Source organism: Alkalihalobacillus deserti, assembly GCF_020734105.1.
Taxonomy (GTDB): Bacteria; Bacillota; Bacilli; order Bacillales; family Bacillaceae_D; genus Halalkalibacter; species Halalkalibacter deserti.
In genome coordinates this window covers 288,358-346,028 of the sequence record NZ_JAJAFR010000004.1, presented here as the reverse complement: position 1 = coordinate 346,028, position 57,671 = coordinate 288,358, and the positions used below count along the sequence as shown (strand labels likewise).

Genomic DNA, 57,671 nt, shown 5'->3' with positions numbered 1-57,671 from the left:
AGCCAAAATCAACCATTACCACATGATGTTCGCCATCTCCATGTGTTTCGATCATCGAACTTGACACCATGGGTACAACTTCTTGCTGTCCAAGTGGGGGAAATTCTTTAAATGCTAGATTGGTAGGATCTGTTGTTATAATGGCACGCATATCGCCCTGCTCTCGTATCCTTTTGACAATCGCTCTCGTATCAACCCCAGAAACTAATGGAATTGAGTGCTTATCGCAGTAGGTAATAAGGGAAGAACAAGATTCATAATGGAATCCTTCCTCTGATACTTCACTGACTAGAAGAGCATTGACTTGCGGAGTGATACTTTCAAAATCTGCTTCATTGACTCCATAGTTGCCAATTAGTGGATACGTGAACACGACCATTTGCCCTTTAAAAGATGGATCACTTAATACCTCTTGATAACCAGACATTCCTGTAAAAAAGACAATTTCTCCATAAACTTCTTCGCCATTACTATGAACAACGCCTTCAAATACTTCTCCGTTTTCTAATACGACGTATCCTTTCATCTGATTCCCTCCCCATTTAAACGAATACTTATACTAGTTATTCGATTTTTATACAACGCTTATCATATTAAATCACTACTCGTTTAGGTAGTGATCATCTGTACTTATAAATTGACCCCTTGTTTTGCATCAATTGTTGTTAAAACGTCCGTTAAAATATCTGTAGCCTTTTTAAGTTCCTTATCTGTCACAATTAACGGTGGTAATAGACGCAATACTTTTGGTCCAGCAGGTAAAACGAGTAATCCCTTTTCTCTACAAGCTTCGATGATAGGAGCCACTTCTATTTCACATGCAATCCCTAACATCAAACCTTTCCCACGAACTTCCTCTACTAATGAAAGAGAGTTAAGGCTCTCAAGCTCTGCTTTAAACCATTTCCCTTTAGCTTGAACTGATTCTAGTAACGGTAACGTGAAAACTTCATTTAATACAGCTTCTGCTGCTGCCATGGCTAGAGGGTTTCCACCAAATGTTGACCCATGACTTCCTGGAGTGAAAGCTTCTTTTAATCCTTCTTTTCCAATAAGTGCACCAACTGGAAATCCATTCCCTAAACCTTTTGCGAGAGTAATCATATCCGGATCTAAACCAAATTGCTCGTAAGCAAACGCGGTTCCTGTTCGCCCAATTCCCGTTTGTACTTCATCAATAATTAAGAGACAACCATACTGTTCACAAATAGCTTTCAATGCACTGGCGAATTCCTCGGTCATTAAGCGAATGCCGCCTTCTCCTTGGATGACCTCAACCATAATGGCAGCTGTATCCTCTGTTACAGCTTCTTTAAGGGAGCTCGCATTATTCATCTCAATATACGTAAACTCCGTTAAGAGCGGACCGAACCCTTGATGAATTTTATCTTGCCCTGTTGCCGCCATACTCCCAAGCGTGCGTCCATGAAAGGAATTTTTCATGGAGACGATATGATGTTTTCCCGTTGATTTTCTAGCTAATTTAATGGCTGCCTCATTGGCCTCTGCACCACTATTACAGAAAAAGACGTAATCCCCTACACTATGATCAACAAGTAACTGGGCGACTTTCTCTTGACCCTCAATTTCAAAAAGGTTAGATACATGCCACAATTTTTCTAGTTGTTTCTGTACAGCTGAGATCACCTTCGGATGGCAATGACCTAAGTTACAAACAGCAATTCCTGAAATAAAGTCTAAATACTCTTTTCCAGATGCATCTATTAGTGTTGAACCAATTCCTGTTTCTGGTTTAATGTTCCATCTAGCATAAGTTGGAAAAAGTGCACTCATGTTCATTCCCCCTTAAGAAACATAAAGTTTCATTTTTGACCTTATTATTGTTGTTCCTTTAACGGCCCCATCGTCTCCAACATTTGTAGACTTCCCATTCATTATCATGACAGATTGTAAACTATCCGTTAATGTAGAAAGGGCTGCTCTTACTTTAGGAAGCATTCCACCATAGATCGTTCCGTCAGCAATATATGCTTCAATCTCATCGGCTGTCACTTTATCCAGGCACTTTCCATCTTTTAAAATCCCATCTACATCGGTCACAAACACAAGCTGTTCTGCACCAAGTTCTTTGGCTATAGCTGCTGCTGCACTGTCTGCATTCACATTATAATGAATACCTTGTTCATTCATTCCAATTGGAGCAATGACTGGTATCATGTTCAATTCCATAAGAGAGGAAAGTAAATTTGTGTTAATCTTTGTCGGTTCACCGACATACCCGAGCATTCCTTCATTAATCGGTTTCACTTCTATTAATTTCCCATCACAACCAGATAATCCAACCGCTTGCCCTCCAGCTTGATGGATGCTTGTAACAACTTGCTTATTTACTTTTCCACAAAGGACCATTTCAGCTGTATCTAGCACGTCTTCAGTCGTTTTTCTGAGTCCATCAACAAATTCCGATTTTATGTCTAGTTTTTGCAAAAGCTGATTGATAGCTGGACCACCACCATGTACGATAATCGGATGCTTCCCACTCTCTTGCATTTTCACAACACTTTTAAAAAATTCAGAGGATAACTCAGCAATCGTACTTCCCCCGCATTTAATTACAACAACATCCTTCACTCGTTTCCCCTCCCCGGGATTTTCACTATTACGTTCTATATCCTGCATTTATCCGTACATAATCGTAAGATAAGTCGCAACCCCATGCTTTGCCACTTCCATTAGCTAAATGAAGTTCAACTTCAATTACAACCGTATCATTATTTTCCATGTAAGATTTCGCTTCTTCTTCTGAAAATGTTGTAGGTTGACTTTGGACAAGGGTTTGAACAGGTCCGATTGCAATGTCAATCGTTTCAGGATTAATTTCACACCCACTATAACCAATTGCACAAATAATTCGTCCCCAGTTTGCATCTGTACCAAAGACCGCTGATTTAACAAGATCTGACCCAACGATTTTCTTCGCTACTTTTCCTGCCTCTTCATCATTTAAAGCACCATTCACTCGTACTTCAATTAGCTTTGTTGCCCCTTCACCGTCTCTAGCAATTTGTTTCGCTAGTGACTCACAAGTTTCTTTTAAGGCAAGGTAGAAGCCATCCCAATCTGGGTGATTTGGAGAAAGTGTATCGTTATCAGCTAAACCTGATGCCATTACGACAACCATATCATTTGTCGATGTATCTCCATCTACGGTAATTCGGTTAAATGTTTGATTTGTAATGTTAGATAATGCTTGTTGTAGTACATCTGATTCTACATTTGCGTCAGTTGTAACAAAAGAAAGCATTGTAGCCATGTTCGGATTAATCATCCCAGAGCCTTTTGCTACTCCACCGATGGAAACTTTTTTCCCATCTATAATTGTCTCAAAGCATACTTTTTTATTTGTGGTATCCGTTGTTAAAATCGCTTTATTAAACGCTTCTGCATTCTCTAACGAAGACTTTGGTTCAAGCTGTTTAATTCCTGTAACAATTTTTTCCATAGACAGATATTCACCAATTACACCCGTTGATGTAATCGCTACATAATGATCAGGAATTTCAAAATGATTAGCACTTTGCTTTCTCATTTCATAAGCATCCTCTAATCCTCTTTTACCCGTACATGCATTTGCATTACCGCTATTAACGACTAACGCTTGGATTTTCCCTTCTTTTTCAATCGATTCTTTTGTGACCTTAAGCGGTGCTGCTTGAATTCGATTACATGTATATACGGCTGCTACACTAGCAGGAACTTCACAAAGAATAGCTCCTAAATCTAGTCTTTTTCTTTTTACTCCAGAATGTAATCCTGTCGCTGAAAAACCTTTTGGAGTCACTATACTACCATTTTCAATTTCCGTAACCGTCGGTGCTGTAATACCTTTCACAAAATGACCACCCTTCATTATGGATACATCGGAACTAATTTCAGCCCAGTTTCTTCTTCAAATCCATTCATAATATTAAAATTTTGAATCGCTTGACCAGAAGCTCCTTTAACCACATTATCAATTACTGACACAACCGTAATTCGTCCAGTTCTTTTATCATAAGTTATCCCAATATCGCAATAATTACTACCGTAAACTTCCTTCGTAGCAGGATATTGCCCATCTGGTCTCACTCGAACGAAACGCTCATGGCCGTAGGTTTCTCGGTAAAGTTCTCTTAGCTCTTGTTCTGTTGTCTTCTTCTTTGCTTTTACATATATAGTTGCCATGATCCCACGTACCATTGGCACTAGATGTGGTTGAAAGGTGACCGTAGAAATCCCTTTATTCCATTTATGCAAAAGCTGTTCAATTTCTGGAACATGTTTATGTTGGTTAATTTGATAAATTTTGAAATTTTCATTCATTTCACTAAAGTGTGTAATAGCTGAAGGGGATCTTCCTGCTCCAGATGTTCCTGACTTTGCATCTATTATAATGGAATCAACTTCAATCAAATCGTTTTTAACAAGTGGGGCAAGACCCAGTAGTGTCGCTGTAGGATAACAACCAGGGTTTGAAATAACCTTTGCCGTTTTTATCAATTCACGATTCCATTCAGGAAGTCCATACACCGCATCTTGAATTAAAGAAAGCGGTGCAGCTTCTCTTTTATACCAAGATTCATAGACATCTGGATCTTCCAAACGTAAATCACCAGATAAATCAATAACCTGACAACCTGCAACCGCCAATTTTCCTGACCACTCTGCTGAAACTCCAGGAGGTGTTGCAAGGAAAACCGTATCAACCTCTTCTTTGACTGATTCTATATTTATCGATTTGAGTTCGTTGTAGTAAATCTCAGATACGTGCGGATATGATTCTTGTATATTCATGCCTTCTTTTGAAGATGAATATAAGACGATATCTTGCACATGAGGATGTTGGTTTAGTAGCCTTAACAATTCTGCGCCACCATAACCTGTAGCCCCTATAATGCCAACTCTCATTTCAACCTCTCCCAACTTTTCTATATCTGCTCTTTTGATCTTGTTACTCATTATATCTATGTATAAAAATTAATTCAACTGTATTTTTATTTTATTTTGTCTATTTTTTATTCAACGGCTAAATCGACTACTTTCAATGATTTTTTTTATTTATATAGATCCTCTTCATGAGTAAGGAGAATATGAAATCATTATACATTTTCTGACTCTAATATGTGTCTGTCTATTTTTCATCGCTTTTTTTAAACGGTTTTACTTCCTTATCCATCTTTTGGCAGATGTTATCGGAACGATTTCGATTATATATAAAAGGAACACCTCGTTTATTTAAGTAGTTCCATTTTTGGAGAAACACAAGAAATAACACATCAATTAAAAGCCCAAATCATAGTGATTTGGGCTTTTAATTGATGTGTTATATCAAAGTTTATTTAGTTTTAACATATGAAATCCCATTGCAATTTTGTTAGAGATTTTTTGAAATAGCGGACCTGGTATCCTCTTGTATCATGAAAGTAGCCAGTTTTACGAAAATAACGGATTATATGTCCGCTAACCATCAGTCAACTTCCTTTATTTAATTCGGTGCTTAACTTAAATAAGGTATAAAATAAAACGCTTGGAATTTTAATAATCATCCAAGCGCTTTTGTGTGCTAATTGTTATGTTATTTCACTCGTTATTTCTGTTGTGATTTATCTGATCTTTTACTTTTTCTCCACATTATCGGAACTACTTATCGTTTATTGGCATGTCTTTAACTTACTTAATCTAGTTTACTAAATTCATCATGAACGGTAGAAGCGATCAATTCAATTTGTTCGCCCCAATGATCATTTACTTGATGATAGATATACTTCCCATTTTTATCGAGAATACTAACTCCTCGATAGGAAATTTGATCATTTCTCATATTCACATGTTCGAGCACTTCAAATGTATGATCTGATAAAAATGTAAATGTAAATGCCCCGGCTTCTTTTAAGCTTTTTGAATTAGCAGGAGTATCCGTACTAATGGCATAAAGGTCAGCATCTAATCCTTCAAATAACTCTATATTCTCTTGCAGCTGAACCAGCTGCTGTTGGCAAAGTCCTCAGCCAACTTCCGTGAAGTGAAACAAAATTGTCGCTCGATCTTTATTAGTCAAGGTAACCTCTTCACCTTGTTCGTCAATAAGACTTAATTCTCCGTCTGGTTCCACATCTGACGTTCCACACGCTGTTAAAAAGACGCTTAAGATTAAAACAGCAATCATCCATCTAGATTTCATAGCCAATACCATTTTTTCACCTCTTCTAGTCACTTTACATTTGTTACGATAAACCTTACTATTTAACGGTTTTTAAAAGGTCATCAATAATCGGTTTTTGATTCGACTGTAGCCCATCGTATTTCCGAATAACGTTTCCATTTGGGTCTACTAAGAAAAAGCTTGTACTATGAACAATATCGTCACTATCATCAATATGCTGAACAGGTGTTTTAAAGCTTTCAGCAGCAAATTCTGTAATTTGCTCTATCGTGTATCCCGACAGAAACTGCCATGATGTTAAATCTGCGCCAACATTGTTTCCGTATGAGTAAAGTGCTTCAGGGGTGTCTCTTTCTGGATCAACCGTAAAAGAAATAAACGACATCTCAATCCCCTCTTCCTTCATTGCCGCTTGAAGCCGTTGCATATTAGGTGTCATCGTTGGACAAACGGAAGGACAATGCGTGAATATTAAATTGGCTAACCAATATTGACCTTGCAATTGCTCCGTCCCATATGCTGTACCATTTTGATTGATAAACTCAAAATTCATCGTTTTCATCTCAGCTTTTGAAATGTCATACTCGGATGAGCCACCACTTCCAACTTGATACACCCAACCACAGCCTCCTAATAAGGCTAATAACAAGAGTGATATAACTATTCTCATAACCAGTTCCTTTCTTAGTCATAAACATATAAACCGCAGTGAATACTTCTCTTGCTTTGGAACAACACTCTAAATAAACTAAATCTCTACCTACTCGCTGTCGGGATATCGCTAATCGTTAACTCCCCATCCTGTTGTTTTTCTTTGGTTAACCATTGCTTAAACACATAACCAATCGTAATACCATAAGCGATTTCTTGCATGATTTTCATTAAGACTCCTGCAAGCTGCTGGTCCATTCTCGCTTCTAAAAATGTAAAGGAATTAGGACCTGAAAAAAGGGAAAGTGGTACCTCCGCTCCTGCTGGCAAACAAAAAGCCATCACATTAGCCCATACTGTTGGATCCGTGTACGTTTGATAAAGAGGAGCCCCAGCAAAAATAATTAAAGCACAAGCAGGTGTAATAAGAATACCATTAGCAAAAATATACCCTACTCTTCGTAAGTCTGATAATGGAAATGCATTTGGTAATGGAGCAATCATATGCCACCACATTAATAACGCAGTAAATAACAACAAATACTCATATAAACTGTGTAGTACGACAGCTTGCATCAATGTATCAAACATTAATGGAACATGATAAAATGAAAAAAGCCCGTTAAATAAGAAAAGAGCTGCTATTGGACTCCATATTACACGAAAGATCCTCTCTGTCATAGGAGAACGAAAACGCTCAATAAAAGCTTGCAAAAACCAAGTAGGTGTACCAAGCAAAAAGAGAGGAGTCGCAATAAAATAGGCAAATACCATTTGTGTCATGTGATAGCTAATCATAATATGTCCTGCTAGGTAAAGAGGACTACCCCAACCAATGTATAAAGCAATCAGTGCCAAAATAAAATATATTCTTTGCTTCAGCCCTACAGGAGTTGAGCTTTTGAAGCGATGACGCCATTTTGTAATCATCAGGAAATACACTATCCCAACAACTGCTAAACCAATTAATAACTCCGGAGTCCATAGAGCTCGGAACCCAAAATTCTCAAATAATACATCCACTGCATTACCTCCTTTGTCGAGAATTTAATAAAATACATACATTCTTGAAAGTTGAGACAACGGTTACGTTTAGAACAACTTTCTTAACACCTCTTAAAAGCAAGTCTATCATATCATATTTTCACTCAATAAAAATTGAACGAATACGGAATATTTCATAAGAAATATCAACCAATGGGAGGAAGATTTTGATGCCTGAACAACACTTAATTGCTTTAGATTTAGATGGTACGTTACTAACCGATGAGAAAACAATATCCACAAAGACAAAAGCTACTATTGCTAAGGCAAGGGAACAAGGTCATATCGTTTCTATTTCTACCGGTAGACCTTACAGAGCCAGCATCCAGTATTACCAAGAATTAAAACTTGATACAGCGATCGTTAATTTTAATGGCGCTTTCGTTCATCACCCTTTTGATAAAAGCTTCGGCACATATCATTCACCATTAGATTTAAAAACAGCTAAAACAGTCATCGAGACATGCGAAGCGTTTAACGTTAGTAATATCATGGTTGAAGTTATTGATGATTTTTACCTTCGTCATTTTGATGAAGTATTTTTGGAAACGTTCCTTGCTGGACAGAGTCCAGTCGATTACGGAAACTTACTACATATTTTACAAGATGACCCTACTTGCGTCCTCATTCATCCACAGGACCACCATGTTAAACAGTTACGTGAGCTTTTAGTAGACGCCCATGCTGAAGTGATCGATCAAAGGGTTTGGGGCGCTCCTTGGAATATCATAGAAGTTGTCAAGGCAGGTATGAATAAAGCGATTGGTTTAAAGAAGGTAGCTGATTTTTACAATATCCCTAAAGAACGTATTATCGCCTTTGGTGATGAAGACAATGACTTTGAGATGATTGAATTTGCCGGTCAAGGTGTTGCAATGGCAAATGGCATAAAAGAATTAAGAACACTCGCAAATGCCGTTACTCTCTCTAATGAAGAAGATGGCATCGCTGTTTACCTAGAAGAAGCTCTTCATTTACGCTAAAACTTTTGAATGAGATGGACATTAAAGGGCAACTTAATGATGTAACATTCCATTTCATACCAAAGGAGCAATAACACCATGTGTAAAAAATTAAAGCTGGTTTACAAGCAAGAAAAAGACGCCGTACAACGAGCGTATGACACAGAGATGGAGACGATGACTATGGGTGATACGTCTCTTAAAAAAGCCTGGCGCCTACATAATAAACAACTCGCCCAAGGATTACACTAATGGAAAATCAACATTTCTTAGAAGCTAGAGAATCCGTTGCTCGCTTTGAACTACTTGCCTTAGCAGCGGAAACTGACATTCAGCATGAAGCCGTGAAAAAAGAATTGCAGCGTGCAAAAACCGCCTTAAATTCTGCTTTTACCAGTTCTTCTCCAGCTGAACAAGATCAAATAGTTCATATGCAGGATCAACTTAACCAACTATACGACTATAACCTTTAAAATTACTTCATTCCTGATACGTTCTAATGGAAAAATGGTTTCTCAATGGTTCTTGTTTAGTTCTGTTGAGAAACCAATTAGTTTTTGCTTTTATCACTTTCACTTACTATGTTTATTAAGTAGTAAATAATTTACTACTCAGTACCCATGTTTTATGTTAACCTGATAATAGTTAAATTAGGTAACAATGTAGGGGGAACTTGAAGAATGGTGAAGGTGTATGAGGTGGATAAAGACGTCGATATCCAATTCAAACGACGAGTTGCCAATTTATTTATGGGGCAGTTAGAGCCTATTGGTCCTGCCAATGTTTATGACCAGTTAATGCGCACAATTGATCTTGCTCTGAAACAAGATTCACAGGCTCATATTTTTGTTGCTGAGAAACAAGATACATTGGTTGGTGCTGCATTTTTTAACGTCGCCCTTAGTATAGACAAAGGTGGTCATTATATCTGGTTAAATGATTTATATGTCCACAAAGAACACAGAAATCAAGGAATTGCAAAGAAACTTCTCCTTCATGTCATCTATTGGGCAGAGAACGAAGGTATTAAAGGAATTGAGTTAGAAACTGGTATTAACAATGAAGCGACTAAATCCCTTTATAACTCCCTTGGGTTTTATGATATTGTTTCTAAACGATATGGATTTCGTTATTAGACTGCTGACAAGCTCAGCAGTTTTTTTATTTTGTAGAGAAAATTCAAAAGTTTTTTTAACATTCTAAAATAGCCTGTCTTACCTACTATATAAATTAAGTTCACTTACTTTTTTGTATATTTATCACGCCCATTTCGCTTGAAACTGGGCGTTTTGCTTCTTTTTTCTGATTATTCAACATATGATGTAGCAACCATAACCATTAGCAATGCGAAGCTGTCAAAGGAGTGTATGCAGAATGATGAGAGATTCGTTTGTTGAAGTGGAATTTTCGGAAGTCTATATCGAGCTGTCAAAACCCGCACTACACCAATTCATAAAAAGACTGATGAGTCAGCATTATTCCCTCTTTTGGCGGTATGATGCAAAAACAATCTATCTCATGATAGAACTAGAAGATTCTGTTCACGAACTCCCTTTTATCCGTAATACAGAATTTCTCACCCTTTCAGCTGACAGTCTTCATATATATGATGATGTGTTAGCGAATGCACTTGAGAAACTCTTGCAGCACGAAAAAGGTAATGGGATTGTTAAGCGCTCAACAGAAGGTCCCCTTTATATTACGTCATACCAATCTGGAGATATTGAGTCAATGATAGAAATTGATGGGAGTGAAAAGGTCATGATGAACCGAAATGGGTCGATGATACAGTATAAGGATGATGGAAAGTCACTTGAACCACGCACCATATATAACATGATGAATCTTGAAATTGACTATGTCTTAATGGAATTACATGAAGCCCTAGTCGATTCCGATGAATGGTTAATTAGCTCACACAAGATAAAGCTGAAAAAACTATTATCGCGACGGGAACAGGTTGAACAACTTCTATAATAGTTAAGCTCTTCGATTCCGTTGACACTGAATACAACGGAAAATGCAAGCACCGTTTTAGTGCTTGCATTTTTTCGGGACTACTCCTATCACCATGCATCCTCCAATGACTTAGCTTCCTCACTTAACGCTCAGTCATAGTTACCTTTTGTCAAATTGTCCTTCGACGCTTTTCAATCTGCTGCATCTATAAAGGAAGGCCATAAAGGTAGGATTTTGATGAAGGTATTTGGTGTGACTAAGAAGAAGATGCTTTTTCTCTCACACGGTCAGATCCCTATCCCTAAGCGGAAACTTCGTAAATATAGTAGCCTAATTAGTGTATTTATGGCACCTCCTGCTCCAATGCAAAAGCCAACCAAATCTGCTTAATCGTATACTCAAGCAAATAGGAATTAGGAAAAATCATCAAAGTAATTAAAGATGTAGATAAAAAGAAATTTTCCTTTCCTTCTCGATTCTTGCGTCCTAACAATCGTTACCAGGATCAATCTTTGTCATTTTCTTTTATAGGATTTCGCTCATTTGCTTTATGTAAAAACCTCTTTTTTCCTCCTTCCTTCTCATTTATCAAAATCTTTGTCCTAATCGGTACGATCACCTACAATCAATAATAGTCAATTACATATGTTGCGAAAAAATTAAAGAAAGGTGTATAGGCTATTTTGTTGGTACCTTCTTACCAAACACTTTACAAGAAAGTATGGCAATTGCTTTATATGCGATGTTCATCGCTTTACTGATGCCTTCCTTAAAGAAGCACCAAAAAATAGTTGCCCTTGCTGTAAGTGCAGCGCTTTTAAATAGCCTATTTTCCCTTTTTTTCCCCAATGGATGGTCCATTATCATAGCCACATTAATGGCAGCAGCAGGTATTGAATTATTCACCCCAAAAGGTGGCGATTCCAGTTGAATATGACCATTCTTTTATCATTGCAGGTATGGCTCTAGTTACGTATATCCCGAGAATGCTTCCTCTTGTTTTTATGGATATTGAAAAAGTACCAGAGTGGGTTCAAGCCATTTTACGAAACGTCCCTTATGCCGCACTAGGAGCTCTGATCTTTCCTGGTATCCTTACCGTTCACGAGAATAGTTGGTACGGAATGATCGGAGGCATCATCGCTATTGTTGTTGCTTATTTGGGGGCTAATCTCATTATTGTTGTAGTAAGTAGCATTGTCGTCCTTATGCTACTTTCGTTGCTTATTTAACAGGAACCAGAAAAAGCAGAAGTTGCCCTTTTTCTGGTTCCTCAGCAATGCACGGAGCCATTGCCTCTTCCTTTTATCAAAGGTTAAAGAGCTCTTAAAATCAGAGCTATGTCGCGGAGCTTTTGTTTGAAAATCTTCTTAGCCCATAGTTTTGAGGTCTTATTCTCACCTATTTTGTAGTTTAAGGGGTGGCATTGCTCCTTTTGACACCCTGTCCACTCCTTTATTGTTGTTTGGGGTGGCATTCACTCCTTTGACACCCTATACTTTCTCTTTTTTGTGGTTTGAAGGTGGCATTGCCCCTTCATATTATCGGAAATTTGTAGTCTAATAACTTTTTCCTTTTCCTCCTCTTTTCTCAACTTTGTGATTCACCTTTCTTCTAAATGCTTCCAAATTGATTAGTTAATCACTATTTTTTTCCAATATCTTAATCTATTTTACCCGTTCACTTTCTTTCTTCCGCTTAAAGCGATACAATGAAAGAATGGAATTTTTCGGATTAGAGGTGAGAATCTTACAATGAATCGCTCGCTTATAAAAAAAGAGGCAGAGGTATATCAAGAAATTGAACAGCCAATCCTCATAACATTTAAAACTATTACAGCTTCAAGATATGTCACTAACCGACATCTAGAACAATTTTCTAAAGATGCCATATCTCAAATTAGTGATCGAACTACAGACTACCCATGGCTTTATTTACTAACCTATATGGGTGGAGTCTTTGAGCGCTCAAACCATATAACCAACTACCAAGAGTTTGAAAGAAGGTTTACTTATTTTTATCACTCCCTTAGTGATGAGATCATCGAGCAGGTTGAACATTTAGAAGCGCGACCTTACCGCTTATTTATAGATCGCTTACTTAAAAAGACAGCAAAACATTCAACATTAAAACACGCACCTTGGCCACAATTACTTTTAAAGTTGTTACCTGCTATGCCTGCTGCTCATATTGATCATGTATATCAATCTCTCTCGTCATCAATTGATTCTGCTCTATGTTCTCAGTCAGTTGCTCTTGCATATAGCTACGTTGCTTTATTAGCTGGAAAAGAGATGTCCGCTATAGGAAGTTTGCAGAAGAATGGAGCAAATTTTCGTGAGCAGGAGGTTACACCTCATTTTCAATTATTAAAAGACCGTGCTCGTTGGCAAACAATGAAGCAATGGCTATCTGTTTTGTTTCCTCATAAAAAAACAGGTCAATATGGCTCCTTACAAAAGTTTGTCGATGAAATGAACACTGTGATGCCAATTAGTTCAAAAGAACAACATTCAATTTGGAACCGTTGGCTGCTTTCACCTAATTATCAACGGTTTAAAACATATACAAGTCATATGTCAGACCAAGAACAAATTAAGCTTGTTGAACGTATTCTTCCTGAACTCGAACAAAGGCTTCATCAAGTCGAAGCAGCAAAAACATACGAGAAAATTGTACTTGCTTATGAGCAGTTTGAGCTAGCTGCTCGTTATTTTCTTAAATATGAACGTGATCCTACCCGTATGCGTGAGGAAAAACTTGAATTACTAGTTGCTCTTAAGGGGGCTAGACCAGACCTTGCACGTCCCATTTATCACCAATTTATCGTTCGGCTTGTGGAGAAAAAATCTCGAGTCCACTACGAGCAAGCGGCTTCCTATTTACATGAATTACAAGCTTTATATACGAGTGATGAAGAACGAATACTTTTCATGAACTATGTTAAGAGATTAAAGAAAATGTACCGAACGTACCGAGCGTTTGTTGAGGAGTTGAAACGAATTGACCTCTAAGATTATCGTACATGCTGGATGGCTCGAGGAAGCCTTCTTTATTTGGGGAGAACGAACACCGACGTCGCGGTTTGACCAGATTGTCAATTTTCAATATCCCTTTTTGTATTCACCATTTGAACTGAAGCTCACTTTATTTAGAATGGACCAAACATCCTTTTATGGGACGTTTATTGATACCGATAAAGGTATTATTGATGTTCCTATCCGTTCACGAGTCTATTCATCACCTGCAGGAGAAATGACAGTCTACCAAGCCGAGGCAAATATGGAGCAATACTCATTCCCCTTAGAAGGTCTTCGTTTTTCAATTGATTCTTTGGTGGAATACCTATCTTTTTTTGAATCATGGAAACAGGAGGATGACATAGAAGTCGCTCCCGATTTTAAAGCCTGGCTATCCCTGTTTTATACGATTCAAGCTAGTATTCAAAAAGGATCTTTCTCTCCAAATGGTTCCGGTCAGTGGGAACTTGATGATTTTCCCTATGCAAAATGGTTAGACATGATTCCCCTAGCTGGAAGATCGATCCGAGCTAATACAAGTTACATTCAAAATCAACCAAATACCATCCTAACTACGGAACAACTTCAAACCATTGTGACAAAGATAACTGATGCCATGATTCGATCACTGCTACAGGAACCTGTCGTTTTTGATGCATATTCACATTGGCAAAAAACTGTCCATTCAACATGGCTACCACTTGTCCAAAGATTAAATGAAAAAGGGGAATTAGAAAACGCTCTATCTACAACTACTTTTCAACAGCAAGTAGGCGTTCTCCAAACAAAACCATTTAAATCAGGATTGGCCTTAAAAGAACCACATTCAAAAGACGGCAAATGGGAAGTCTCTCTTTGTATGGTCGATCGGAATCACCCCTCTTTAATGGTCGAAATGGACCAATTGGAGCAGGGTGAACACCCATGGCGGGAAAATCCAATTGCTCAGCTGAAAATAGATTTAAAAAAAGCTCAAGAAGCATTGGATGTGTTAAAACCTTTACGTCTTTCATCACCAACTTTGTCTTTAAGTGCAGAAGAAGCTTATGAACTATTCACAACCTCAGATGATCGTCTAAAGCAAATCGGCTTTCACTTAATTGTGCCCAAATGGATGATGGAGAAGAAAAAGCCCCGCGTCAAACTAATGATGCAACCAGCTGATCGCAATGGAGCGGCAAGCGAGCCATTGCTTGACTGGCAAAGTGTAGCTTCTTTTACATACGATATCGCACTTGGCAACCAAACGATAAGTAAAAAGGAATTTCAGGATTTTGTTGATGGTCAACGTCCTTTTCTTTATGCAAATGGGGAATGGACATCATGGGACAAATCATTAGCTGATAAACTGTTACGTTATTTAGAGGGAATAGAAGACCAAGCCTCTTATTTAGAAGCTTGGCGTCTAGATCAAGAGGTTGAGAATGGAAACGTAGAAACAGACTTAGATATTCAATGGGATGTTGCATGGGGAAAGGAACTAACAAATTCATTACAAGAGCTTTATAATTCTACTCCATCCCTTATTGCCACTCCAGAAGAATTAACGGGTGTTCTTCGTCCTTATCAACTCGCGGGGGTTTCGTGGTTAGCTCATTTAAGAAGAACTGGATTCGGTGGTTGTTTAGCAGATGACATGGGTCTCGGTAAATCGATTCAAACAATTGCCTATATGTTACATGTGATAAATGCTCAAAAATCGGCACAAAAGATCTCTCCTCCCTTTTTGCTGATTTGTCCAACTTCTTTGATTTATAATTGGGTTTCCGAATGTGAGCAATTTGCTCCATCCATTCGTGTTTTTGTCCACCATGGACCCTCTAGGTTGAAAGAGGAGGAACTTCATTCCGAGGAATGGGATGTCGTTATTACATCCTATCAATTAAGCGTAAGAGATAGTCATTTGTTTCAACAAACAACTTGGAATGGACTTATCTTAGACGAAGCTCAGCATATTAAAAATGTGGAAACGAAACAACGTCGTGTTATCAAGGGAATTAAAGCTACACACCGAGTTGCCTTAACGGGTACACCGATTGAAAACAGACTAAGAGAACTTTGGTCGCTTTTAGACGTTCTTAATCCAACATATTTAGGGTCTTATCAAGATTTTCAAACAAATTTTATGAAACCGATCGAACGAGATCAAGATGATGAGCAGTTAAAGAAATTACAAAAGCTAATTCACCCCTTAATTTTGCGGCGAAAAAAATCGGATCAATCGTTGCAATTAGGTCTGCCTGAAAAGAAAGAAAAGATTCATCATGTTCATTTATCACTTGAACAAGCTGGTCTTTATCAAGCTGTAGTAGATGACATTGTCACACAATTAAATCAAGTCACATCACTCGAGAGAAGAGCTCTCATTTTAAAAAGTCTTACAAAACTCAAGCAAATTTGTAATCACCCTGCCCATTTCCTTAAAGACCGCACATTAGAAGAACATCAATCTGGGAAATGGGATGCATTTTTAGCTTTAGTCAATGACTTATTCGCTCGAAAAGAAAAGGTACTCATCTTTTCTCAATACAAAGAAATGGGTACCTTAATTACTCAATCATTAGAACAACATTTTCAGCAACAAGTTCCATTTTTACATGGAAGTTTAACAAGAATGAAGCGGCAAGAAGCAATTCAAGCCTTTCAAACACAACCCGATGTTCAGTTTTTTGTTCTTTCGTTAAAAGCAGGAGGCGTTGGCCTCAACCTCACCTCTGCAACTAATGTTATTCATTATGACCGCTGGTGGAATCCAGCTGTTGAAAATCAGGCAACAGACCGAGCCTATCGAATTGGACAAACAAAAGATGTCACTGTCCATAAACTCGTTACAACTGGAACACTCGAAGAGCGAATTGACCGGATGCTCGTGAAGAAACAAGCGCTTGCTGACCATATTCTCGCTGCGGGCGAGCAACGAATAACAGAATTATCCAACGAGGAAATTATGGAGCTCATTCAGCTGACGTAATTCCATTTGAAGGAGTTGATGCTAGATGAAACAACTGGAGAAACCCTTTTCTGATTATTGGTATGGAAAAAAAGAAATTAATCAGTCGATTAAGACCACTGAATCTACACTTAATGATTCAGAAGATGATCAGTATCGCACATTAAAAAAAGCCATTCAACAAGAAGCGATTCGTAAATGGAGTCGTACCTAAAAATGAAAGAGCTGCGGTTCCGTATTGGAATTGCAGCTCTTTTTCAATTTAGTTAATATTTACTTTTACTTGTTTGTGAAACGTATTAGCATCATCCCATTCACTGCCATCTACAGCTGCTACCATTAGTTGTGCATCAAGTATATAAGATCCAGCTGAGATATTGTCGAGAGAAATACGTTCTTCAAACACCTTGGTTTCTGAAGGTTCAAACGTTTCATGCACTAGTGCCATCGTAAACATCATACCTTCTGAGTAACGATACACACTCTCTCCATCCTCATTTTTCAGAATAAGTTCATACTTCTGTCCTGAAGAAAAATCAATGGAGGATGCCTGTGCTTGATTATTTGTCACGGATAATGTAACGACTAACTCACCATCAGACTGTTCGGTTTTAACATCAAAGAGCCAGTTTGAATCAGACATTTTCTCAACTCCTTCTTTCGTTTCAAGAGGGGCATTTACTCCCGTACCGCATGCTGATAATACAAGTAACAAAGAAACGAACCATATTATATTTTTCATAGAGTTACCTCCTCGTATTATATCTTTAAGCCCTTATAAGAGCTAAGATCTTCCAACTTTAAATATGAGCAACCATTAACTAATTGGATTATTTGTTGGTTTAGATCTAAGTTCGTTTCATTCTTTTCGAAAAAAGCCGAATATCCCTGCAGTCTCTACAATATTCGTAAAAGCCTTAGGGTCTACGTCCTGAATCACTCGTTTTAACTCATAAAGCTCATAACGTGTGATAACGATCATCAGAACTTCCTGACTTTCAGATGTGTACCCGCCTTTAGCGGGAATTCTTGTAATTCCTCTTGTTACCCGTTCATGAATGGCTTCTCGCAAACGGTTAGCGTTCTTTGTCACAATCATAGCCGTTAGTTTAACATGACGAGTATAAATCGCATCAATCACTCGTGAAGTTACGTATAACGTCACTAAAGTATACAATGCTTTTTCTGGATCAAACAACAGTCCAGATGTTATCACAATCACACTATTTAATCCTAAAAAGTAAATTCCTACCGGTCGGTCACTCACTCTTGATAAAATGAGTGCAATGATATCAAGACCACCAGAAGATGAGCCCCACTTCAATGGAATTCCAGCACCAATTGCTAAAATAACCCCACCAAACACCGCATTTAGTAAAATATCTGGTGAAAATTTCCAAACTGGTAATAGTTCAAGAAAGAATGTTGTAAGCGCAACATTAAGAAAGCTGTAGATTGTAAAACTTTTACCGATCTTCATCCAGCCAAGAATCGCTACCGGAACGTTTAATATAAAAAGCAATACCCCTGTTGATAATGGTACAACCGTTGCAATGATTTGGGCTACGCCGGTAAAGCCACTAGCAAATACATTAGCAGGGATTAAAAAGAAATTTAATCCTGCAGCTAAAAAAAACGCTCCAACGACAACCGCAATTATTTTCTGAGTTTGTTCGATTGTTTTTTGTTTCATCATTGGTCTCTTACACCCATTATGAAGGGACCTTTCCTAGATGTTGTTCAACCCAATTGACAGAACGAAGAACAGCAAGGTGTGAAACAAACTTATGTCCTGATTGTTCTTCAGAACCAAATTGAAGCTTGTCTAGAGCATCTTCATAAATTACTGCTAGTTCCGCATATAATTTCTCTGAAAAAGGATAGGGCACCACTTGATCTTCTTTACCATGCCAAATGAATAAAGGCCGTCCGTTTAGCTTGTTCAATTGTGTCGTTAAATCAAACGGCTTGATCAGCTTAACTATTTCTTCTATCACTACATGTAACGTAGGAACTCGCACAATCGTTTCATTTTTGATCGTAATCATACAATCTTCACCCTTTATTAAACAGTTTTCCTAATTATAGCATTTCAAAATTGTGAATTCACCTTACCACTAACTGAATACACACCACAAGAAAAGCCACCATTATTGGTGACTTTTCTGTTGCTTATTATTATAGTATTGAACACTTGTGAGGGCCCCCTCGCCAACCATCTTATTATCCTCATAATCATATGGACTAGAATGTCCAATATTCTCCTTTTTTTCCTTTTCAATCCTTTTTTCTTCCCCGCTTATCTTTCTATACAAGCTCTGAATAGATCGAGATAGCTTTGTCCTCAGATTTCGTTTTCCTAAAATAACAGTCGTTGCCCCTGCTACTGCAGCAACAGACGCGATCATCGATTTCTTTGCCAATTTCATCTCCACCTTTCAGTAGTGTTATTTATGATATACCCCCATTCTTTGTCATTCAAACATCTAAGTCATAATACCCGGATAAATCGGACAATCTATAATTGAAAACGGTTGAAAGAGGTGAAGACATGTCCCGCACAGGAGATCATAATAAAAAGAAAAAGGATAGCAATGCATTAAACCGTAAAAAAAATGAACATGCACATGTAAATGCCGAACACGGCAAACATGACTATTCCAAAAAGACAGATCATCTATAAAAGAAAAGCATTGCTAACCATCTTTTCTTAGCAATGAGCGTTGCCACTACAATAAAGCGGGTTTCTTGTTGTTCGACACGCTGCGTGTGGAGAGCCATTGCTCACTCTCGAGTTGGATTTCCTACTTCATTGAAAAGCATCCTTTTCACTCGAATTTTAATTTTCTTATCACAAAAAATCCAAAAGCTCAAATTTGCGAGAGCTTTTGGACTTATTTTCCCATTACTTTAATTCTTTTCCATCTTTAACAATCCACTCAGCTCCGGCCTTCACGTCTCCATCCCAAGCCAACATCCCACCGTAATAATTGCTTACATCTTTAAAACCTTGATTTTGTAAATACATTGCTACATTTTGACTTCTGCCTCCACTACGACAAACAAACAGATAAGATTGTTCTTTATCTAGTTGATCAATCATTGTAGGTATTGTCCCCATAGGAATTAATGGAAGGCCAGGAATATGAGCTTCCTCGTATTCCTCGAGCTCACGTACATCAATGATAATCGGTTTTCCCGACTCACTTTTAACTAGCTCCTTTAATTCTTCTTTGTCCACCTGTTTAATACCATCTTGTTCAAATCCCATTTTAATCACCTCAATAATTTTTTTCAAATCACTCAATCGTTGTATTTCTAAGTAACCATAACCGATAAATATGCAGCACCAATACTTTACCTACTGCATAGGTTGGGACAGCTATAAGGAGCCCTAATAATCCCGCAAAACGACCAGCCACTAAAAGTAAAAAGATGATCGTGAGAGGATGGATTGCTAATTTTCTACCCATAATTTGTGGAGAGATTAGATTGCTTTCAATTTGTTGAACAACAATAACGACCGCAATTACCAATAACGCCATTACCGGGGAATCTAACAAACCAACAATCACCGCTGGAATGGTCCCAATCCATGGTCCTACAAACGGAATGACATTTGTAAACATTGCCACTAAAGCTAAAACGAGTGGGTAATCGAGTCCGATTATGAGAAAAGCAATGTACGCAAGAATTCCTACACATATACTAACAAGAATTTGACCTTGAATATAAGAGCTTAGCGCATAGTCCATTGCACTTAATATGTCTCTTCCCTCATTCTGTCTTTTTTCAGGTAATAGCTTTAAAAGTTGATTTGGGGCTTTCTCACCTTCTTTCAACATATAAAACAACACAAATGGAATGATAACTAAAATGATAACCGCATTTGCGATAAAGCCAAGAAGACCTGCTACATTTTGTCCAATATTCGAGACAAAATTATTCAAGTAATTGACTAATTCCATTGTAATTTCTTCTATCGAAAAATTCTCACTCTCTTGAAAACGTGAGACGTACTCATTTTCCTGTAAGTTAATAAACATATCGCGGATTTCATTAATAAATACCGGCATATTTCGTGTAAAACTATAAAATTGATTTTGAAGTTCAGGTCCTATAATAAAAATAAACGCAGTTATAAGTCCAACTACACCTAAATATAGTAGAAGAATAGCAATCGCTCGTGGCAACCTAATTGAAAGTAAATTTACAAAAGGTCGTAACAAATAGTACAGCACTCCACCCAAAATAATCGGTGCAAATAAAGTCTGAACTAATACAACAACGGGTTTAAATACCCAATCAATTAAAGAACCTAAATAAATAATAACAAAAATTAATACAATTCCGTATCCTAATCGGAAAGCTTTTGTTTGTGGCATAGCAAAAGTCCCTTCTACTTAATTCTTTTTTCCATTGTACCATTTTCTTCCGATTTCATCTTCTTTTCAACCTTAAAAATCAAGTAAGTAGGTAAAGCTTTTTTCTCTCTGTTAAAATTAGTCATTGTAATTCAACATGATTAATGTAGAATTTAAAGTAATAGATTTCATTACGAATAATTAATATTCTAATGAAACGTCTACAAGCAAAAGGGGGAATGAAAAGAATGAAAAGACAGTCGATGTTTCTCTTACTAGGATTACTCATCCTTCTACTTAGTGCATGCGGACAAGGATCAACTAGTAATGGGAACGATCAGAAAGTTGATTCTGTTGAAACAGAACAATCTAGTGATGCAACAGAACAATCTAGTGATGCAACAGAAGATACGGTTGACACGGAAGTAGAAGAAACAGATATAGAAACAGCCGAAACAGATACAGAAGCTGATCAATCAGAAGTAGAACCTACAACGACAACTGTTAAATTAATTTTCTCAGATGATGATGTAATGGATATGTATCTAGTAGACAGTGAAATTAATGCAACAGGCGACGCTGTATACAAAGCTACTTTAGAAGCTTGGATTGCAGGTCCAACAAAACAAGGATTAACATCTTTGATTTCTACTGATGTTGAAGTTCAATCTGTCGAAATCATCGATGGAGTTGCCCATGTATCCTTTTCTGAAACTCTATTAGATACGCAAGTTGGTTCTGGAACTGAATATATGCTACTTCAACAAATTGCAATGGCTATGAAGCAGTTCGGTTTTAACGAAACACAAATTCTGATTAATGGTGAAGTTTACCCAGAACTTTTTGGACATGTAGATACGAGTGAGCCAGTTGTGGCTGAACCACTTGAAAACTATAAAGACTTCAATTAATGGATGGGCAAGTCATACTTAATCTAAAGTAGGACTTGCCCTTTATCGGTTCAAGGGCAACAAATTTAGATCATGCCGCTTTATTTCCTGCTTTTCATATTAAGTCTTGATACACTGATGTAAACTACTTTTTGAGGTGATTATGATTGAAATTGTTCATTCCCTTTCTTTTATTCTTCTTTCTGAGCGGCTGTTTAGATAACATACCTTCTACTTCTAATGAGGAACTTGTGCTAACGGCTGAAAATAATCGAATTCAAGTTCAATTTGATAAAATTGAAGAAGCTGAATGGGAAGGACATAAAGGTTTCTTCATCTATATTTCAGCTACTTCATTAGTGGATTATGACGTAGAAAACGATTTCCTTTATCGAATCGGTTCAACCATAATTGACCACGGTGGTAAGCAGTATGAAGCACTTTTTTCAGAAACGGTTAAACCTGAATCCGATTCTAGTTCAGTCGTATTTCGACAGTTTTATTCACCAACTCTTGAAGATTCTATCGATACGTTGGCCATTGATATTTATGTAAAACCAACTTATTATATACGTAAAGTTGTCTTTCACGATCTTAAAGATGACATGAGTAACGTTTTAGTAAATGATCTATTTATCCAAAATGTTCAGGTTGATAACAAAGAAATTCAGCTAGATATCTTCGATGTTCATCATTTAAATGGACTCACTGTTTCCTTAAGGCAAGAAAATGAAGATATTTACCCAGCATATACCAGAACGACTTACGATCCAGAAAATAATCGGTTAACTGCATCCTATGAGTTTACAAAGACCATTCCCGAATCATTTACACTTACATTGAATCGTTTAAAACTTCAAGACCAATTCTGGCATTTTACTTTAACCGTACCAGCGAACTAAGAGTTGATTCACTTTTGGAATCAACTTTTTTTGTTTATTCACTCATTTTAAAATCTATCGCAAGATATGTTATGATACAGTACGTAACTAAGCTTAAGAATTGAGGGGTATCCATGAAAACCGTCGTCACGACGTTGAATGCAAAATACATCCATACCTGTTTAGCACTACGCTGCTTAAAAGCCTATGCTGAACCGGAGTTCCCAATAGAAATAGTCGAATACACAATTAAAGACCCAACGATGAATATCGTTTCTGACCTATATGAACGAAAACCTGATGTTATTGGATTTAGCTGTTATATTTGGAACATTGAAGAAACAATAAAAGTCATTAATATGTTAAAAAAAGTTATGCCAAATACAAAAATTATTATAGGTGGACCAGAAGTTTCTTATGACATAAAAGATTGGTTAACCACTCTAGAAAACGTCGATTTCATTGTTGTTGGTGAAGGAGAAGAAACCTTTAAGCAATTGCTGGAAGAAATTACTACTACCGAAAAATATCACATGGTATTTGGTCTTGCTTATCGCAAGGGAGAAGAAATCATTGTCACCGCTCCAAGACCAAAATTAAAACTCGATGAAGTACCAACACCTTATCGTTTCTCTGAAGATCTTGATGGTTTAACAAAAAGAGTTACTTATTTTGAAACAAGTCGAGGTTGTCCTTATAGTTGTCAGTTCTGCCTGTCTTCTATTGAAGTTGGTGTTCGCTATATTGATATTGAACGGGTCAAAGCAGATTTATTGTTTTTAATCGAAAATGGAGCAAAGCTAATTAAGTTTGTCGATCGCACATTCAACATTAAACGAGATTACGCCTTAGAGATCTTTCGTTTTTTAATCGACAATCATCAAGACTGTGTTTTTCAATTTGAAATAACAGCAGATATTATGAGACCTGAAGTACTCTCTTTTTTAAATGAACATGCCCCCGCTGGCGTTTTCCGTTTTGAAATTGGGGTGCAATCTACCAATGATGCTACGAACGAGCTTGTTATGCGGCGTCAAAACTTCGAAAAGTTAAAAAGAACCGTTATGATGGTTAAAGAAGGCGGAAAAATTGATCAACATCTTGATTTAATCGCTGGTTTACCAGAAGAAGATTATGATTCATTTCGTAACACATTTAATGATGTCTTCGAAATGCGTCCCGAGGAAATGCAGCTTGGCTTTTTGAAAATGCTGCGTGGTACCGGCTTAAGAGTTCGCGCCGAACAGCATGATTATGTTTATATGGACCATTCTCCCTATGAAATTCTCCAAAATAATGTGTTAACTTTTGACGAGATTATTCGAATTAAACGCGTTGAAGATGTTCTTGAAAAATATTGGAATGATCACCGAATGGATCGCACCATTGAACATCTAGTCAAACATGAATTCGAATCGGCTTTCGACTTTTTCCAAGAGTTTGGCGATTATTGGGACGAACGTGGCTGGGCACGGATTGGACATCAATTAGAAGATTTATTTTTAAGACTTGAACAATTTTTGCTTCATCGCCAAACAACAGCTAAGCTAGATATCATTCGTGGATTAATGATGGTTGACTTTTTTGAAAACCATAAACATAAGCCTCGTAAAACATGGTGGGATTTTTCTCTTTCTAAACAAGAACAATCTAGGTTCTTAATGATACTAGCTGAGCAACCAAGATTAATATCTTTAGATTTTGAAACATTGTCATTGACTGAAAAAGAATTGCACAAACACACGATGATTGAAACGGTACCATTCCAACTAACTAGGGATGGGATAAATGAGACCCCTAGTTTACTCATCGCTTACTTCAATCCTAAAACGAACCGATCTCAAGTTTTCACTTCACCACTTGAGAAGCTAACCGTCCAAATAAACTAAGAAAAAGGGAGCCTATTTTGGCTTCCTTTTTCTTAGTTTATTTTAGTTATTTGCAGGTTTTTCTTTTTTAACAAAAAAGCAGTGGCTTGCTTGAAATTCTGAAATGTTTGTACAAAGCAGTGATTAGGATCATATATTAGACGAAGGTAAAAATTAATAAATCGTTTCACTCCTTATTCAAAAGTTCTGAACTCACTTCAATTGATGCGAATCGTGCTTGACCATCTAAATTAGACTGTAAATCAGCTCTTTGCCTACTTCAACTCCATCGACTAAGTCTGCTACTTGATTACAACTTTACTTTCTCTAAAAATGGATACTGTTTAATATTTGTTTATCTCTTGTTCATATTTTTCCAATAACATAAATGCAGCTTTGGTTGCGCTTATTTCCCCATCTAGAACCGTCTTTTTGACTTCCGTTAACTGTGATTTTATTAATTGATGGTTATAAAAACTTTTTATAATATGCTCTTCTAATAATGAATGAAACCAATTCGCAGCTTGCTCTTTTCTTCTTATTTCAAATTGATTCGTTTTCTTCATATGCTGATGGAATCGTTCAATCGTTTCCCAACATTCTTGAACGCCTCTCCCCGTGAGAGCAGAAATAGTCTCCACCTCTGCTTCCCAACCTTCTGTCACACTTGGAAGCATATGGAGCATTCGTTTAAATTCTACTTTAGCTTGTTCGGCTGGTTGTTGATTATTTCCGTCTGCTTTATTAATGAGCATAATATCAACCATTTCCATAATCCCTTTTTTCATGCCTTGTAATTCGTCTCCTGCTCCAGTTAACATCAACACTAGAAAACAATCAACCATCGATCTCACTGTCACTTCACTTTGACCAACACCTACAGTTTCAACAATAATAATGTCATATCCTGCAGCTTCACATAACAAAAGAGTTTCTCTTGTTTTTCTTGCTACTCCGCCTAAGGCTCCTCCGGCAGGTGAAGGGCGTACAAACGCATTAGGATGTCTAGATAGCTGATCCATTCTCGTTTTATCTCCGAGAATACTACCTTGTGAAAGTGAGCTAGAAGGATCGACTGCAAGAACAGCCACTCGGTGTCCTTGGTCTGCTAACCTCATTCCAAACGCCTCTATAAATGTACTTTTCCCAGCCCCAGGTACACCTGTAATTCCAATTCTAATCGACCTCCCTGTATCTGGCATGATCTGAGTTAGTACGTTTTGAGCTAATGAAAAATGTCTTGCCGCATTGCTTTCAACAAGAGTAATAGCTCTTGCCAAAACCGCTCTATTATTAGCTTTAACCCCTTCTACATATTCCTCTAAGGAGAGTTCAACACGTTTCTTATAAGCATCCATTCAAAACACACACCCCTTTTAAAAAGAACATAACTTCTGCCAGAGATTAAACACCCGAGCTTCTAAAACACAATTATGTTCTGACCAAATGTAATTCGCCTCTACTCCCACACATTTAAACAAATGAAAATCGTCTTGCGAATTAATTACTAATCACTTTCTTTTTTCATGATAAAAAGAGGAAGCAGACGTCCCCCTTCCTCTTTCCACTTATTCGTTCAACGCTTCACCATAACCTAGTCGCTCGTTCAATTCTTTCACAATTTGTTGGGCAGCAGTTGGAATCACTGTACCTGGACCAAATATGGCAGCTGCTCCCTTTTCTTTTAAGAATTGATAGTCTTGGGCAGGAATTACGCCACCAATTATGACGAGAATATCTTCGCGCCCAAGCTTTCTTAACTCCTCAACAACCTCGGGCAAAAGGGTTTTATGTCCAGCTGCCAAAGAGCTCATACCTAATATATGAACATCATTTTCTACGGCTTGCAAAGCAGCTTCTTCTGGTGTTTGGAATAGAGGACCAATATCGACATCAAACCCCATGTCGGCAAAAGCCGTTGAAATCACTTTTGCACCTCGGTCATGCCCATCCTGACCCATCTTCGCAATCATAATACGCGGACGACGCCCTTCATTCTCAGCAAACTGATCGGTTAATTGACGAATCTCCTTCATCGCTTCTTTCTCTCCAAACTCTGAACGATACACACCACTAATAGATCGTAAAACAGCTTTATGTCGACCCACAACTTTTTCGTACGCCATTGATATTTCTCCGAGGCTAGCCCGAGCTCTCGCTGCTTCTACAGCCAGTTCCAATAAGTTTCCTCTTTTTGTTTCTGCTGCTTTCGTTAAAGCATCAAGAGTTTGTTGAACTTTCTGCTCATCTCGATTCTTACGTAAAGTTTCTAGCCTGCGAAGCTGTGATTCTCTAACAACGGTGTTATCAATATTTAAGATGTCTAGTTCTTCTTCTTGATCTAAACGGTATTTATTCACACCGATAATCGTTTCTTTCTTCGAATCGATATGTGCCTGTCTTCTAGCAGCTGCTTCCTCAATCCGCATCTTCGGTAGTCCGGTTTCTATTGCCTTTGCCATTCCACCTAATTCTTCAATTTCTTCTATATGTGCCCACGCCTTTTGTAATAGCTCTTGCGTCAACGACTCGAGATAATAAGATCCTCCCCAAGGATCAAGCACATTAACAATCCCTGTTTCTTCTTGTAAATAAAGCTGGCTATTTCTTGCTATTCTTGCTGAGAAATCGGTTGGAAGCGCAATCGCTTCATCTAGTGCATTTGTATGGAGAGACTGTGTATGGCCTAGAGCGGCTGCCATGGCTTCCATACACGTTCGAATCACATTATTATAAGGGTCTTGTTCGGTTAAACTCCAACCTGACGTTTGAGAGTGTGTTCGAAGCGCTAGTGATTTATCATTTTTAGGATTAAATGGCTTCATTAATTTAGCCCAAATCAATCTGGCTGCCCTCATTTTTGCGACTTCCATATAGTAATTCATACCAATTGCCCAAAAGAAAGATAATCTTGGAGCGAATTGATCAATGTCTAATCCGGCATTAATCCCTGTTCGTACGTATTCAAGCCCATCTGCAAGCGTATAGGCAAGCTCAATATCCGCAGTGGCTCCAGCTTCCTGCATGTGATAACCAGAAATGCTAATGCTATTAAACTTAGGCATATACTTAGATGTATATTCAAAAATATCAGCAATGATTTTCATTGAAGGCTCTGGTGGATAAATATACGTATTTCGGACCATGTATTCTTTCAAAATATCATTTTGAATCGTTCCTGTTAGTTGATCCGGTGGCACTCCTTGTTCCTCCGCAGCAACAATATAAAAGGCCATGATCGGAAGAACAGCCCCATTCATTGTCATCGACACAGACATTTGATCAAGTGGAATTCCATTAAATAAAATATTCATATCAAGAATCGAATCAACTGCAACTCCAGCTTTTCCAACGTCACCCACCACACGTGGATGATCAGAGTCATAGCCTCGATGTGTAGCTAAATCAAAAGCAATCGAAAGTCCCTTTTGACCAGCCTCTAAATTCCTTCGGTAAAACGCATTGCTCTCTTCCGCTGTTGAAAAACCAGCATATTGCCTAACTGTCCAAGGCCTAGCTTTATACATCGCTGGATAAGGTCCGCGGAAAAAAGGGGCAATTCCAGCGACATAATCAAGATGGTCAAGCCCTTCGATATCTTCTTTTCTATAAACAGGCTTTATCGAGATTTTTTCCATCGTTTGAAAAGCTGTTGACTCCTCACGAATCGTCCCTTTCACTTCTGAAAAAGATGGAAATGGTATCGTTTGAAAGTTTGGCTTTCTTTTCATCATAATGAACCTCCCATCTTTTCGAGTAGTTCATCCAAGACATCGTAGGCGTTTGATTTGGCATCAATGATACCGTACAAACCTGCATTTATTAATTCTTTCTTTAGCTCTTCATTCAGGCGACCTGAAAGGAAAATCGTACAGTCGTGATCCTTTATTATTGCTCGCACAATTGAAAGCGCTTGCTTATTATAGCTGTCATCACTTCCACAAATAACAACAAGATTTGAATGTTTAGCTGCATCAACTGCCCCACCCTGATCTCTAACTGGAAGAGAGCGTTTGATAGCAAACCCTGCACTCTGAAAGAACTCACTTGAAAAATCAACTCGAGGCTTATGTTCTGCAAGTGTGCCGAGTCCTAGGAGTAATGCACTTGGGCGTTCTCCCAATTTCCCTTCTATTTTGCTCATTTTATTTCTAAGCTTTTCAAATGGTTCAGCTAATCGCCTTGGAGCGATACTCTTGACTCTACTTTTAGGAGATCCTTCTTGTAGTAGCTTATGGATGAGATGAAAAGGAATATTTTTAAGCATTAAGGCTTGAAATTCCTCTAATGACCCTGGTCGTGTTACGTCTTCGATCTCAACGTTCATTTCTAGTTTACGAGCAAACGTGTTCCATTCAACTTCATCAATTTCGATCTTCGGCGGCAACTTTTCAACTAAATTGACAAATCTATTAACGCCAATAACCGTCTGCTTTCTACTCTCGACTTCAGCTTTTCGTTTCTCCCACGTCTGATCCACCCACGTCTGTATAAGCTCGGACTTAAGAGCAGCCACGATTCCACCTGACTTTTCAATTTCTTGAAAAGCTTTCCAAGCTTCTTTCGCTAATTGCTCAGTTAAGTGCTCAACATACCATGAGCCTCCTGCTGGATCTGCCGTAACCCCAATATAAGCTTCTTCTTGAAGGATAAGCGACGTATTTCTAGCAATTCGTCTTGAGAAGGCAGAAGATTTTTGTATCGCCTCATCAAGTGGACTAACATGCAGACTGTCAACCCCAGCTACTGCCGCAGCAAATGCTTCACTTGTGCCTCTAAGTAAATTCACATATGGATCCAGTTTCGACTTGGTAAAAGCAGATGTCCGAGCATGAATCATCATTTTCTGTGCTTCTTTTTCTACACCAAATTCTTTCATAATAGATGCCCAAAGTAGACGAGCTGCTCGAATTTTTGCCAATTCGCTAAAGAAATCACTACCGATTGAAAAAGCAAACGTTATGGCTTTTCCGGCATCATCAGCTGAGATACCTCGCTCCATTAACTCACTGACATACATCACACCTGTTGAAAGAGCAATAGCGAGTTCCTTTGCCGCACTAGCACCTCCATTATGATAGACGTGGGTCTGGACTAAAACCGTACGTAGATTTTCATGTTTTTGTTTAGCCCACTCCACAGCTGATTTCATATGATCGAAACTAGCTGATAATGAATAAGTTAATTCTCCTTCAGTAGCTAACTGATGAATCGGATCAGAAGCAATCGTCCCATCTAGTTGGTCTGATACTAATTGAAAAGCGGCAAGTAAAGGTAAACTGACGACACCTGCATCTATATAAATAGGTTGAGACGAAACATCTATTCCTTCGAGAGCTTGTTTAATATCATCAAAATCGAATAAGGGAATTCCGGAGCTCTTATCGTTCATTACTGGTTTGTTTCCATTTCTCATTTCGTTAGATAAAACCATATGAATAACATTTTGGCCTCTTGCTAAATCATGCTTGATCGTTTCATTAAAAAGCTTCGGAGTTGCCGCCTCAAGCTCTTGACTAATCTTCCAAGCTTTAGGGCCAGGTACATTTCCTCTAACAAAAGGAAAAACACCAGGATCATTAATTAAAGTTGAGCAATCCTTTATATCTTGCTGTTGGTACATCGGTTCTAAGACAATATCATCAAGTAAAGTCGTCATTAACGTATCAAATGATCGACCTTTTAATGCTTTTTCAGTAATCGTTCTCCACTGTTCATATGTCGGAATTGGAAATTCATTAAATGAGGTTAATTCACGTTTTTTCTCCATGAGTCTGCGGCTACCTTCTAGGATTCACCGCTCACTCCCTTCCTGCATATTTTAAACGTAACGTGTAAAGAGGCAATCACTCCACTTACTGTACCTATACTGAGCAATCGCTCAGTATAGGATTAAGTAAGAGACACTTTTCATCGTGCTCATTGGCATAGAAGGCAGGTGTGAGACACTTCTCACACCAATGCACTGCTTTAGAAACGACCTTTTCTGATACAACTCTAGAGTGGGATGTTCCCGTGCTTTTTTTTCGGAAGCTGTTTCTTTTTGTTCCGAAGCATTTCTAATCCTTGGGCAAGACTTTTTCTGGTGTCACGGGGATCGATGACGTCATCGACCATTCCATTTGCTGCTGCTACATAAGGGTTTGCAAATTTTTGTCGGTATTCTTCAATCTTTCGTTTTCGTATCAGCTCCGGGTCTGAACTTTCTTTAATTTCTTTGGCAAATATGATCGTCGCCGCTCCTTCAGGGCCCATCACGGCAATTTCTGAATTGGGCCAAGCAAAAACTAAGTCTGCCCCAATTGCTTTACTGTTAAGCGCTACATAAGCCCCTCCAAACGCTTTTCTTAGGATCACTGTAATTTTTGGAACTGTTGCCTCAGAATAAGCATAGAGGATTTTTGCACCGTGTCGAATAATTCCCCCATGCTCCTGTTGAACTCCTGGTATAAAACCGCTTACATCTTCAAATGTAATAAGTGGAATATTAAAACAGTCACAAAAACGTATGAATCTTGAGCATTTATCTGACGAATTGATATCAAGTCCACCCGCCATCATTTTAGGGTTATTTGCGACAATTCCAACTGTTTCCCCTTCTATCCGACCAAAGCCTACTACAATGTTCTTCGCAAAAGAAGGTTGCACTTCCATAAATTCTTCATCATCTATAATTAATTTAATAACTTTACGAACATCATAGACTTTCGTACCATCCACTGGAACAACGTCCATCAATTCCTGAACTCTCTCTAGCACTGGTCGTTTGTTTATTGGCTCTTTATGTCGTGCTCGCTCTTCAAAATTAGACGGCAAAAATTCTATTAAACGTCTTACTTCTGATAGTACTTCTTCTTCTGAACTCCCGGTAAAGTGAGCATTACCACTCAAACTCGAGTGAACTTTTGCCCCTCCTAAATCTTCGGAATTGATTTTTGCTCCAGTTACACTCTCAATGACTTTTGGCCCAGTAATGAACATTTGGCTCGTTTTTTCGACCATAAATACAAAATCTGTAATCGCAGGTGAATAAACAGCACCTCCAGCACAAGGTCCTAAAATAACAGAGATTTGCGGAATTACCCCTGAGTAAATAGAATTGCGGTAAAAAATATGACCATAGCCATCAAGGGACAAAACACCTTCTTGAATTCTAGCTCCTCCCGAATCATTTAACCCAATAATTGGAGCGCCATTTTCAGCAGCTAAATCCATCACTTTAGCAATCTTTAAAGCATGCATTTCACCTAACGCGCCTCCAAAAACAGTGAAATCCTGTGCAAAGAGAAAAACAAGTCTACCGTTAATTTTACCATAACCTGTTACTACTCCTTCTCCAGGCGCTTCAGATGAGTGGAAATCCGAACCACGGTATTCAATAAATGGATTCAACTCTACAAACGTATCCTCATCTATTAATAGATTAATACGCTCTCTGGCCGTCAGTTTGCCTCTGTTATGTTGAGCATCAATACGTTTATCACCACCACCTAGTTTTACTCTTTCCAGGCGGTCCTCCATATCATTTATGTGATCAATCATATCCATACGAGGTTACCTCCTTAAACTCTTGTTTATCTGAAAGAAAGAAACGTTTATATTCTGGCTTCATACAGGCTTCTCTTGTCAATACCGCACTCATAATTAAATCAGCGTAAATATTTGCAATTTCTTCAATCGAATAGCGGCCATTTTCCTTATACCACTTATATGTCCAATTCGTCATACCAAAAATAGCCATTGATGTAATAGGTACTGGGATTTCTTTTCTAAATTCTCCACACTCAATTCCTTCAGCAACAACACGGAACATCATTTGTTTATAACGATCTCGTTTCTTTTTCATCGTGCCATAATACTCTTCACTTAAATAAAGAGATTCTTGATAAAAAACAGTGACATGAGGCCGATACATTTCAAACATCATGACAAATGATTTTACAGTTTCATATAAGCGCTCAGCGGGAGTTGAATAACGGTTATATGCATCCTCCGCTTTATCAAGGATGTATGTAATAAAAGAATCATGAACTGTATATAGAAGTTCATCTTTTGATTTAAAATTATGGTAAAATCCACCCTTTGATGTTCCACTCTCTTTCACAATTCGATCAACTGTTACAGCATGAAATCCACTCTCTTCAAAAAGCAGTAAAGCAGCTTCAATTATTCGTTCCTTTGTTGGTTTTTTCTTCATTTCAACTTTCCACCAGCTTTCATTCAATAAGTCAGTATCGATCAACCGACTAGATAGTCTGTTTAAATTGTACGAAAATTTAGAACTATTGTCAATCGATTTCTGCAAACGTTTACATTGATTTTGTAGGCTTTGCATCTTTAAAAGGTAATTTTTTATAGCGAGACTTTTAAACGGTACCATATACATCATGTATTCTTGTTCATTAGTAAAATAATATATAAACTTGTTTATAGACAATAAAAAAAGGAGAAGGAACCAACTGTAGTTTCCATCTCCTTCTGTTTTGAAACTGTCACATAAGCAATTTTTAATTAAGAGTCTATACTTTTCTTCCAGTAATTAATCTAATGATTAGTATTACAAAAGCAATAACCAATAGTATATGAATTAGATTACCCGCAATTTCAAAACTAAAACCAAGTAACCATAAAATGAAAATAATGATTAGCAGCGTCCACATTTTTTTCACCCCACTGTTTTTCTCGTTACTTTTCTTTTCCCTAATATCAAAAAAGAAAACATATGGAGTCATACAAGACAAGCTCGTACCGATAAAAAGTTAGAACATACATGTTCGTTAATCATTACTTCTACCTCTAACTATTTTGATGTCAAAAAAAGTTATTCAAAATGTAAGAACAGTTCAAATCCGTCCTCACTTACTGTCTTACCTTCACGGTGTAATTCGATAAGCTGATTATATTCAAACAGCGTTTTTTCAAATAAAGCTTTATCTTTTTTACTCAATGCCTCGTCAATTAAGTTATATAAAGTGGTCTTATTATGATGGTAGAGAGAATATTCAAGTACAGCCTGCGCATAAAGAGACTGCACCGTATCTTCAGATCGTGTTTGTAAACTTCTGATCACTTTTAACTGTCTCGTAACACTAGGGTCCATCGCAAAATCATTAATCATATGTATCCCTCCTATAACATTACTATATTCTTAAAATACCCATTTGACTGAAGCTTCAAACATATTTGCAATTTTTTATAGACATAGACAAGACACATCAGTAAAAAACTTGCCCATGCATTTCCTTAAACCGAGAAGCTTTGCATATCAATAGAATGATCAACGATTCCGCAAACAATAAGGCTTATCTTTCCTTGATCTGTTGCTTCAAATAAATCTTTCCATTCAGTCAACTAAGCTTCTGCTCGTATAAAAGAGGTGTACCAGATGATAATTGTACGAACATATAAAGAAATCCCAGGATAAGTTTTACTTAACCTAGGATTAACATCTCTTCTGATTTTCCTCTTTATGTACCTGGAACCCTGATTTTTTCATTTGGTTTTTTCTTACCATACACTTTCTTGGCAATTCGAGGCGCTAGTTGAAATAGAAGAATCCCTACTACTGCTGATGCTAAAATAAAAACACTACTAAATGCCTTTATTGATCCCGTAGCTAGACTTGCAATAATGATCGAAAATTCTCCGCGTTGAGTTAATGAGAAACCTGCTCGCAGCGCCACTCGTTTTGATAGACCATACCATTTCCCGCCGATAATACCGATTGCAATCTTTGCTATGATTGACCATAAAAATACAATCAATAATAGACCGATCATGGGTATTCCCTCATCAAAAGCAATGGTCGTACCAAAATAAAGAAAGAAAAGGGGCAACATTAAATCTCTTACTGAAATTATTTTACTTTCAAGCTCATGGGTTCTCCTTACTTCAGCTATCATAATCCCTGCTAAAAAGGCCCCTAACACTTCAGATAACTCTAAATATAAAGCCAGACCACCGTAGGCAAGAGCAAGTCCAATTAAAAATAGAATAAAGATATCTTTATTCATATGGCGATCAAAGAAAGAACTTAGTTTACTAAATACAAAACGACCTATTAAAATGGCTCCAAGAGTTAGGGCAACTATTTTCCCCATCAAGACCATCATCGAACCCACGGTTAGGTCAGTACCTGATGTCAGTCCGACAAGGATTGCAACTAAAACTGGTGCAATTAAATCTTCAAAGATTAATAGACCAAGTATAAACTCAGATTCAGGGTTTGCCATTCGTTTAGAGCTTTCTAATAACTTGGCAGTTATCGATGAACTTGTTGCATATACGATGCCGCCAATTACAACCGACGGGATCGCATCTAATCCAAACAAGAGGCAAATCGCTGTGGTCACACCAAAACTTAAAATGACATCTAGCGAACCGGCTGGCGTTACCTTTTTTGCGACTTTTGCTAACTGTTTAATCGGAAATTCCATACCAAGCATGAAAAATAATAAGACAATTCCTATTTCTCCTGCAAAATGCAATAAGTGAGAGCCAGTTAATAGACCTCCTAAAACAATACCAAGTAGAATATAAATGATTACTTCAGGTATTTTAAATTTCGTACCAACAAAACCTGTTAGAAACAAAGTCAAAAGAATTAATCCAGCACCAAGCATTTCTGGAAATTCCACCGAATTTACACCGCCTCTCCCTTACAAAGACGTTCAAATTCTTCTATTTGCTCACTTTTCCCGATCGCCATTATCGTGTCACCAACTTTTAATTTCTGATCAGCTTCTGGACTGGCAATCACTTCTTCGTCGCGAAAGATCCCAACTATTGAAACACCTGTGCGTTTTCTAATTTCAAGTTCTTTAATCGTCTTTCCAGCGACTGGTGACAGCTCTTTCACTTCTATCCATTCAGTAACAATTTGTTTTTTAAACATCTTCATCTGATCACTTGAAATTGGCTGAAAAACAGCTCCTAACAATTGTGCCCCAAGTTCTCTTGTTTCGTCTGCAGTTAAGTCAATCGAGAAATCTGCTTCATCATCATCTGCATCATGAAAGAAGTACATTTCTCTCTTTCCTGTATGATGGATTACCAAAACAATCATGCTTTTTTGCGCTGTAACGATTGACATTTTTTTCCCAATACCGGGTAAATTAGCCATTTTTACATCCATTTTTATTTCCCCTCCCTTTACTATACCTTAACTACATACCCTCATCTTCAAAGCGCTTTAAATCGTTTTTATGCCCGATCACAATCAGGATATCATTACGTGCAATATGATCTGTCGGCGTTGGAGCAATGTTAATATCTTCTCCTCGCTTAATACCAAGAATCGTACAACCATATCGAGCACGAATATCTAAGTCGATTAAGGATTTATTAGCAACTTTATCCGTTGCAATCAATTCAACAATGCTATAGTCAGCTGAAAGTTCGATATAATCAACAATCTTTTCAGAAGTTAAATGCTGAGCGATACGTATCCCCATATCTTGCTCGGGATGAACGATCCGATCTGCACCAATTTTTTCTAGAACTCTTTGGTGATAATAATTTTGTGCTTTTACCCAGACATTTTCAACCCCGAACTCTTTTAACAACAGTGTACAAAGAATACTTGACTGAATATCGTCACCAATTGCTACGATAACATAATCGAAGTTTCTAATCCCCAATGATTGAAGTGCTTTCTCATCCGTTCCATCTGCAATCGCACTATGGGTTGAATGCTGAGTCATTTCATTTACTTTCTCTTCCTTTGAGTCAATTGCTAAAACTTGATGTCCAAGTTTATACAGCTCTTTACTAACACTACTACCAAATCGACCAAGCCCGATGACTGCAAACTGCTTTTTCGCCATATTCTAATACTCCCCTTTAACATGGGTACTTGTTAAAATCATAAACTGCCTTTTCAGCAATTATTATAACACTCTCATGTTAATGTTAACTAGAACACATCGTGCTACTCCTCCAAAAGTGTTCTCATTTTTAATCTGTTCTATATCCTATTCTTAAAATGACAAAACGATCTTTATCAAGTCGCTGAGGAAGTAAAAACCCTCAGATGCCTGTTTGAGGGCATTATGAGGGCTTTAAATTAACCTAATACTTTTTTTATTGCTTCAAGAACACGATCTGCTTGAAAGGGTTTAACAATAAAATCTTTTGCTCCCGACTGGATCGCATCAATAACCATTGATTGCTGTCCCATTGCTGAACACATAATCACTTTTGCTCCACTATCGACTTGCCTAATCTTTTTTAGTGCTTGAATGCCATCCATCTCAGGCATCGTGATGTCCATTGTTACAAGGTCGGGAGTCAGTTCCTTAAATTTTTCAACTGCTTCTGCTCCATTTGCGGCTTCACCTGCAATTTCAAATCCATTTTTAGATAGTATATCTTTTATCATCATTCGCATAAATGCTGCATCATCAACAATCAGTACTGACGCCATAAGGATCACCTCATTACCATTTTCTTAATATTAAGCTTCTAGTATAACTTTTTCCAAATTAAGTAAAGTGAATAATCGTTTATCTAATTTTACCACACCACGTAAATATTTGACTTCGACTCCACCAATTACCTCAGGTGCAGGCTCGATCTTTTCAACCGGTATATCAATAACATCATTTGCTCCATCGACAATTATTCCAATCTCGAGTTGATCTTTAGAAATAACTAGAATACGTGTAGCCTCATCAAACTCTTTTTCTTCAATACCAAATCTTTTTCTTAAATTAATAATAGGTGTAATAACTCCACGTAAATTCATCACACCCGTTACAAAAGGATAGGTTCGAGGAATTCTTGTTACATGCTGCATTCTTTCAATGGATTGAATATAATCAACTTCTATTGCATACTCTTCATCTTTTAATTGAAAAACAATGACTTTCAACTCTTGTTTAGTAACTGTTTCACTCGACAACGTAGCTGACCTCCTCTTGAATTACTTAATTAATGCATTCGTATCAACGATAAGAGCAACCTGTCCATTACCAAGAATCGTTGCACCCGAAATAGCAAAGACTTCTTTTAAGTAATTCCCAAGCGATTTCAGGACAATATCATGTTGTCCAATTAAAGAATCAACAACAAGACCGGCTACTTTATCACCCTTATGAACAATAACAAGTGAGTAGAATTCTTCATCATTCATTTCTCCAGGAACATCAAAAATCTCATTCAAAAAGATAAGAGGAACCACTTTCCCCCTAAAATCTATCACTTTTTGATTGTGTGCGCTATAGACATCATTTTTATTTACAACCGCTGTTTCGACAATAGAAGTTAAAGGAATAGCAAACTTTTCTTTTTGAAGTTCAACAAGCATGACATCAATGATGGACAACGTTAGCGGTAGCTGGATCGAAAATATAGACCCTTTTCCAAGTACTGAATTAACTGTAACCACTCCACCAAGTGACTCAAAAGTATTTCTTACCACATCAAGACCTACTCCGCGCCCCGATACATCTGTTATTTTATCAGCTGTACTAAAACCAGAAGAAAAGAGTAAAGCAAACACTTGTTGATCGGTCATCTTTTGTGCTTCTTCTTCTGTAATAACACCATTTGTCAGAGCTTTGTTCAGCACTTTTTCACGGTCTATCCCGGCACCATCATCTTCTATCTCAATAAAGACATTGTTTCCACTATGATAAGCCTTAAGGAGAACGGTACCTCCTTCAGGTTTACCAGCAGCTAGACGCTTATCAGGTGTTTCAATCCCATGGTCAATCGAATTACGTAACAAGTGAACAAGCGGGTCTCCTATTTCATCAATGATCGTTCGATCAAGTTCTGTTTGGGCACCGATAATTTCAAGAATCACCTTTTTATTCAAATCTTTAGAAAGACTTCTTACCATACGCGGAAAACGGTTGAAGACTTGTTCAACTGGCATCATTCTCATATTTAAGATAATTTCCTGTAAATCACCTGAAATACGAGACATTCGTTCAACCGTTTCATTTAATTCATTATTGCGTAACTCACTAGCAATTTGCTCTAAGCGACCACGGTCAATTACTAGTTCCTCAAACAGATTCATAAGAACATCTAAACGCTCTATATTTACACGAATTGTTTTGTTCATCTCTGTTTTTTGTTTAGCTGGCTTTTCTTCTTTTATCACTGTTTTTACTGATTCTTTTTGCTCTTCCTGTTTTGTTGCTGCAACTTGCTTGGCACCTAACTCTTCATCAAAAGTGGCTAGCATTTTACGATCTAATGGCAGAACCATTACATTAGTAATCTCAGAAACCTTTAAGATGCGCTGCTTAATTTCTTCACCTTCAACCTTAGAAAGAACGGTAACAAGAAAATCTTGATCAAATTTTTCCTCTTCTAAATGTTCGGCAGGAGGAGTTGATTTTATGACTTCTCCTACTTGTTCTAACACATCAAAGACCATAAACACACGAGCTGCTTTTAACATAGCCCGCTCATCGAGAGTTACTTTTATTTGAAAAGCTCCATATCCTTGTTCAAATGACTGCTCAAGTACTGTGCGCTCGAATTCGTCATACTTTTCCACTAGCTGCTCATTTGATTCACCTTGTTGAATCATTTTTTCCAGCTCTTCTTTTGAGGTATTCGGTGTCTCGCCCTGCTCAATTAATTCTAACTGCGAAACAACATGAGAAACATCACGTTTTCCTTCTCCACCTGTTGCTATGTCAGTTACCATTGCTTCTAAATCATCAATCGCTAAAAATACAACATCTAGTACGGAAGATGTAGCTTCAAGTTTAAGGTTACGGATAAGATCTAAAACGCTCTCCATGTTATGAGTTAAATGAGCAAGGTCTTCAAACCCCATCGTCGCTGCCATTCCTTTTAATGTATGGGCAGACCGAAACACCTCTCCAACAATGGATAAGTCATCTGGTGCTTGTTCCAATTTTAATAAATTGTCGTTAATAGACTGGAGATGTTCCTGACTCTCATCAAGAAAAATATCCAAATACTCTGCGTTTATCAAGATCTCACCTCGAACACTCATATTTTGTCAAAATTTTACTAGATTAGAACAATTACGACATTTAGAGCTTTTTTCCATAATAGCATATTTTTACTAGAAAATATGTAGATCGCTTAGGAAATTTGAAATAGTTTTTTTGTCCTAGTTTTTGATTATAAGTTGATTACCTTAGTCAGAAATACGTTATATTCTTTTAAAGCTAAAGGTTTTGAGTAGTAGTACCCTTGAACCTTATCACAACGTTGTGTTTTTAAGAATACTAGTTGTTCTTCTGTTTCCACTCCTTCAGCGATGACAGAAATATTTAGGTAATGAGCAAGATTAATAATCATCGAAATGATACCTTCACTTTGCTTTTCCTTCCCGATATTTTGCACAAATGATTGATCAATTTTCAATTCTTGGATTGATAACTGGCTTACATATTGGAGTGAGCTATACCCCGTCCCAAAATCATCTAGACTAATATGAACCCCTAGTGATAAAAGACGTTGTAACACATCTTTCGTTCGATTAATGTCAATCGTAACACTCTCTGTCACTTCTAATTCTAACAAACTAGGAGCTAATTGCGACTCATCTAAAACGCTCTTGACCGTTTCAACAATGTTTTTTTGTAGGAACTGTCTTAAGGAAAGATTTACAGACATCGGTACTTTTGGAAATCCTCTTTCAATTAATCTCTTTTTTTGAAAACAAGCTTCTTTCAAAATCCATTCACCAATTGAAACAATTAATCCTGTTTCTTCTGCAATAGAGAGGAATTTAATTGGACTAATAAGACCTTCAACTGGATGATACCATCTAACTAGTACTTCCTCACCACAATATTGATTCGTTGCTAAATTAAATTGTGGTTGAAAGAAAAGCGAAAATTCTCCTCTTTCTAATGCCCGACGTAAATCATTTTCAATATGAAATTTTTCATGGAGTTGATAACCCATTTCTTTTTTGAATAATTCACAAGTATCGCTTCCATTTGTTTTAGCACGGTACATTGCGGCATCTGCTGATTTAATCAAAGACTCAGCATCTTCACCACTTTCTGGGAAAATAGAAATCCCAACACTCCCTGTTATCGTGAATTCATAACCATCAATAATTAATGGGTCTCGGATATGTTCTAACAGTTGACTAGCTGCATCGGTTGCTTGCTTAACTGACCTCAGTTGAGGAATCAGAACGACAAATTCATCGCCACCAACCCTCGTTAAAATACCAAAGTCGTTTAAAGCAAATTTAAGCCTAGAAGCAATTGTTTTTAAAGCTTGGTCACCTAATAAATGACCTAATGTGTCATTGAAAAGTTTGAACCTGTCAAGATCAATAAACATAACGGCAAGTTTCTCTTCCTGATGATAAGCATATTCGATAGCAGAAGAAAGCTTTTCAGTTAGAAATCTTCGGTTTGGTAAACCAGTTAGGTCATCTTCCATAGCCATTTTGCTTATTTTCAATTCATCTGTGATGTTTTCTGCTATTACTATAATACCCTCGACAACATGATCTACCTCAATAGGTACCATCGTCATGTTTACCGTTAACTCTTTTAAAGAATGGTGACGCATTTCAGTTTTAAATGTTGAAGTAATACCGTCTAATGCTTTTTCAAAGGATTCTACCAATTGAGCGCTATTCTTAGTATGACTGAGTTCACTCAACTTCGTTTTTAGTAGATCATCACTGCTATACCCAGTCATTAATGAAGCACCTGGATTGACCTTTTCTATTTTAGCAAACCGATTTAAGACAAAAATAGCATTTGAACTGTGAAAGAAGAGTGAGTTATATTGCTGCTCACTCTTTTGAAATTTTTTTTCAATATTGGTGGGGCTCATCACTCACATCACTTTCTAGGACAAAGGAATTCGACCTATTTCTTTATTATATCGTAACAGGTTCTTATATTATTAATAGAGCTTGTTCAAAAAGGGAAGACCACCCTTTTTGAACCTTTAGTATCCTCTCTCCTAATGCGGAGTTGCAATGGCTTCACTCACTGCGCGTCTATCCGAGAAAACTACTCGGATCGACTTAAAACATGGCAGTGGCTTCGCTCATTGCTTCGAGCTTGTTCAAAAAGGGAAGACCACCCTTTTTGAACCTTTAGTATCCTCTCTCCTAATGCGGAGTTGCAATGGCTTCACTCACTGCGCGTCTATCCGAGAAAACCACTCGGATCGACTTAAAACATGGCAGTGGCTTCGCTCATTGCTTCGAGCTTGTTCAAAAAGGGAAGACCACCCTTTTTGAACAAGCTCTGATAATAAAATATAAAAGACTTCTACTTAAAACAAGCTGTTACTGACGGAATGACCGTTAAAGAATGTTGATCCATTTCAAATCTATCTGGGTTTATGTATATCGCTTTCATGCCAAGAAGTAAGGGTGGAGCGATTTCATTAATGAAATTATCGCCAACAGATACGACTTGCCTTGGTTCTAATTGGTATTGACTAATAAGCTCTTTAAATAATGGTGTGGTTAAAGAAGGTTTTTTTCAGAGGTCACCACTTGCTTAAATATCCCATCCAATTGTAGTTCTTTTAAGAGACGAGTAACATCTTCACGATCACTATTAGTCATTAAAACAAGTTGAGTTTAGTGACTTAATTGATTTAACTTTTCTTTAAGATTAGGTAATGGTTCAAGTGAAAACTATCCGTAACCATATACTCTTTAGTGGCTAAGTAGCTTGGGTAACAATCTTTCACACCAAAATGTTTGGCTGTTACAAATGGAAGCCACCATCCATCTCAATAGCAATCATATCTTTAAAGTTAAATTCTAATGTACCAATATCCTATATTTTAGCATAACCAAAAACCTCTTAAAAAAGTAATCAGTCGGAAAATGTAACGTGTGCTTTATTTATAAACTAGTGTATTTTTGTTATTGTGTTAAGGATGTTCGAATGTGGTAATTTTATTCTAGTTAATATCTCGTTGTAACAATCATTGATTATCTAAGTGCCCTGATTCGTAGACGCATCGTCCAATACTAAAAAAGCAAACAGATTATAGTTAGTCTGTTCGCTTTTTTATTTTATTCATATAATGCTAGCTTTTTGTAATCTACTTTAGATGCCTGTTCTGTTCGTAGAGTACAAATCGTGCGAATTGCTTCTCGAACTGCGGCTTCCTCTTCTTGTTTGTGATCGAGTGTATGTAGCGGATTCTCTTTGTCCCGAAAAACAAACAAGGACATGTCACTAACAACCTCTCCGGTCTCCTGCTCATAAGCTATTTTATATAAATACAGCTGAGACCAGTACGTACTCATCAACTCTTCACCCGAATGTCTTATTCGATTTGTCTTAAAATCAACAAGATGTATTTGACCATTTTTTACAACAATTTTATCGATTTCACCAATGATATCAGCGCCTTCAATGTTGGTTGCAAACGCCCACTCATTTGTGATCGTTTCACCCATATCTTGTTTTATTTCATCAGTATAACTAGTCATTAGCTTTTTCATTTCTGTTTGATACGGTGTAAGATCTTCTAATTCTTCTTCATGAAGCGCCTCTGCTATGGCATTTTCACTCGTTAGGCCATTATCACGCAACTCACATGCACGATGGACTAAAGTTCCTAGCTTAGAAGGATCAACAGCTGTTTTAAAGCCTAAACTTTTCGTATCGTTTCCTAAGGACGTATCAGGCAAACCGATAACATAACGATTAAAATACGCAACAGGGTCTTTCATAAACAACATTACTTCAGACACGGATAACGTTAACGGAATACCCTTCTTTTCGATTTGTTGTGGGAGATCGTACTTAGTTGAACTTAATTGAACTTGTTCCTGTTCTTCACTTTCTTCTTTTATTTCGATCTTATCATGTAAATGGGTTTGATTTAATGCATCCTCCGTTAAGGCAAGCCATGTGTTCTTTGTTTTTGATTCTTCTCCAATCATATAGAGAAAATCGCGTGCTCTTGTCATCGCCACATAATATAATCGTTTTGCTTCTTCTTGTGATTCTGCATTTGCACGGTCTTTCACTAATGCAAAACCAGGTGTTTGATAAACAATCGGGTCCCCATCGAGTTCGCTTGCCTCCTCTTCCATATTTAAAACAAGACCAACCTCCGGATGAAAGCGAATAATACCTTTATCTCCTCTTATTTGTCGTTCTAATTGGGGTAAGCATACAATGGGAAACTCTAAACCCTTTGAGGCATGAACCGTCATGATTTGAATCACATCATCGTCCACTCGCTCAACTAAAGACTCTCCCTCTTTCTCACTTAGCGCAATCCGTTCCTCTAAGTCTGTTAATATGGTTTCTAGATCGGTATGATGGCTCTCTGTAATTGTTTCAATCAGTTTTTCAACATTCCTTACTTTCTGTAAGCCATTTTTTTGTAATAAAAGGGACGTTCTTAAACCTGTTTCCATAAAAATAGCCTCTAATGTCTGTTCTAATGACTTTTGAGTTCGAAATGGTGTCCACCGTTCTAACCAAGTTTGAACGATATGGCAGGCTTCTTGAACGGGAAACGAAAGCTTACTAAATTCAGGATTTTCTCTATTATAAACAAGTTGATAGAGTGATTCTGTTTCCTGCAATGATGATTTTAATGTCAAGAAGTCAGCAAATGAAAGTCCACATATTGGACTCCGAAGAACCGCTAGTAAATGCAATTCTTCAAATGGACGATTCAACCACCTAAGTAGAGATAAATAATCTAATACTTCTTGTCTTTCATAAAAACCGACTCCTCCACTTACAACATAAGGAATACCTTTATTGATCAGGGCACGTTCAAGAGTAAGTAGATGTGATCTTGCTGGAATAAGAATGGCTACATCGCAAAAACTTGGTTTAACCCACGTGTCATCCTTATAAACATGAGGCTCACCTGTTTGAATCATTTCTACAATACGATTAGCAAGAACATCATAGGAATTCGTCTTACGTTCCTCATCTTTTTCAAGAATCGTTAATTCTACTCTTTTCTCATTTTGTCTTTCACCTGAACGGTGAGCTTCAAGTGAAGCATATACGGTTTCAAAGGATTCAGAGCGTTGTGATACCATTGCATGAGAAAATAACTCGTTAACAGCCTCAATTACTGGAGCTGTGGTTCGATAATTTTTATTCATTAGAATCACTTGGGCATCACGTCTTGTTATTGCGAGCTCCTCTCGCTCGTTCATTAAACTGACATTTGCACCACGAAATCGGTAAATCGATTGCTTTTGATCACCTACAATAAATTGAAATGCTGGTTCAATCCGCTCTAACATCTCAAGTTGCAAGCGATTCGTGTCTTGGAACTCATCGACCATCATATGCCGAAATTGTTTTTGACAAGCTACTTTGATAAATGGGTGTTCTAGTAAAGCCACAGCTTTTTGTTGTAAATCTGAGAAATCGAGAACTCCTGAGATCTTCTTTTCATTGACATAACGATTCGAGAACTCTTTGAGTAGAGTAACGACATGTTGTAAGTACTGTCTAGATTCCTTATCAACCACCACTTCTCCACCAATTTCCTTCCACAACTCCTTTAGCGGCTTCCAATAGACTTCAAACATCTCATATAAGGCTGGTGCCGTTTCGTTCCAACGCTTATCTGATTTAGAAGGCATAATTTGCTTAAGGAATTCCACATAAGCATTTGGATTTTCTGGAATCGTTAATGTTTGAAAGGCTTCAGTAATACGCTCAACATGATTTCGCTGTGCTTTTGTTAATTCATCTAAAGGTGGAAACTCACGGACACAACGTTTTGCATTCTCATGAAATTGTTGGACAATTTTATTTTGTACCTTTATCTTTTCTTCGCACTGTTTGTCTAGCATTTCATCTAATTGAAGGGTGTCTATCGTCTTCTCGCCAACAACAAACTCCCGGATATCATCATGAACCTTTTCAATAGATTCAAATAATTGATTTTTACTCATGATTTGTAATAAAGGCAGAGCCAATTCCTGGAAGTCTTTTTCTTCTAACATTTTAGTCATGATTGCTCGTTTACGACTTCTTGCATCAACATCATCAATGACTCTACTGTTTGGTATTAAATCAGCGGTCATCGCATTTTGCGAGAGTAGTCGTTGACAGAAACTATGAAATGTTGAGATATGAGCACGTTCAATCGCTTCTTTTTGTTCAGACCAAAAAAAGCGATCTTTTTCTCCCGTTGCTTCTTTTTCTTTTTCTGCTAGCCGCTTTCTTATTCGATCCTTCATTTCCCTGGCTGCTTTTTCAGTAAAGGTTATGGCCACAATTTCATCTGCTGTTGCACCGACAGGATGACTCTTATCTCGTAGACGAAGTTCACATAAATGAATAAAGCGCTCTGTTAATACTCTCGTTTTACCTGAACCGGCACCCGCCGATACAAGAACGAGCGATTTCTCACTAGTGATTGCTTCTAATTGCTCGTCATTGAACTTCATTTGTCTTCTCCTCTCTTATGGACATCTTCTTATCCATTTGCTCGTTCTCTTTTTTCGTCTGTAACTCGACAAACTGAACGGTATTGACAAAATTTCGAGCATTCAAGTGGTTCAACTGAAAAGCTTGTCTGCATTCCTTCCCATAACTGCTCAATGCGGTCGCTTAACTCATGATTGACCAAAAATTGATCTGTCCCAAGTTCATCTTCTCGATTTTTGCAATGAGATGAAACTTGATAGCGTGACGTTTTTCCTACATGTTCCGTACGCCAGATGCCATTACCCGCTCTTTTACTTGGTTCTTTTAACGATATATAGGTTGCACCGCCTGCTGTAACAGAAGCTTGTTCTATACGTTCTAGCTCTTCACGTATCGAAAAAGCATATAACGGCAGTTGTAGTTTTAACCCTGTCTTTATCTCATCTATTTTCACGCTTGCTTGGCCTGACTTATAATCATAAATAACAATCTCATTTGCGATTCTGTCTACACGGTCCGCTTTTCCTGTTAAAATAAGCGTTTGATCACCTGACATTTTTAATTCAAAACGTATAGGCATTTCAAGTGCCATAATTTGCATGGCTGATAAATGTTCATTATCCCAAAAATGCTTGCGCTCTGCATGCCACCAACGACGAAGACGTTTTTGCCATTCGTTCTTCGTAAGCTGCAAATCAAAGCGTGAAATCTCTGGACTTTGTTTCTCGATTATCTCCCATTTTTCTTCAAAGAGCTCTTCTAGCCTCACTGGTATTTGCTCTAGGTTTTCTCTCAACTCAGAAAAAGGCTTTCCGATTGCTTCAGCCTCTTTATACAATTCTTCAATAATGGAATGCATGAGCTGCCCGATATCAATTGGTGAAACCCTTTCTTGAATTGCAGCTGGCTCTGCCACCCGCAGCATTCTTTCCATCCCATAACGAAATGGACAGCGCGCATAGCTTTCAAGAGCCGTTACAGAAACAACTGGCTCAATTGGAATAGAAACAGGCTCATTCGCTTGCTCTAGACGTTTAAGTCTACTCGATAAATTCTCCACTAGCTTAGGTACCTCTTCAACCGAGCAACCCTTACCAACATGATAAGCGATCTTTTCGAGCTCGTCTGCTCTTGAAAAAGCAAAACTTGTTTCCATTCTATTTTCCCATGACCACTTTTTATCTGACTCTTCAAATTCCTCTAGTAAAGTAGACGGTAGTAACGGATGATTAACATCAATTCCTTTTACATACGTAAAAGTTACAGATTCAGCTATATAGGTTAACTGCTCATAATGAGCTTGTTGTTTAGCTCTAAAATGTTCCTGCGTCGGTGGACTAAAGCGAACTAATCCCGTTAGTAAATCTCTTTCTTGCACATAACCACTTAAATGTTGCGTCGCAGGAAATTGTCCCTCATTCATTCCAACAACATATAGCTTCTTCCCTTTAAAAAGACCGACATCTCGCCAAGTATGAATGGCTATTCCGCGTTTAGAGGCACGCTGTTCAAAAATCTGAAGATTCTCCCCCACGTCTCTAACCCACTCTGAAAATAAATCATGGGTCATCATCAACTTTTCTAGACCTTTTTCATTTAATAACTGTTCATATTTTTCCAAGTGGGTGTCGATCTGATTTAATGCTTTGTATTCATCTGCTAGTTCTTTTAGCTTGTTAACATCACCTTCTTCTTCAAACCTTCTTTCCCAAAACGTTTGAAATGGTAATGTTTGTAGAAGTTTTCTTAGTTCTTTTAAATAATGTACAAACGACTCATCTTTCTTCCAACTCAATGCATTCATTTGGTTAAAAAGAGCATGGTGTTCCCAAGCATCCCATTCCCCCGTTGAAAGAAAGGTTTGCTTCTGCTTTGCATAATCTAAACCACTCACTTGATAAAGCCTTAAAATAAGTTCAACAAAAGGAAGTTGTCCCCATTTTGTCTTAGGCACTCCATTATTATTAAGAGCAGCGAGGATAAAGGAATGAATCGTTGTCGTAGAAACCTTGCGTTTGTTTGCTTTATTAATAGGAACACCATAACTTTTCGCATAACGTTCCAATTGCTGGATACCGTTGCGTTCATCTACAACAAGGATTCCTACATCTTCATATGAATCATGATTCAAACAAATTTCCTCAATAACTCCTCTCCACTGCTCTTCATTAGTTGAGGCGGCAACGAGCTCTCGAAACACCATCTTCTTTTTCTGTTGTTTCAATCCTCTTTGATCATCAAAGCCTATCGCCACTAGTTCCTGAACAGTCTGATCAACTATTTCAAAATGCTCGTGGTACGGGACATAAACTTCAACAGGAATTCCCGCTTTCTTTAACGCTTCTATAAAAAGTGCTTGTAATGGACTAAAATCATAAAAACCATCCACGGTAATAATCGATAATTCTACTTGCTCTGGTTTTTCTTCTAGCAATTGAATCGCACGTAATAAGATATTTTCTGGGTCTAGTAAGCTTCTATTATGAACCACCTGCAACTCATAACTTTTGAAAAGACTTTGTAAAGGCTCAAGTGCGGGCGGTATCTGCTCTATATTTAATCCTAATCGCTTTAGTTGACCGTATGTATCTGCATATGCACGTGCTTTTTCTGATATGACAACATCACCATGAAAGGTTTCTTCTCCTCTAATAAATTGTAGAAAAAATAACGTCCGCTCTTCTTCCGTTAAAGGGATATAGGAAACTTCTGCTTGCTTTAAAATGAAGGTTGCAATGTCATCAAATGTTGTAATCGAGAGACCTGGTTGCTTCCGTCTAGCTTCTTGTAACCACATATGAGATGGTAGGACATAAAAGGCTTTTTTCATTTGTTCTTTTTGAATAGAAAAAGCTTCTGCTAATCGCTCTTTCCTGGCTACTTCTTTTACATGTGTTCCGTAGACGACATGCTGACTCATTTTATTTCCTCCTCCGACGCATATCTAGATGGTTAATCCCATCTAGTAAATAAACGTTTGACACTGGTTGAAAACCGAATGATTGATAAAACTCTTTTACATACTCCTGTGCATGAATCAGAATGGAATTATCCTGAAAATCTCTTTCAATACACTTGATCGCTTCAGATAAAAGTATTTGTCCATACCCTTTTCCTCGCGCCGTCTCTTTTACAATTACCCGACCGATCGAAGCATCTTCAGCAATAATGCCGCCTTTAAATAAACGACTATAAGCCTGAAGTTCACCGTCTTCGTATCCAAGGAGATGAACAGCTAAATGATCATTACCATCTAATTCTTGATACGGACATTCTTGTTCTACCACGAATACCTCTATACGTAATTGAACGATCTCATAAAATTCTTCAATTGATAATTGATTAAATGTTTTCACTTTCCAGCTTAGCACAGCATAATCCTCCTAAAGCCTAATAGATCTAGTTTATCATTTCACAGGAAAGCTAAAAAGAAAAACAACAAGGACATAAAGTTTTCTGAACACTTTATCTATTCAAGTGCATATAGTAGGTAAACTCCTTAATATAAGGTGGGGATAAAATTGGCGATCGTAACAGGAAAGCAATACATGCAAAGAATTGATAAGCTAAATAATGAAGTATGGATTAAAGGGGAGCGGGTGAAAGAGAAGCTATCTGAGCATCCAGCTTTTTCAGGTATCTTAAACAGTAAAGCAGCTTTATATGATTTGCAACATAACCCTGAAATGGCTGAACTTCTTACTCGTACTGATGACACAAAAAACGACCTCTTTAACTTTGCATTCGAGCAACCAACCACAAAGGAGGAATTGAGAAAAAGAAGAATAGCTACTCAGTTCTGGGCTCGAAAAAGCGGTGGGACAATCGGACGATCACCTGATTACATTAATACAGCAATCATGACCTTAGGTTCATCTCATTCCTTTTTTAATGAACCCTTCTCCAAAAACATTCAACATATTTTTGAACATGCCAAAAAAAAGGATCTCTCCTTTACACATACATTCATTAATCCACAAGTTAATCGATCACCTCATTACCTTGAATTCTCCAATGAAAATGAAAACATTATTGCAGCAAAAATCATTAAGGAAACGAAAGAAGGGATTATCATTCATGGAGCTAGGTTGCTTGCTACTCAAGGCGGTTTAACAGACGAAATTCTCGTCCTTCCCGTTGGAGGAAATCAGGCTGATCCCTCCTATGCGTATGCGTTCGCTATTCCTTCAAATACACCAGGGTTAAAGTTTCTTTGTCGCGAATCATATGCAGACACAGCTACAAGTAAATATGACCATCCACTTACGACACAATTTGATGAAGTCGACTCTGTTGTCGTTTTTGACCATGTTCTTGTTCCATGGGAGCGTGTCTTTCTTTATCAAGATCTAACGGCGGTTGGAAAAATTTATACTGAGCCAAGTGTAAACATTATGCTATTATTCCAAGCTGTTTGCAGGCAAGTCGTAAAAACCGAATTTTTACTCGGACTTAGTGAATCGCTCGCTACGACTATCGCGATTACTGACTATCAACATGTCCAAGAGAAAATTTCAGAGGTCATTATCGCTCTTGAAATTATGCAGTCTTTGCTTTACACCGCTGAATCAGAGGCAAAATCAAATCGCTTTGGAACAATGGTTCCTCATGCAAAACCGTTAATGGTTGCATCTAGTTATTATCAAAAAACATATCCCCGCCTCGTCGAGATCCTTCACTTACTAGGTGCAAGTGGATTCATTTCTTTACCAACAGAAAAAGACTTTAATTCAGAGATTGGCAAAGATCTAGAACAATACTTACAAGCCAAGAACGCACCTGCCAAAGAAAGAGTGAAGCTGTTCAGGTTAGCTTGGGATTTAACAATGAGCTCATTTGGTTCCAGACAAACGCAGTATGAAAGATTTTTCTTTGGTGATCCTGTCCGCTTATCATCTTCTCTTTATCAATCCTATGACAAGACTGCTTTTACTCAACAAGTTACCGCTATGCTGAACCAAAATCCAACAGAAAAGAACTAGCAGGAGGCTATCCTCCTGCTAGTCTTTAAAATGTAATAACTTGTAACCCGAGAAGTGCAACGACAACAAGGGATACAATAAACAGTCCCCAATACATCGGTGCTCTTGAACCAATCGTTCCTTTTTTCGTTTTAACAAGAATCATCTCCATCGCATAAATAAGCACGATCGCCAAGATACCTTTAATCACATATAGCAAAGCAAAATCCCACACATTCATTAAAAGTACAACACCTGAAAAGATCATGATGATGTAAAATAGACGCAAGATCATATGTAGAATTTTAGCTCCTTTGCTTACACCCATTTTAATTAAAATATAGGTGATCACAAATAAAAGAATCGTCACGTACCATGAATCTCCGTGAGCTGCAGACATAGCATTAATCATAAGTAGGCCTCCTTAGAAAATAACATTCTGCTCTATTATAATCTAAAATCATTCGAAGTAATAATAAGAACCATTAACAATTTTTAAGAAAATCGGTAGCAGTAGCGAAACTCGTTTAAATTCCCTTATAAATTCCTTAGTAGGAAACCTCTCTAATTACCACCAATGACTGCAACTCTCTTATATACTGTTTGTAAGATCAAATATAATAACTTCACCTAAATCTTACAAACCCTTAACCTAGTGCTCGCTTCCCTTTGATATGATGGATCGAAAGGAATGTAGCTATATTGGTTTTAAAAAATGTAAGTGGAGGCGACCGCATGGAATCAACTACACAATGTTTAATCTCAGAAAATCTTAACCGTGAAAAAGTTTTCCAGTTAGTTAGTGTAGCTAATCAATTTGAAAGTAATATTTTAATCGAGTTAAACCGAAAAAGGTTCAATGCGAAAAGTTTACTAAGTGTAGGGATGTTACACGGTGCACACGGAGAAATCTTCTTTCATGCCAATGGTGATGATTGTGAAACTGCATTAGAAGAGTTAAAAAAGATATGTGTAGAAATACAGTAACATAATAAAACACCCGACGCTCACAGGAGGCCGCTGAAAAAGGTACGGTTTTCACCTTTTTTCAGTGGTCTCTGCTCACAGTAGGGTGTCTTTATCTCTATATACTTAGTGTTTTTGATTTAGCTTGACATAGTTTATAAATGGAATGAAAAAACACCGCATTCATATAACAAAATATAAGGAGTAACAACTTATAAAATAATCAAGATCATGCAGAGTCATAAACACATTCTGACTTCATGTTTAATTTTTTATAAAAAAAGGTAGACATCTATTAAGAGGTGATCGTATGTTAAATAAGAAAAACGAAACAAAACAGTCAAGTGACTTTAAAAAAAGGAACCACCCAGAACAGTATCCTACAGAAAAAGAAAGTTTATTTGATCAGTTTGAGAGTGAACAACATGTCGATCCGATTCCGATGGAGGATTTAAAACAAGAGCTACGCGATCAAAAAAACAAGCATAAAACGAAGAATGATTCTTCAAGTGAGAGAAAGTACAAATAACAATAAAATTTGATTATCACTAATCGCACTAGCTTAATGACAGATTGAGGCCCCCCTCAATCTGTCATTAAATTCTCTAAGACTAGGTTAGATTTCACGCTTAACAATGACTAAGTTATTAGTCAAGCTCAGAACAGCGGAACTGTTTAATTTCTTTGCTACCCTGTGTTTAATGCCTAAACATTGCCAGTTTCTTCATTGGTTTTGGTTTTTTTCCATACCTGCATACATAACATGACATCCTTCTTTTTCTACCTCTTTTACCCAACTCACACGATTTATGAAATGTTCCAGATCACTCCCCTAAATTTTTAAATTCTATTATCTACATAGCCAAACCATACAACGAACGTTCTCATGTATGGTTTTTTTGTAATTTTTTAAAATTAACAACGATGAAATCTAGTGATACGGCAAAAAGAGCTTGAGGATTATTACATGCCACAGTCTTCTTTTATCACATTGCACCTTTCTCCAAAAAAAACGACCAAATTACGGTCGCCTTCACAAATATCCTTTTCAAAATAACTTCTATAAGACTTTTAGATATCACTTTTCCTTGATCTTTATTTAGCGAGAATTCACTTAACATCTCACACAATTTTCATCTCTTACCTTATGCTCGATGATTTGTAATTCGGTTGAACTTAATGCTGCTTACTCGGTAACTTTTCATTTGGATTACCTTTTCCTTGACGTTTCTTATTGCGTTCGTCTTTTTCTTGCTTGTCATGAAGCTTTTCTACAAACTCATGCGTATTATCCATTGGATTCCCCCCTTTTACCTTGGTTTTAATTTTTCCAACTAAGAAGAAAAAATTCATGGAAATGGCTTATTTTTCAATCGATTTTATCCATACTATAAGCAGATATTAAAGTTTCCGGGAACGCCAAAACTGTAAATCGTTTTCTTTCTTTTTTCTGCTAAAATGTGATTTATGAGGTGATTTAATTAATGAGTAAGCATTCCAACTATGACATTCGTGAATGGAAGAAAAAATTAGCGCCATATGAGAACCCCCGTATCTCAGCCAGTGTATGGCAGTTGATTAATTCAGTGGGATCGTTTTTTCTATTATGGGTGTTAGCGTATTTAAGTTTGAGTTTTTCATTTTGGTTAACATTATTATGTGCCATTCCAGCGGCTGGATTTTTAGTGAGGACGTTTATTATTTTTCATGATTGCACACACTACTCATTTTTTAAAAGTCGAAAAGCGAATGAGGTAGTGGGGATGATAACAGGATTATTTACGTTTTGTTCCTTTGAACAGTGGAAGCGAAGCCATACTACTCACCACGCTTCTAATGGAAACTTAGAAAAACGCGGTGTAGGTGATGTGTGGACAATGACATTACAGGAATATGCAGATGCCACATGGCTCAAACGTTTTTTTTACCGCACGTATCGAAATCCGATCGTAATGTTTTTAATCGGTCCTTTATATCTTTTCTTAATTGACTATCGATTTAATACAAAAGACGCTTCTAAAAAAGAACGAATGAATGTCTGGCTGACCAATATCATTCTAGTTGCAATTGTGTTACTGCTTGGTTTTACTCTTGGCTGGAAAGCTTATATATACGTGCAATTACCCATTTTCTACATAGCTACATTTTCTGGTGTATGGCTTTTTTACGTTCAACACCAATTTGAAGATGGTTATTTTGAACATAATGATAACTGGAACTTTGTCGAAGCAGCTTTAAAAGGAAGTTCTTTCTATAAGTTACCGAAAGTCTTACAATGGTTCTCAGGAAACATTGGGTTCCACCACGTTCATCACTTAAATTCTCGTGTACCGAATTACCATCTTGAGAAGGCACATGAAAGTGACCCCGAGCTCCAAAATGTACCTACTCTAACCTTACTCACAAGCTTAAAGTCATTAACGTTTAAATTATGGGATGATCAGAGTAAAAGGTTTATTGGAAATAGAGACATTCGAAAATTCATTAAACAAAAAAGTATGAATACAGAAAAATTCAAGTTTTAAGGGCACCATTGCTATGCTTTGACGCCCTTTTTTCCTGTTTTCGTGTTTGGTGGGCTTTATTCGGGCTCTTTGACGACATTTTCTCTTGTTTTTGTGGTTGGAGGGCTTTATTCGGAGATTATAACGACATTTTCTCCTGTTTTCATGCTTGGTGGGCTTTATTCGGGCTCTTTGACGACATTTTCTCCTGTTTTCGTGTTTGGTGGGCTTCGCAGAGAGTTCTCCAAATCCAAAGCATTCTAGAAATCTCCCTGTTAGTAAATCTTAACTGTTCCTAATTGCCAAGGAACCAACTAGTAAAAGAACCATCATCTGAGTTATACCACTAATCTACTACCAATACTTTTAGCAACATTTGTTTAACAGGGGATACACTCGATATTAAGGTTTCCATGAATCGGGATGACTTTCTGTTGCGGCTTCTGTTGCAAAAAAAAACTAGGCTATAACACCAAGTTTTCATGAAGGTATTCTATTAGCAGATGAGCAGTGAACAAAGCGTCTATCCAACTAATTGGAATTGTCGTTGAAACAGGTAATTCAATAAATGGTTCCAATCACAATTCCAGCCAAAAAACTTGTTACTAAAACTTGTGGTGGAGACATTTGTATTTTCCGATTAAGCAATTCACCTTTATCGTTTAACATTTTACATACCGTCATCCTCGAAGCGTTTCAAATCATTTTTATGTCCAATCACGATTAGAAGATCCTTCTCATATATAACCTCTGTTGGCAACGGTGATACATCAACTTTTTCTCCTCTTTTTATGGCTAAGATCGTACATCCATATTTTGCACGCACATCTAAATCAATCAATGTCTTTTCATTAATTTTAGGCGTCGCTAACAACTCAACAATACTGTACTCATCCGATAACTCAATATAGTCTACTATTTTTTCTGACGTTAAATGTTGAGCAATTCGAATTCCCATATCTTGTTCTGGATGGATAATACGGTCAGCTCCAATTTTTTCCAACACTTTGTGATGATAAAGACTTTGTGCTTTCACCCAAACATTAGGAATATTCATTTCTTTTAAAAGCAAGGTTGTTAAAATACTCGTCTGGATATCATCACCAATTGCAACAATAACAAATTCAAAGTTTCTAATACCTAATGATTGTAACGCCTTTTCATCTGTTGAATTGGCAATTACAGCATGAGTAGCAAACGAAGCAAATTCATTCACTTTCGAATCATTGTTATCGATGGCTAACACTTGATGCCCCATTTTATACAGTTCCTTACAAATGCTTCCTCCGAAACGTCCTAACCCTATCACAGCGAATTGCTTATTTTTTTTCGCCAATGTTCTCCACTCCCTTTTTACACATAGAAAAAAGACCATTACAAAGAAATCGTCCAGAAAGACCCTTCTCTCCAAAATCACGCTTACGAGGTTAGCTGTCGGATTAGGGACTGAGAGTATCCCCTCTAACTTAGTAAGATTCACCCCACGGCAACAAAGTTGTCGATATTGGTTCCCCCGCTCTGGATAACAGTTTAAGCGAATAAAGGTATTACTATTTAGTTGTTAAAGAGAATTTACTCCTGTTTCTCGATCTTGTCAATCAATCTTTTGCCCATTAATTCGAATGACTCCATCAGTCGTCTAATGAATAGATTAAGGATCCCAGGCCCCTAAGTAGCAACTCTGTAATTGTTTGGCTATCTTTGTGATATTTCCTCTTTAAAACCCGCATGAGCCTACCCTGTTTCTATAAACAGAATCAACCAAGGAAGCAAGTTTTTTTGACCAACCTAAAAAATGTAATCTCCGTTTAACCATGTTTAAAAAGCGGTGCTTGTTGAAGCACCTCTTTTTAGGGTATTCAAATTTGTTTTTGTCTCATAGAAACTAATTGTTTCAGCATTTCACAACATGATTAAAGAAAGATTTGCATTCCTGGCCCGTCTACCGGTCTAGCAGAAAAACCATGTTTTGTGTAAAAATCCATTTTTCCTTGTGCACAAGATAGTTGAATCCACTTCATTCCATTCTGCCGACATTTCTCAATTAAAAATTTCAACATCGAACTACCTATTCCTTGTTTTTGATAATCTGGATGGACCATCATATCTGTAATAAATGATTGATACACCCCGTCAGAAATAACGCGTCCAAAACCAACAAGCTTCTCTTTATTGTCATAGGCTGCAGTTATACACCAGCTATTCTTCATTGCCTTATATAGTTCATCTTGATTAAACATACTTGCCTGAATCCAGCCTGTTGTCTGATACAGTTCAAAGAACACTTCTTTAGGGGGTAAGGTTGTTACATATGTAATATTCAACATTTTTTCCTCCACTCTGTAAAAATTAACCACCTTATGCCTCTAATTCAGTCACAGAGTTGTGAACTGACTTATATATTGGTTAAGATATACCCAGCTACTATCCTATCAAATCAAACGGTTTATAAAGCATGCTCCATGTTCTTCCTCATTTGAGGACGTAAAATAGTATAATATAATGATTTTTTCTAGCTAGTCAAATCCTTGGTGATTATTAATCAATGTATGACATTGTAAACAACAACCCTTAACCATTAATAAATCCCCCATCATGACGAGTTAAGAAATCACTTAGCTCAACCTTGTTTTAGATTCTCTTTCTGTTTACAATGAAAGACAAAACAATGAGGGTGTTTAAAGATGAAAATAACAATAGAGGCAATAGACTTTTTAATAAAATTAATGAATAAACGCAATAAAAAAGGAGTTCGCATCGGTTATAACGAGAAAAGTAAATGAGGTCTTTCCAAATTCACTTTAACTTTGGATGAGTTAAAAGCAGAAGACCGTCAATCATACATCGACGGTCTTCCCATCTACTATCAACCTAATGTAGAAGCACATATTCATAGACTTCAAATTACGTATGAGAATAAGAGATTGGGATTAAGGGACAGCGAAAACAAAGATAAATGAAGTAATAACAGGATTACCATTGCTTCTATTTTCCGTTAAACGATAAATCCTTAAACACTAATTATTACAGCAAATATGACAAGTAAAGATAAGTATCAGTTTCTAATTAACGTCTGAATTTAAACTAATTCTTAAATAAAACCTATTATAAGTGAGTACTAAAGAATATAAT

53 protein-coding genes and 1 riboswitch (1 of these 54 running past the window's edge) are annotated in these 57,671 nt (G+C 37.3%); of the genes, 17 read left to right on the top strand and 36 right to left on the bottom strand.

From position 1 onward, the window contains the following. From LDX58_RS10555 to ctaG, 9 genes are all read right to left on the bottom strand, one after another. On the bottom strand, window positions 1-526 hold the 5' portion of the coding sequence (locus LDX58_RS10555) for a carbamoyl phosphate synthase small subunit (protein ID WP_227936798.1). Its footprint begins 554 nt before the window's first position; 526 of the gene's 1,080 nt are visible here — the first part of the coding sequence; its start codon is at window positions 524-526; its stop codon lies beyond the left edge, outside the window. 104 nt (window positions 527-630) lie between these two features. Continuing rightward, window positions 631-1,794, bottom strand: a complete 1,164-nt coding sequence (argD, locus tag LDX58_RS10550; RefSeq protein ID WP_227936797.1) for an acetylornithine transaminase — start codon at window positions 1,792-1,794, stop codon at window positions 631-633. Window positions 1,795-1,806: 12 nt separating this feature from the next. Beyond that, window positions 1,807-2,592, bottom strand: a complete 786-nt coding sequence (gene argB, locus LDX58_RS10545; RefSeq protein ID WP_227936796.1) for an acetylglutamate kinase — start codon at window positions 2,590-2,592, stop codon at window positions 1,807-1,809. A 28-nt stretch (window positions 2,593-2,620) separates the two neighbouring features. Beyond that, the gene (gene argJ, locus LDX58_RS10540) at window positions 2,621-3,871 is read right to left on the bottom strand and encodes a bifunctional glutamate N-acetyltransferase/amino-acid acetyltransferase ArgJ (RefSeq protein ID WP_372459149.1); all 1,251 of its coding nucleotides are present in this window, start codon (window positions 3,869-3,871) and stop codon (window positions 2,621-2,623) included. After that, window positions 3,871-4,908 carry an N-acetyl-gamma-glutamyl-phosphate reductase gene (gene argC / locus LDX58_RS10535; protein WP_227936795.1) on the bottom strand — a complete coding sequence of 346 codons (1,038 nt, stop codon included), beginning with the start codon at window positions 4,906-4,908 and terminating at the stop codon, window positions 3,871-3,873. The genes argJ and argC overlap by 1 nt, the downstream gene beginning before the upstream one ends. Before the next feature lie 766 nt (window positions 4,909-5,674). Beyond that, window positions 5,675-5,986 carry a redoxin domain-containing protein gene (locus LDX58_RS10530; RefSeq protein ID WP_227936881.1) on the bottom strand — a complete coding sequence of 104 codons (312 nt, stop codon included), beginning with the start codon at window positions 5,984-5,986 and terminating at the stop codon, window positions 5,675-5,677. Between the two features lie 18 nt (window positions 5,987-6,004). Next, on the bottom strand, window positions 6,005-6,193 hold the full coding sequence (locus LDX58_RS10525) for a hypothetical protein (RefSeq protein ID WP_227936794.1): 189 nt from the start codon (window positions 6,191-6,193) through the stop codon (window positions 6,005-6,007). A gap of 46 nt (window positions 6,194-6,239) precedes the next feature. Then, window positions 6,240-6,779, bottom strand: coding sequence for an SCO family protein (locus LDX58_RS10520; protein WP_227936793.1), 540 nt, complete (start codon window positions 6,777-6,779; stop codon window positions 6,240-6,242). Window positions 6,780-6,919: 140 nt separating this feature from the next. Continuing rightward, window positions 6,920-7,837 carry a cytochrome c oxidase assembly factor CtaG gene (ctaG, locus tag LDX58_RS10515; RefSeq protein WP_227936792.1) on the bottom strand — a complete coding sequence of 306 codons (918 nt, stop codon included), beginning with the start codon at window positions 7,835-7,837 and terminating at the stop codon, window positions 6,920-6,922. A 191-nt stretch (window positions 7,838-8,028) separates the two neighbouring features. Here ctaG and LDX58_RS10510 point away from each other — a divergent pair, with 191 nt between their 5' ends. The 9 genes from LDX58_RS10510 to LDX58_RS10470 all read left to right on the top strand — a co-directional run bounded on the left by LDX58_RS10510 (window position 8,029) and on the right by LDX58_RS10470 (window position 16,963). Continuing rightward, window positions 8,029-8,841: a Cof-type HAD-IIB family hydrolase gene (locus LDX58_RS10510; protein WP_227936791.1), complete on the top strand. Its 813-nt coding sequence runs from the start codon at window positions 8,029-8,031 to the stop codon at window positions 8,839-8,841. A gap of 230 nt (window positions 8,842-9,071) precedes the next feature. After that, window positions 9,072-9,293, top strand: a complete 222-nt coding sequence (locus LDX58_RS10505) for a DUF3813 domain-containing protein (protein ID WP_227936790.1) — start codon at window positions 9,072-9,074, stop codon at window positions 9,291-9,293. Between the two features lie 207 nt (window positions 9,294-9,500). Continuing rightward, complete coding sequence (locus LDX58_RS10500; protein WP_227936789.1) at window positions 9,501-9,956, top strand: GNAT family N-acetyltransferase; 456 nt, start codon at window positions 9,501-9,503, stop codon at window positions 9,954-9,956. A gap of 238 nt (window positions 9,957-10,194) precedes the next feature. Beyond that, window positions 10,195-10,797, top strand: coding sequence for a YkzI domain-containing protein (locus tag LDX58_RS10495; protein ID WP_227936788.1), 603 nt, complete (start codon window positions 10,195-10,197; stop codon window positions 10,795-10,797). A 703-nt stretch (window positions 10,798-11,500) separates the two neighbouring features. Beyond that, window positions 11,501-11,710 (top strand): ABC transporter permease family protein, encoded by a 210-nt coding sequence (locus LDX58_RS10490; RefSeq protein WP_227936787.1) that lies wholly within the window; start codon window positions 11,501-11,503, stop codon window positions 11,708-11,710. After that, window positions 11,673-12,011 (top strand): AzlD domain-containing protein, encoded by a 339-nt coding sequence (locus LDX58_RS10485; protein ID WP_265416627.1) that lies wholly within the window; start codon window positions 11,673-11,675, stop codon window positions 12,009-12,011. The genes LDX58_RS10490 and LDX58_RS10485 overlap by 38 nt, the downstream gene beginning before the upstream one ends. A 522-nt stretch (window positions 12,012-12,533) precedes the next feature. After that, on the top strand, window positions 12,534-13,793 hold the full coding sequence (locus LDX58_RS10480) for a hypothetical protein (protein ID WP_227936786.1): 1,260 nt from the start codon (window positions 12,534-12,536) through the stop codon (window positions 13,791-13,793). Further along, the gene (locus LDX58_RS10475; RefSeq protein WP_227936785.1) at window positions 13,783-16,770 is read left to right on the top strand and encodes a DEAD/DEAH box helicase; all 2,988 of its coding nucleotides are present in this window, start codon (window positions 13,783-13,785) and stop codon (window positions 16,768-16,770) included. The genes LDX58_RS10480 and LDX58_RS10475 overlap by 11 nt, the downstream gene beginning before the upstream one ends. A 25-nt stretch (window positions 16,771-16,795) precedes the next feature. Next, complete coding sequence (locus LDX58_RS10470) at window positions 16,796-16,963, top strand: hypothetical protein (RefSeq protein WP_227936784.1); 168 nt, start codon at window positions 16,796-16,798, stop codon at window positions 16,961-16,963. 48 nt (window positions 16,964-17,011) lie between these two features. Here LDX58_RS10470 and LDX58_RS10465 read toward each other — a convergent pair whose 3' ends face one another. The 4 genes from LDX58_RS10465 to LDX58_RS10450 form a co-directional block, all read right to left on the bottom strand. After that, window positions 17,012-17,491, bottom strand: coding sequence for a BsuPI-related putative proteinase inhibitor (locus LDX58_RS10465; RefSeq protein ID WP_227936783.1), 480 nt, complete (start codon window positions 17,489-17,491; stop codon window positions 17,012-17,014). Between the two features lie 117 nt (window positions 17,492-17,608). Continuing rightward, complete coding sequence (locus tag LDX58_RS10460; protein ID WP_227936782.1) at window positions 17,609-18,445, bottom strand: YitT family protein; 837 nt, start codon at window positions 18,443-18,445, stop codon at window positions 17,609-17,611. A gap of 16 nt (window positions 18,446-18,461) precedes the next feature. Further along, on the bottom strand, window positions 18,462-18,797 hold the full coding sequence (locus tag LDX58_RS10455) for an alpha/beta hydrolase family protein (protein WP_227936781.1): 336 nt from the start codon (window positions 18,795-18,797) through the stop codon (window positions 18,462-18,464). A gap of 102 nt (window positions 18,798-18,899) precedes the next feature. Continuing rightward, the gene (locus tag LDX58_RS10450; RefSeq protein ID WP_227936780.1) at window positions 18,900-19,172 is read right to left on the bottom strand and encodes a YbyB family protein; all 273 of its coding nucleotides are present in this window, start codon (window positions 19,170-19,172) and stop codon (window positions 18,900-18,902) included. Window positions 19,173-19,300: 128 nt separating this feature from the next. Between LDX58_RS10450 and LDX58_RS10445 the strand changes: the two genes are divergently transcribed. After that, the gene (locus LDX58_RS10445; RefSeq protein WP_227936779.1) at window positions 19,301-19,432 is read left to right on the top strand and encodes a DUF3941 domain-containing protein; all 132 of its coding nucleotides are present in this window, start codon (window positions 19,301-19,303) and stop codon (window positions 19,430-19,432) included. Between the two features lie 222 nt (window positions 19,433-19,654). Here the strand turns inward: LDX58_RS10445 and LDX58_RS10440 are convergent, their stop codons facing one another. Both LDX58_RS10440 and LDX58_RS10435 read right to left on the bottom strand, forming a co-directional pair. Further along, window positions 19,655-20,020 carry a rhodanese-like domain-containing protein gene (locus LDX58_RS10440; RefSeq protein ID WP_227936778.1) on the bottom strand — a complete coding sequence of 122 codons (366 nt, stop codon included), beginning with the start codon at window positions 20,018-20,020 and terminating at the stop codon, window positions 19,655-19,657. 28 nt (window positions 20,021-20,048) lie between these two features. Then, window positions 20,049-21,134: an AI-2E family transporter gene (locus tag LDX58_RS10435; RefSeq protein ID WP_227936777.1), complete on the bottom strand. Its 1,086-nt coding sequence runs from the start codon at window positions 21,132-21,134 to the stop codon at window positions 20,049-20,051. A gap of 227 nt (window positions 21,135-21,361) precedes the next feature. Here LDX58_RS10435 and LDX58_RS10430 point away from each other — a divergent pair, with 227 nt between their 5' ends. The 3 genes from LDX58_RS10430 (at window position 21,362) to LDX58_RS10420 (ending at window position 24,773) form a co-directional block, all read left to right on the top strand. Further along, complete coding sequence (locus LDX58_RS10430) at window positions 21,362-22,024, top strand: GerMN domain-containing protein (protein ID WP_227936776.1); 663 nt, start codon at window positions 21,362-21,364, stop codon at window positions 22,022-22,024. A 146-nt stretch (window positions 22,025-22,170) separates the two neighbouring features. Next, a complete protein-coding gene (locus LDX58_RS10425; protein WP_227936775.1) occupies window positions 22,171-22,905 on the top strand; it encodes a hypothetical protein in 735 nt (244 codons plus the stop codon). 113 nt (window positions 22,906-23,018) lie between these two features. After that, a complete protein-coding gene (locus LDX58_RS10420) occupies window positions 23,019-24,773 on the top strand; it encodes a B12-binding domain-containing radical SAM protein (RefSeq protein ID WP_227936774.1) in 1,755 nt (584 codons plus the stop codon). A gap of 323 nt (window positions 24,774-25,096) precedes the next feature. Here LDX58_RS10420 and meaB read toward each other — a convergent pair whose 3' ends face one another. From meaB to LDX58_RS10335, 17 genes are all read right to left on the bottom strand, one after another. Next, window positions 25,097-26,110, bottom strand: a complete 1,014-nt coding sequence (gene meaB / locus LDX58_RS10415; RefSeq protein WP_227936773.1) for a methylmalonyl Co-A mutase-associated GTPase MeaB — start codon at window positions 26,108-26,110, stop codon at window positions 25,097-25,099. A gap of 210 nt (window positions 26,111-26,320) precedes the next feature. Further along, on the bottom strand, window positions 26,321-28,483 hold the full coding sequence (gene scpA / locus LDX58_RS10410) for a methylmalonyl-CoA mutase (protein ID WP_372459156.1): 2,163 nt from the start codon (window positions 28,481-28,483) through the stop codon (window positions 26,321-26,323). Next, window positions 28,483-30,522, bottom strand: coding sequence for a methylmalonyl-CoA mutase family protein (locus LDX58_RS10405; protein WP_227936771.1), 2,040 nt, complete (start codon window positions 30,520-30,522; stop codon window positions 28,483-28,485). Before LDX58_RS10405 ends, scpA begins: the two co-directional genes overlap by 1 nt. Before the next feature lie 227 nt (window positions 30,523-30,749). After that, window positions 30,750-32,300, bottom strand: a complete 1,551-nt coding sequence (locus LDX58_RS10400) for an acyl-CoA carboxylase subunit beta (RefSeq protein ID WP_227936770.1) — start codon at window positions 32,298-32,300, stop codon at window positions 30,750-30,752. Continuing rightward, window positions 32,287-32,949 carry a TetR/AcrR family transcriptional regulator gene (locus LDX58_RS10395; protein WP_227936769.1) on the bottom strand — a complete coding sequence of 221 codons (663 nt, stop codon included), beginning with the start codon at window positions 32,947-32,949 and terminating at the stop codon, window positions 32,287-32,289. The genes LDX58_RS10400 and LDX58_RS10395 overlap by 14 nt, the downstream gene beginning before the upstream one ends. A gap of 322 nt (window positions 32,950-33,271) precedes the next feature. Further along, on the bottom strand, window positions 33,272-33,412 hold the full coding sequence (locus LDX58_RS10390) for a lmo0937 family membrane protein (RefSeq protein WP_227936879.1): 141 nt from the start codon (window positions 33,410-33,412) through the stop codon (window positions 33,272-33,274). Between the two features lie 161 nt (window positions 33,413-33,573). Next, window positions 33,574-33,870, bottom strand: coding sequence for an IDEAL domain-containing protein (locus LDX58_RS10385; protein WP_227936768.1), 297 nt, complete (start codon window positions 33,868-33,870; stop codon window positions 33,574-33,576). Window positions 33,871-34,219: 349 nt separating this feature from the next. Next, window positions 34,220-35,389, bottom strand: coding sequence for a cation:proton antiporter (locus tag LDX58_RS10380; RefSeq protein WP_227936767.1), 1,170 nt, complete (start codon window positions 35,387-35,389; stop codon window positions 34,220-34,222). Window positions 35,390-35,394: 5 nt separating this feature from the next. After that, window positions 35,395-35,886 carry a cation:proton antiporter regulatory subunit gene (locus tag LDX58_RS10375; RefSeq protein WP_227936766.1) on the bottom strand — a complete coding sequence of 164 codons (492 nt, stop codon included), beginning with the start codon at window positions 35,884-35,886 and terminating at the stop codon, window positions 35,395-35,397. Between the two features lie 31 nt (window positions 35,887-35,917). Next, window positions 35,918-36,577, bottom strand: a complete 660-nt coding sequence (locus LDX58_RS10370; RefSeq protein WP_227936765.1) for a potassium channel family protein — start codon at window positions 36,575-36,577, stop codon at window positions 35,918-35,920. 239 nt (window positions 36,578-36,816) lie between these two features. Beyond that, entirely contained in the window at window positions 36,817-37,176 is a 360-nt protein-coding gene (locus tag LDX58_RS10365) for a response regulator (protein ID WP_227936764.1), read from the bottom strand. Between the two features lie 30 nt (window positions 37,177-37,206). Next, on the bottom strand, window positions 37,207-37,653 hold the full coding sequence (locus LDX58_RS10360) for a chemotaxis protein CheW (RefSeq protein ID WP_227936763.1): 447 nt from the start codon (window positions 37,651-37,653) through the stop codon (window positions 37,207-37,209). Between the two features lie 21 nt (window positions 37,654-37,674). Further along, window positions 37,675-39,732, bottom strand: coding sequence for a chemotaxis protein CheW (locus LDX58_RS10355; protein WP_372459147.1), 2,058 nt, complete (start codon window positions 39,730-39,732; stop codon window positions 37,675-37,677). Between the two features lie 131 nt (window positions 39,733-39,863). Next, complete coding sequence (locus LDX58_RS10350) at window positions 39,864-41,549, bottom strand: EAL domain-containing protein (RefSeq protein WP_227936761.1); 1,686 nt, start codon at window positions 41,547-41,549, stop codon at window positions 39,864-39,866. 1,207 nt (window positions 41,550-42,756) lie between these two features. After that, window positions 42,757-46,128: a UvrD-helicase domain-containing protein gene (locus LDX58_RS10345; protein ID WP_227936760.1), complete on the bottom strand. Its 3,372-nt coding sequence runs from the start codon at window positions 46,126-46,128 to the stop codon at window positions 42,757-42,759. A 29-nt stretch (window positions 46,129-46,157) separates the two neighbouring features. Next, complete coding sequence (locus LDX58_RS10340; RefSeq protein ID WP_227936759.1) at window positions 46,158-49,028, bottom strand: PD-(D/E)XK nuclease family protein; 2,871 nt, start codon at window positions 49,026-49,028, stop codon at window positions 46,158-46,160. Between the two features lies 1 nt (window position 49,029). Then, entirely contained in the window at window positions 49,030-49,479 is a 450-nt protein-coding gene (locus LDX58_RS10335; protein ID WP_227936758.1) for a GNAT family N-acetyltransferase, read from the bottom strand. Between the two features lie 150 nt (window positions 49,480-49,629). Between LDX58_RS10335 and hpaB the strand changes: the two genes are divergently transcribed. Next, window positions 49,630-51,090, top strand: coding sequence for a 4-hydroxyphenylacetate 3-monooxygenase, oxygenase component (hpaB, locus tag LDX58_RS10330; protein WP_227936757.1), 1,461 nt, complete (start codon window positions 49,630-49,632; stop codon window positions 51,088-51,090). A 25-nt stretch (window positions 51,091-51,115) separates the two neighbouring features. Here hpaB and LDX58_RS10325 read toward each other — a convergent pair whose 3' ends face one another. Then, the gene (locus LDX58_RS10325) at window positions 51,116-51,481 is read right to left on the bottom strand and encodes a DUF1516 family protein (protein WP_227936756.1); all 366 of its coding nucleotides are present in this window, start codon (window positions 51,479-51,481) and stop codon (window positions 51,116-51,118) included. Between the two features lie 323 nt (window positions 51,482-51,804). Between LDX58_RS10325 and LDX58_RS10320 the strand changes: the two genes are divergently transcribed. Both LDX58_RS10320 and LDX58_RS10315 read left to right on the top strand, forming a co-directional pair. Then, window positions 51,805-52,056 carry an HPr family phosphocarrier protein gene (locus tag LDX58_RS10320; RefSeq protein WP_227936755.1) on the top strand — a complete coding sequence of 84 codons (252 nt, stop codon included), beginning with the start codon at window positions 51,805-51,807 and terminating at the stop codon, window positions 52,054-52,056. A 289-nt stretch (window positions 52,057-52,345) separates the two neighbouring features. Further along, on the top strand, window positions 52,346-52,564 hold the full coding sequence (locus LDX58_RS10315) for a YczO family protein (RefSeq protein WP_227936754.1): 219 nt from the start codon (window positions 52,346-52,348) through the stop codon (window positions 52,562-52,564). A 647-nt stretch (window positions 52,565-53,211) separates the two neighbouring features. On the opposite strand, the gene LDX58_RS10310 is transcribed toward LDX58_RS10315, so the two are convergent. Then, the gene (locus LDX58_RS10310) at window positions 53,212-53,331 is read right to left on the bottom strand and encodes a DUF4023 domain-containing protein (protein WP_227936753.1); all 120 of its coding nucleotides are present in this window, start codon (window positions 53,329-53,331) and stop codon (window positions 53,212-53,214) included. A 188-nt stretch (window positions 53,332-53,519) separates the two neighbouring features. Here LDX58_RS10310 and desA point away from each other — a divergent pair, with 188 nt between their 5' ends. After that, window positions 53,520-54,560, top strand: coding sequence for a Delta(5) desaturase DesA (desA, locus tag LDX58_RS10305; protein WP_227936752.1), 1,041 nt, complete (start codon window positions 53,520-53,522; stop codon window positions 54,558-54,560). Window positions 54,561-55,209: 649 nt separating this feature from the next. Here the strand turns inward: desA and LDX58_RS10300 are convergent. Next, window positions 55,210-55,914 (bottom strand): potassium channel family protein, encoded by a 705-nt coding sequence (locus LDX58_RS10300; RefSeq protein WP_372459145.1) that lies wholly within the window; start codon window positions 55,912-55,914, stop codon window positions 55,210-55,212. Between the two features lie 26 nt (window positions 55,915-55,940). Further along, a riboswitch (cyclic di-AMP (ydaO/yuaA leader) is annotated at window positions 55,941-56,086 on the bottom strand. 366 nt (window positions 56,087-56,452) lie between these two features. Further along, the gene (locus LDX58_RS10295; RefSeq protein WP_227936750.1) at window positions 56,453-56,866 is read right to left on the bottom strand and encodes a GNAT family N-acetyltransferase; all 414 of its coding nucleotides are present in this window, start codon (window positions 56,864-56,866) and stop codon (window positions 56,453-56,455) included. Window positions 56,867-57,671 lie beyond the last annotated feature (805 nt).

Bases quoted from the DNA above. Each gene is read 5' to 3' on its own strand.
- LDX58_RS10300 (WP_372459145.1), bottom strand. From the start codon at position 55,914: ATGGTCTTTTTTCTATGTGTAAAAAGGGAGTGGAGAACATTGGCGAAA.
- LDX58_RS10400 (WP_227936770.1), bottom strand. From the start codon at position 32,300: ATGGATATGATTGATCACATAAATGATATGGAGGACCGCCTGGAAAGA.
- LDX58_RS10500 (WP_227936789.1), top strand. From the start codon at position 9,501: ATGGTGAAGGTGTATGAGGTGGATAAAGACGTCGATATCCAATTCAAA.
- LDX58_RS10480 (WP_227936786.1), top strand. From the start codon at position 12,534: ATGAATCGCTCGCTTATAAAAAAAGAGGCAGAGGTATATCAAGAAATT.
- LDX58_RS10350 (WP_227936761.1), bottom strand. From the start codon at position 41,549: ATGAGCCCCACCAATATTGAAAAAAAATTTCAAAAGAGTGAGCAGCAA.
- LDX58_RS10375 (WP_227936766.1), bottom strand. From the start codon at position 35,886: ATGGATGTAAAAATGGCTAATTTACCCGGTATTGGGAAAAAAATGTCA.
- LDX58_RS10440 (WP_227936778.1), bottom strand. From the start codon at position 20,020: ATGGGATTTGAACAAGATGGTATTAAACAGGTGGACAAAGAAGAATTA.
- LDX58_RS10355 (WP_372459147.1), bottom strand. From the start codon at position 39,732: ATGAGTGTTCGAGGTGAGATCTTGATAAACGCAGAGTATTTGGATATT.
- scpA (WP_372459156.1), bottom strand. From the start codon at position 28,483: ATGAAAAGAAAGCCAAACTTTCAAACGATACCATTTCCATCTTTTTCA.
- LDX58_RS10385 (WP_227936768.1), bottom strand. From the start codon at position 33,870: ATGATTAATGATTTTGCGATGGACCCTAGTGTTACGAGACAGTTAAAA.
- LDX58_RS10490 (WP_227936787.1), top strand. From the start codon at position 11,501: ATGGCAATTGCTTTATATGCGATGTTCATCGCTTTACTGATGCCTTCC.
- LDX58_RS10470 (WP_227936784.1), top strand. From the start codon at position 16,796: ATGAAACAACTGGAGAAACCCTTTTCTGATTATTGGTATGGAAAAAAA.
- LDX58_RS10320 (WP_227936755.1), top strand. From the start codon at position 51,805: ATGGAATCAACTACACAATGTTTAATCTCAGAAAATCTTAACCGTGAA.
- argD (WP_227936797.1), bottom strand. From the start codon at position 1,794: ATGAGTGCACTTTTTCCAACTTATGCTAGATGGAACATTAAACCAGAA.
- LDX58_RS10510 (WP_227936791.1), top strand. From the start codon at position 8,029: ATGCCTGAACAACACTTAATTGCTTTAGATTTAGATGGTACGTTACTA.
- meaB (WP_227936773.1), bottom strand. From the start codon at position 26,110: ATGGATGCTTATAAGAAACGTGTTGAACTCTCCTTAGAGGAATATGTA.
- LDX58_RS10460 (WP_227936782.1), bottom strand. From the start codon at position 18,445: ATGATGAAACAAAAAACAATCGAACAAACTCAGAAAATAATTGCGGTT.
- argC (WP_227936795.1), bottom strand. From the start codon at position 4,908: ATGAGAGTTGGCATTATAGGGGCTACAGGTTATGGTGGCGCAGAATTG.
- LDX58_RS10495 (WP_227936788.1), top strand. From the start codon at position 10,195: ATGATGAGAGATTCGTTTGTTGAAGTGGAATTTTCGGAAGTCTATATC.
- LDX58_RS10365 (WP_227936764.1), bottom strand. From the start codon at position 37,176: ATGGCGTCAGTACTGATTGTTGATGATGCAGCATTTATGCGAATGATG.
- LDX58_RS10315 (WP_227936754.1), top strand. From the start codon at position 52,346: ATGTTAAATAAGAAAAACGAAACAAAACAGTCAAGTGACTTTAAAAAA.
- LDX58_RS10405 (WP_227936771.1), bottom strand. From the start codon at position 30,522: ATGGAGAAAAAACGTGAATTAACCTCATTTAATGAATTTCCAATTCCG.
- LDX58_RS10465 (WP_227936783.1), bottom strand. From the start codon at position 17,491: ATGAAAAATATAATATGGTTCGTTTCTTTGTTACTTGTATTATCAGCA.
- LDX58_RS10455 (WP_227936781.1), bottom strand. From the start codon at position 18,797: ATGATTACGATCAAAAATGAAACGATTGTGCGAGTTCCTACGTTACAT.
- LDX58_RS10525 (WP_227936794.1), bottom strand. From the start codon at position 6,193: ATGGTATTGGCTATGAAATCTAGATGGATGATTGCTGTTTTAATCTTA.
- LDX58_RS10345 (WP_227936760.1), bottom strand. From the start codon at position 46,128: ATGAAGTTCAATGACGAGCAATTAGAAGCAATCACTAGTGAGAAATCG.
- LDX58_RS10310 (WP_227936753.1), bottom strand. From the start codon at position 53,331: ATGGATAATACGCATGAGTTTGTAGAAAAGCTTCATGACAAGCAAGAA.
- LDX58_RS10505 (WP_227936790.1), top strand. From the start codon at position 9,072: ATGGAAAATCAACATTTCTTAGAAGCTAGAGAATCCGTTGCTCGCTTT.
- LDX58_RS10370 (WP_227936765.1), bottom strand. From the start codon at position 36,577: ATGGCGAAAAAGCAGTTTGCAGTCATCGGGCTTGGTCGATTTGGTAGT.
- LDX58_RS10325 (WP_227936756.1), bottom strand. From the start codon at position 51,481: ATGATTAATGCTATGTCTGCAGCTCACGGAGATTCATGGTACGTGACG.
- argJ (WP_372459149.1), bottom strand. From the start codon at position 3,871: ATGAAGGGTGGTCATTTTGTGAAAGGTATTACAGCACCGACGGTTACG.
- desA (WP_227936752.1), top strand. From the start codon at position 53,520: ATGAGTAAGCATTCCAACTATGACATTCGTGAATGGAAGAAAAAATTA.
- LDX58_RS10435 (WP_227936777.1), bottom strand. From the start codon at position 21,134: ATGCCACAAACAAAAGCTTTCCGATTAGGATACGGAATTGTATTAATT.
- LDX58_RS10295 (WP_227936750.1), bottom strand. From the start codon at position 56,866: ATGTTGAATATTACATATGTAACAACCTTACCCCCTAAAGAAGTGTTC.
- LDX58_RS10390 (WP_227936879.1), bottom strand. From the start codon at position 33,412: ATGTGGACGCTGCTAATCATTATTTTCATTTTATGGTTACTTGGTTTT.
- LDX58_RS10420 (WP_227936774.1), top strand. From the start codon at position 23,019: ATGAAAACCGTCGTCACGACGTTGAATGCAAAATACATCCATACCTGT.
- LDX58_RS10430 (WP_227936776.1), top strand. From the start codon at position 21,362: ATGAAAAGACAGTCGATGTTTCTCTTACTAGGATTACTCATCCTTCTA.
- LDX58_RS10340 (WP_227936759.1), bottom strand. From the start codon at position 49,028: ATGAGTCAGCATGTCGTCTACGGAACACATGTAAAAGAAGTAGCCAGG.
- LDX58_RS10445 (WP_227936779.1), top strand. From the start codon at position 19,301: ATGTCCCGCACAGGAGATCATAATAAAAAGAAAAAGGATAGCAATGCA.
- LDX58_RS10395 (WP_227936769.1), bottom strand. From the start codon at position 32,949: ATGAAGAAAAAACCAACAAAGGAACGAATAATTGAAGCTGCTTTACTG.